Raw genomic sequence first — 56,835 nt, forward strand, 5'->3', positions numbered from 1 at the left:
CTAGACAGCTCCACTCCACACCCGGGAGGCCTTCGCCCGTCTACAGATCAGACCGTGTCGTCACACGATCTCGACCAACGTGCCTGGGCATCACAACTAGCGGGACGATCCCCCCGCACGCAGCACGCGAGCCCGCGTCCCGGCATCCCCGGGGCGCGGGCTCGCCGCCGTTCCCGGCCGGCTCCCCGCCGGTCAGGCCACGGGCACCCCGGCCACCAGCGCGTGCAGGCGCTCGGCGTCGAGCAGGTCGGCGGGGCGCAGCGTCACCGCGTCCCGGACGTAGTGGAAGGCCGCCCGCACCCGGTCCGCCGGCACGCCCTGCAGCGCCGCCCAGGCCAGCCGGTACGCGGCCAGCTGCACCCCGACCGCGTGCTCCCGGTCCGGCCCGGGCGGGCTGCCGGTCTTCCAGTCGACGACCGTCCAGCCGCCGTCCGGGTCGGCGAACACCGCGTCCATCCGGCCGCGCACCGCGACCCCGGCCAGCACCGTCTCGAAGGCCACCTCGACGTCGACCGGCTTGCGGTCGGCCCACTCGGACGCCTCGAACGCGGCCTGCAGCTCCTCCAGCTCCGCCGCGTCCGCCTCGGAGCCGGCGCTCTCATCGGCGGCGCCGGGCAGCTCGTCGATGTCGAGCAGCCGCTCCGCGCCGAACCGCCGCTCCAGCCAGGCGTGGAACGCGGTCCCGCGCCGGGCGTACGGGTTGGGCGGCAGCGGGACGGGGCGGCGCAGCCGGACGGCGAGCGCATCCGGGTCGTCGGCCAGCTCGACCAGCCGACTCACCGAGAGCCGCCCGGGCAGCGCGACCGAGGGCCGGTCGGCGGCCGCGGCGCGCTCAGCGAGCAGCACATCGACGTCGGCGGCCCAGCCCTCCGGGTCGCCCTCGGCGTCGGCGACCGCCGGACCGGGCTCCGGCACGGCCTCCTCCGCGGGCGGCAGGTCGAGCAGGGTGAGCTGGTCGGCGGGGGTGCGGCGGGGCCGCCGGGCCCGGCGGGAGCGGGCCCGCAGCGCCTCCCGCACGAGGTCCGCGCCGGACCGGACGTCGTCGCTGCGGTCCCCGAACGGGTCCGGCGGCCACTGCGCGGTCCGCTCCACGCCGAGCGCCGGATTGCCGGTGTCGGCCTCCGGCGGCGGCGCCCAGCTCTCCAGCACACCGACCTCGGAACCGCCGGGCCCCTCCAGGATCTCGGCCACCTCGGTGAGGAACACCGACGGCTCCTTGGGCCGCTCCCCGGCGGCCGGCCAGCGGTGCCCGGAGACGAGCAGGGTGCGCTCGGCGCGGGTCAGCGCCACGTAGAACAGCCGGCGCTCCTCGGCGAGCCGCCGGTCGTCGAGCGCCGCGTCGTGCGCGTCGAGCGCCTGCTCGACCTGCTTGCGGTCGGCGCCCGGCGGGGGCAGCTCGAAGCCGGGCAGGTCGTCGGCGTCGCCGCGCAGCGGGACCGGCAGGTCGGACGGGTCCTTCAGCCAGCTGCCGGACATCTTGCGGCCGGGGAAGACCTGCGCCACCAGGTGCGGGACGGCGACGATCTCCCACTCCAGGCCCTTCGCGGCGTGCACGGTGAGGATCTGCACCCGGTCCGGCGCCACCTCGACCTCGCCGGGGGTGAGCCCCTCCTCGGCCTGCTCGGCGGTGTCGAGATAGTCGAGCAGCGCGTCCAGCGACGGCACGTCGGCGCCGGCCGCGAAGTCGGCGACCACGTCGGCGAACGCGTCGAGATGGGCCCGGCCGGTCGGCCCCGGCCGCGACGTCGTCTCCACGTCGAGCAGCAGGGTCCGCTCGACGTCGGCGACCAGGTCGGTGAGCGGGGCGGCGGCCCGCGCCCGCAGGTGCGACAGCTCGCGGCCGATCCGGCGGATCCGGTCGAACCCGGCGGGCGAGTAGCGCTCCGGCCCGCCCGGGTCGTCGAGCGCGTCGACCAGGCCGGCCTGCTCGGCCTGGTCGCCGGGCAGCGCCCCGAGGGCCAGCTCGGCCGCGCTGAGCGGACCGGGACGGCCCGGGCGGCCGGGGACGAGCTCGCGGGCGCGCTGCCACAGGGCGGCCAGGTCGGCGATGCCCAGCCGCCAGCGCGGGCCGGTGAGCAGCCGGACCGCCGACGGGCCGGCCAGCGGATCGGAGACCACCCGCAGCGCGGAGACCAGGTCCCGCACCTCCGGGGTGGACAGCAGCCCGCCGAGGCCGACGACCTCGACCGGGACCCGCCGGTCGCGCAGCGCGGCGGCGAGGGCGTCCATGTCGGAGCGGCGGCGGACCAGCACCGCCGCGGTCGGCGGGATGCCGGTGCCCTCCTCCCCGGCCGCGGCGTGCCAGCGCGCGGCCACGCCGTCGGCGACCCAGGCGATCTCGGCAGCGACGTCGGGCAGCAGCGCGGCCCGCACGTCGCCGGGGCCGGCGCCGTCGAGCGGGCGCAGCTCGCCGACCCGGACGGCGCCCGGCGCCCCGCGGAGCGGCTCGGAGACCCGGTTCGCCAGCACCAGCACCTCGGCCGGGTTGCGGAAGCTGGTGAGCAGGCCGTGCACCGGCGCCGGATCGCCGCCGGCGGCCGGGAAGTCGGTGCGGAACCGGTTGAGGTTGCCGGCGCTGGCCCCGCGCCAGCCGTAGATCGACTGGCAGGGGTCGCCGACGGCGGTGACCGAGCGGTGCTTGTCGGCAACCGGCTCCGGGGCGAGCCCGGGCGGCACGCCGAACAGGGCCCGCAACAGTACCCGCTGGGCGTGCCCGGTGTCCTGGTACTCGTCGAGCAGGACGGCCCGGAACTGGTCGCGCTCGATCCGGCCGACCTCCGGGTCCGCCTCGGCGATCCGCGCGGCGAGCGCCATCTGGTCGGAGAAGTCCATCGCCTGCTCGGCCTGCTTGCGGCGGGCGAACTCCTCGACCAGCGGCAGCAGCTCGCAGCGCATCCGCTGACCGGCGATCCGCGCCTTGTACCCGGCGGACGGCTCGGCGCGCTGCCGCTTGCCGGGAGGGGCGTGCTCCAGCACCGGCAGGATCCGCCGGGCGAGCCGCTCCACCTCGGCCGGCTCGACGAGGTGCTCGCCGAGCTCGCCGGCCAGCGCGAGCAGGTAGCCGGTGACCGTCGCCGGGACCCGGTCGATCTCCAGGTCGGCCGCCCAGGTGGAGACGACCCGGTGCGCGAGCTGCCAGGTCGCGGTCGGGCCGAGCAGCCGGTTCGCCGGTTCGGCCGGCAGCCGCAGGGCGTGCTCGCCGACCAGCCGCCCGGCGTAGGCGTGGTAGGTGGAGACGGTCGGCTCGCCGGCCAGCAGCGCGGCCCGCCGGGAGCCACCCGGATCCAGGTCGTCGAGCAGGCGGGAGCCGGCGAGCCGGCGCAGCCGGGACCGGACCCGGGTGCCCAGCTGCTGCGCCGCCTTGCGGGTGAACGTGAGCCCCAGCACCTGCTCGGGCAGCACCCGGCCGGTGGCGACCAGCCACACCACCCGGGCCGCCATCGTCTCGGTCTTCCCGGCTCCCGCGCCTGCCACCACCAGCGCCGGCCCGGCCGGGGCGGCGATCACCGCGGCCTGCTCCTCGGTCGGCGGGTGCAGACCGAGCGCAGCGGCCAGCTCGGCCGGTGACGGATCCATACCGGTGTTCTACCCGCCACCCCCGACGGGTCCGCGGGGAGCCCGGCGGGCGGCCCGGATCAGCCGGCCTGCGTCCCGACGGTGGCGGGTGCGCCGTGCCGCTGCAGCACCTCCGGGACGGCGACGGTGCCGTTCGCGTCCTGGAAGTTCTCCATGATCGCCAGCATCGCCCGGGCGGTCGCCCCGGTGCCGTTGAGGGTGTGCAGCGTCTCGGTCGGCGCACCGGGCTCGCGGCGGAACCGGACGTTCAGCCGTCGTGCCTGGTAGTCGGTGGTGTTCGAACAGGACGTGATCTCCCGGTAGCGCTGCTGCACCGGGAACCACGCCTCGATGTCGTACTTCTTGGCGGCCGGGTTGCCGAGGTCACCGACCGAGATGTTCTGCACCCGGTAGGGCAGGCCCAGCTCCTGCACGATCGACTCCTCGTGCGCGAGGAGCTGCTCGTGGACGTCCTGGGACTGCTCGGGCAGGCAGTAGACGTACATCTCGACCTTGTCGAACTGGTGCACCCGGAACATGCCCTTGGTGTCCTTGCCCGCGGCACCCGCCTCGCGCCGGAAGTTCGTCGAGAACGCGACGTAGCGGGCCGGCAGCTCGTCGAGGTCGACGATCTCGTCCATGTGGATGCCGGCCAGCGCCACCTCGGAGGTGCCGGTCAGGTAGAGGTCGTCGCGCTCCAGCCGGTAGAGGTTGGACTCCTCGGTGGGCAGGAACCCGGTGCCGTACATCGCCCGCTCGTTCGCCAGCACCGGGCCGAGCACCGGCACGAAGCCCTCGCCGACGATCTTGTCCATGACGTACCGGAACAGCGCCATCTCCAGCCGGGCGACGTCACCGAACCGGTAGGCGAAGCGGGAGCCGGACAGCCGGGCGCCGCGGGCCATGTCGACCCGGCCGGTCGTCGAGGCCAGGTCGAGGTGGTCGCGCGGCTCGAAGTCGAACGACGGCGGCTCGCCCCAGGTGCGGACGGTGACCGCGTCCTCCTCGGCCATCCCGTCGGCGGCCGTCGGGTCCGGCAGGTTCGGAATCCGGGCGAGCAGCGCGGAGCGCTCCGCGTCGGCCGCGGCGAGGTCCTCCTCGGCGCCGCGCAGCTCCTCCTTCTCCTTCTTGAACTGCTCGACCTGCTCCGGGGTCGGGCGCCCCTTCGGCCGCTGCTTCTGGGCGGCACGCAGGCCGCCGACGTGGTCGGTCAGCTCCCGCCAGCGGACGTCGACCGCGATGAGGGCGTCGAAGTCCGCGGACGCACCGCGACGGGACAGTGCCGCGCGGAACCGGTCCGGGTCCTGTCGGGCCGCCTTCAGGTCGATCACTGCACGTCCAGCCTCTCGAGTGGGGAGTCGCCATCGTAGAGCGGGGAATGATCGGGCCCGCGCGGTGGTAGACCTGTACATGACTGTCTCCCCCGGCCGGTACGGCGTATGGCGGCACGCAGCGGCACTCTCACCGCAGCTCGCCCGTGAGATCGAGTCCCTCGGGTTCGGCGCGGTCTGGATCGGTGGCTCCCCGCCCGGGGACCTGCAGCTCGCCGAGGACCTGCTCGACGCCACCACCTCGCTGGTGGTCGCGACCGGGATCGTCAACATGTGGACGACGCCGGCGGACGAGGTCGCGCCGTCCTACCACCGGATCGCCGAGCGGCATCCGGGCCGGTTCCTGCTCGGCGTCGGGATCGGGCACCCGGAGGCGACCGGCGACTACGGCCGCCCGTACGCGACGATCGTCGAGTACCTGGACCGGCTGGACGCGCTGGACGTCCCGGTCGCGGGCCGCGCGCTCGCTGCGCTCGGCCCGAAGGTGCTCGAGGTGTCCCGGGACTGGACCGCGGGAGCCCACCCCTATCTGACGACGCCCGAGCACACCCGGTCCGCACGCGAGCGGCTCGGCGACGGCGTGCTGCTGGCACCGGAGCACAAGGTCGTCCTCGACGCCGACCCGGAGTCCGCCCGCGCGCTCGGCAGGCCCGTCGTCCAGCGGCCCTACCTCGGACTGCGCAACTACCGGGCCAACCTGCTGCGGCTCGGCTGGGCCGAGTCCGATCTCGACGACGGCGGCACCGACGCGCTGATCGACGCGCTGGTCGCGCACGGCACCCCCGATCAGGTCGCGGCCCGGCTGGACGAGCACCTCGCCGCCGGGGCCGATCACGTGTGCGCGCAGGTGCTCACCCGCGGGATGCGCGACCCGGAGCCGGACCTGCGCCGGCTCGCGTCGGCGCTCGGAATCGGCTGAGCCGGGACCGCGGGCCGGGACACCGCCCTCCGGCGTCCCGGCGCGCCCGGCCGGGCCGCTACTGTCGATCCGGTGCAGGACACTGCAGGCAGGACGACCTCCCTGCTCGGTCCCCTGCACCTCACCGCGCCGCCGGTCACCCTCGCGGCGGCGATCGTGTTCCTCGTCCTGACCTGGCGATACGCCGGTGATGCGGTCGCCGGCCGGGTCGACGAGGGTGCCTGGTCCGCGGTCGACGCCCTGCCCCGGGCCGGGCTCGCGCGGGCGATCGGCCTGGGGTTCGCCGGGCTTCGTGGTGGTCGCGGCGGCATCGCTGGCCGGGCTCGCACTGCTGCTGCGCCGGCCCCGGGTGGCGGTGCTCGCGGTCGTCGGGCCGGGACTGACCGGTGTCGCGACGACCGCCCTGAAACCGCTGCTCGGCCGGACCATCGACGGCGACGGGTTCGCGTTCCCCAGCGGCCACACCGGAGGCGCGGTCTCGATCGGCCTGGTCCTGGCTGTGCTGCTGATCGGTGCGGTGCCCGTGGTCCGGCCGGTGGCTGCGCTGTCCGTGCTCGCCGCGACCGTGCTGCTCGCCGGCGGCGTCGTCGGAGCCGGGATGGTGCGGATCGGCGCGCACTACGCGACCGACACGATCGGCGGCTTCTGCGCGGCGCTCACGCTCGGGCTCGGTGCCGCGATGGCGATCGACCGGATCGCCGACCGTTGGATCGGCGGCACCGGACCGGCCCGGTAGCCCGGACCCCGCATGCCGCCCCGGCGGCGGGTGCCGGTCAGCCCTCGACGACGGTCCGCCCGGTCTCGACCGCCGGGCAGCTGGTCCGCACCGGGCAGCGGTCGCAGTCCGGCCCCGGCCTGGCCACGAACACCGCGCCCGCCGAGTCGTCGGCGCAGCGCATCAGCACGTCCCGCCAGTACCCCATCTCCTCGGGCCGGAGCGGGTCCTGCCGGGGCTCCTTCGCCTCCCCGCCCGCCTTCCGGTCGGCGAGGAACAGCAACCGCGCCCCGCCCGGCTCGGCGCCGCGGCCGACGACCTCGTCGAACGCGCCGAGCGACGCCGCGAGCTGGTAGACGGCCAGCTGGTGGTGCTCGGCGGTGGCGCGGGCCGAGGTGGCCGTCTTCCCGGTCTTCACGTCGACCACCACCGGACGGCCCCGGTCGTCGCGTTCGAGCCGGTCCACCCGGCCGCGCAGCCGCACCCGGCGCGCGGCCCGCGCCGCTCCCCCGCCCGCGGCCGGTTCCTCGTCGAGCACCGGATCCGCGGCCGGCGGCGGCTCACCCTCGGTCCCGGGGCCCGCCGGCGGCGGCTCGCCCTCGAGATCGAGCTGCATCGGCTGCTCGACGGCGACCAGCTCCAGCCCCTCGGCCCGGCTGCGCCGGACCCAGTCGTCGAACGCGGCCAGCATCTCCCGGACCCGGGTCAGCTCGCGCCGGCCGAACCAGGGGGCGCCCGCGTCGAGCCGCCGCCACGCCGACTGCAGGGCCTGCTCCAGCTCGGCCGGGTCGGCCCCGGCCGCCCGGGCCTGCACCAGCGCGTGCACCAGGGAACCGGTGACCGCGGACAGTGCACCGGAGTCGTCGCCGCCGTGCCGGGACAGCACCCAGCGCAGCGGGCAGCCGGCGATCGTCTCCACGTCGGACGGCGAGATCGGCACCAGCTCGCCGTCGGCGCGCAGCGGGGCGAGATCGGACAGGTCGGCGAGGCCGTACCAGTCGTCCGGGTGCGCGCCGGGGACGCCGTCCGCGGCGAGCCGGGCGAGCTGGGTCGCCGCCCGGCGCCTGCGGGCCGCCCGGGCCGGGTCGCCGCGGTCCGGCGCGGTCACCGCGCGGCGCAGCTCACCGACCAGCTCGGGCAGCACCAGGGAGCGGCCCGGCCGGTGCACCGGCCGGGCCTCGGCCGCGTCGGCGGAGCGCGGGTCGAGTTCGTCGAGGAACCGGGACGGCTGCTCGTCCTCCCCCTGCACCGCGCTGACCAGCAGCATCGAGCGGGCCCGGGTGCAGGCGACGTAGAACAGCCTGCGTTCCTCGGCGAGCAGCGGCGCCGTCCGGGAGACCGCGGCGCCCGGCTCCGCGACCCCGGCGACCAGGTCGACGAGCTGCTCGTGCCCGAGCAGGCTGCCACGCAGCCGCAGGTCCGGCCATCGCCCCTCCTGCACGCCGGGGACGGCGACGACCGTCCACTCCCGGCCGCGCGCCGCGTGCGCGGTGAGCAGCTCGACGGCGTCGCCGCGCGGCGCCTGCGGGGCCAGCGTCTCCCCGGGCAGCTGCTGGTCGGCCAGGTACTCCAGGAAGCCGCCGACGTCAGCGCCGGGCAGCCGGTCGGTGTAGCGGGCGGCCGCGTCGAACAGCGCCAGCACGGCGTCGAGATCGCGATCGGCGGCGGCACCACCGGGGCCGCCGCGGGCGCTCGCCTCGCTCCAGCGGCGGGCCAGCCCGGTCCGGCGCCACACCCGCCACAGGGTCTCCTCGACCGGGTCGCCCGCGGCGATGGACCGGGCAGCGGTGTCGAGCAGGCGGCCGACGTCGCGTAACGGCGCCGCCTCCGCCGGGGACAGCATCGCCAGCGGATCGGGGCGGCCCCCGACCGCCTCGCGGAGCATCGCGACCAGCAGCGGATCGCTGCTCGCGGTGGCCGGGTCGGTCTCGCCGGGCTCGCGATCCTCGTCGTCGGGGAACAGCTGCACGTCGTTGCCCGCGGCGGCGTGCAGCCGCAGCAGCCCGCGCCGCAACCGCCGCATCCGCATCGGGTCGCCGCCGCCGAACGGCGAGGTCAGCAGCGAGATCGCCAGGTCGGCGTCGATCGACGCGGGCCGCACCGCCGCGCGCAGCACCAGCAGCAACGGGACGACGGCGGGCTGGCGGGGCAGCGGCACCTCGTCCGGCGGCGCGACGATCGGGACGCCCGCCGCGGCGAGCGCACGGCGCAGCGCGGGCAGGGTGCGGCGCGCTGACCGGGACAGCACCGCCATCTCCGACCAGGGCACGCCGTCGACCAGGTGTGCGCGGCGGAGCCGGTCGGCGATCCAGCCGGCCTCCGCCGACGGGGAGCCGAAGACCCGCACCTGCACCGCCTCGCCCGCCCCGGCGCCCGCCGGGCCGGGCGCGCCGGGGTCGCCCGGCGTGGCGGCCGGCCCGCGCCGGGTCCTGGTGCGGCCTGCGCCCGGCAGCTTCTCGGCCAGCCGGAGCCCGGCGGCCCGGACCTCCGCGGTCTGCCGGTGGTCGGCGGTGAGCAGCTCGGTCGGGGCGGCGATCGCGTCCAGTCCGCGGGCGTCGGCGCCGCGGAAGGTCAGCACCGCCTGGTCCGGGTCGCCGGCGACCAGGGTGGAGCCGGCGTCCGCGGCGAGGGTCGCGACGAGCTCCATCTGCTGCGGGTCCAGGTCCTGCGCGTCATCGACCAGCAGGTGCCGGATCCGCTGCCGCTCCTGCTCGCGCAGTCCCGGATCGGCGGCCAGTGCATCCAGCGCGGCGGCGACCAGCTCGGCGGAGTCCAGCGCCGGGGCGGTGGCCTGCGGGGCACCCCGGCCCGCGGCGCCGCGGAGCAGGGTGACCTCCTCGTAGGTGCGGAAGAACCGGGCGGCCGCCACCCACTCGTCGCGGCCGTACGCCCGGCCCAGCTCGGCCAGCTCCTGCGGGCCGAGCCCGCGCTCGGCGGCCCGCAGCAGCAGCTCGCGCAGCTCCGCGGCGAACCCGGGCAGCCCCAGCGCCGGATCGAGGCGCTCCGGCCAGCCGGAGCCGGGGACGCTGCCGTTCCAGTTCTCGATCTCCCCGGCGAGCAGCTCGCGGACCACGACATCCTGTTCGGCGGACGCCAGCAGCCGGGGCGGCGGGTCCTCGTGCCGCGCGGCGTGCAGCCGCAGCACGCCGAACGCGTAGGAGTGCACCGTCCGCACCAGCAGCTCCCGGGTGGTGCGAGCGCCGAAGTCACCGGCCGGGCCGCCCGCACCGGTGGTGAGCAGCGCGGTCAGCCGCCCCCGCAGCTCCTCCGCGGCCCGCCGGCTGCCGACCAGCAGCAGCACCGACCCGGGCGGTGCACCCGCGCGGATCCGCCGGACCACCGTGTCCAGCAGCAGGCTGGTCTTCCCGGTGCCGGGCCCGCCGAGCACCCGCAGCGGGCCGCGGTCGTGCTCGAGCACCCGGGCCGCGGCGCCGCCCCACTCCCGGACCGGCTCGGCGATCGGCCCGGAGCGCACCAGGCGGGGGGACGCCTGCTCCGCGGTCGCTCGGGTCATGCGCCGATTCGACCACGCCGCACCGACACCGACGACAGGGCATGCAGGCAGCAGGGCCCGCGGGCGGCCGGTGGCACCGGGCCCGGCGACCGGGGAGGATCCCGGTGTGGACGAGCAGACCGTGGAGCGGGTCCGGGACGTCGTCGCGGCGATCCCGGCCGGCCGGACGCTGAGCTACGGCGAGGTCGCCGAGCTGGCCGGGCTGCGCTCGGCCCGGCTGGTCGGCCGGATCCTCGCCGAGGACGGCGCCGACCTGCCCTGGCACCGGGTGCTGCGCTCGGACGGCCGGGCGGCCCCGCACCTCGCCGTCGAGCAGGCGGCCCGGCTGCGCGCCGAGGGCGTGCTGATGGTGGACGGCCGGCTGCCCCGCGAGCACCGCCGCCGCTGAGCGGCGCCCCCTCGCCGTCCGAGCGTTGCGAGATGGCGCCCGGGACGACCATCCTGCAACGCTCGGCGGGCTGCCCCGGTAGGTGAGCAGAGCACAGGGGCACGTCAGGGGGTATCTCAGGGGAGGAGGGTGCCGTCGACCCAGGTGGCGTCGCGGGCGGGGTCGCGGCCGCGGCGCGGCGCCAGGCCCGCCTCCTCGAACGACGCCGCCAGGGCCGGGGCCTGGGCCGCCGAGGTCTCGATCAGCACCCGGCCGCCGGGGGCGAGCCAGCGGGACACCTGCGCCGCCACCCGGCGGGCCGGGTCGAGACCATCGGTGCCGCCGTCCAGCGCGATGCGGGGCTCGTGCTCACGGGCCTCCGGCGGCATCCCGGCGATCCCGGCGGCCGGCACGTAGGGGGTGTTCGCCACGACGACGTCGACCCGGCCGCGCAGCGTCTCCGGCAGCGCGTCGAACAGGTCCCCGGTGTGCACCGTCCCGGTACCGGCGAGGTTGTCCGCGGCGCAGGCGGTCGCGACCGGGTCGACGTCGGCGGCGTGCAGCTCGACCGGGACCCGGCGGGCGATCGCCAGACCGATCGCACCGCACCCGCAGCACAGGTCGACGACGACGGAGCCGGGCCGGAGCCCGCGGACGGCGGCGTGCACCAGCGCCTCGGACCGGCGGCGCGGGACGAACACCCCGGGCACCACCCGGATCCGCCCGCCGTCGAACCGGACGTGCCCGAGCAGCGGTTCCAGCGGTTCCCCGGCGATCCGGCGCCGGACCAGCCGCTCCAGCTCCGCGCCGGACGCGGCGGCCTCCAGCAGGGCCGCCTCCTCCTCCGCGAACACGCAGCCGGCGGCCCGCAGCCGGGCGGTCAGGGGCGCGCTCATCCGGCCCGGATCAGGCGGCGCGCCCGATCTCGGCGGCGCCGGCCGTGTAGCGGTCGAGCACCGCGCGGACCACGTCGTCGTGCACGCCCAACGGATCGGCGACGACGTCCGCGCCGGAGCCGAGCAGCCGGTCCTGGAACACTCCGGGCGCCAGCAACCAGGACGCCACCGCGACCCGCCGCTCCCCCGCCTGCCGGAGGCCCTCGACCAGCGCGGACACCGTCGGCGTCCCGGTCGCGGCGAACCCGACCCGGACCCGCCGCCCGACCAGCCGGGACAGCATCCCGCCCGCGAGCCGGACCTGGGCGACGGCCGCCGGGTCCGACGATCCCGCCGCGGCCAGCACGACGGCGTCGCCGTCGCGGTACCCGGCGGCCCGCAGCCGGTCCAGCGCGGCAGCCGCGAGCAGCGGATCCGGGCCCATCGACGGCGTCGTGCGGAACCGGGCCGGATCGGCCCCGGCATCGGCGAGCTGGGCGGGCAGGTCGATCCGCACGTGGTACCCGGCGGCCAGGAACGCCGGCACCACCACCGCACCCGGTGCACCGGCGTCGCGCAGCGCGATCACCGCGTCGACCACCTTCGGCCCGCGGACGTCGACGTAGCAGATCTCCACCCGCGGGCCACGTGCGGCGACGGCGTCGGCCAGCGAGCGGATCACCGCGTCGGCGGCGTCGGACCGCGAACCGTGCGCGACCAGCAGCAGCGGCGGCCCGTTCACCGTTCGCCCCCCGGGACGTCCGCGCAGTGCCCGTCGTGCCCGGGCTCGAGCGCCAGCCGGTAGCCGCGGCGGACCACGGTCTGCACCAGCCCGGGGACGCCGAGCGCGGCGCGCAGCCGGGCGATCGCGTTCTCCACGGCGTGCTCGTCACCCGCCCCGCCGGGCTGGGCGGTGAGCAGGTCGGCACGCGACACCACCCGGCCCGGCCGACGGGCGAGCAGCCGCAGCAGCGCCATCGGGGTCGGCGGCAGCGGGCACAGCCGCCCGTCCACCAGGACCGCGTGCCCGCGCAGCTCCAGCAGGTGCCCGGCGACCGGCAGTGTGCGGGCCCGGCCGGGTGCGACCGACTCGCAGGTCCGCACCATCGCGCCGAGCCGGGACCGCTGCGGCTGCGCGGTGGGCACGTCGAGCGTCTCCAGCGGCGCCGCCGTGACCGGGCCGACGCACAGCGCCAGCACCGGGCCGCGCAGTGCGGTCAGCAGCTCCTCGCGCAGGCCGCGTTCCCCGGCCCGGGCCAGGATCCCGGCGGCGGCCGGTGCGCTGGTGAAGGCCAGCACGTCGATCGCGCCGGAGAGGGTGCTGTCGATCAGCCGGTCCAGCGGGCCGATGTCCAGCGGCGGCGCCCACCGGTACACCGGGACGGTCACCACGTCGGCGCCGGCCATCTCCAGGGCGTCGACGACGTCGGGCAGCGGCTCGCCGTGCAGCTGGACGGCGATCCGGCAGCCCTCCACACCGCGTTCGAGCAGGTGCTCCAGGACCTCGGCGGTCGACTCGGACTCCGGTGACCAGGCGTCGACCAGCCCGGACGCCCGGATCGCGCCGCGCGCCTTCGGGCCGCGGGCCAGCATCTCGGATCGGCCGAGCGCGGCGAGCAGGTCCTCGCCGATGCCCCAGCCGTCGGCCGCCTCGATCCAGCCGCGGTAGCCGATCCCGGTGGTCGCCACCGTGATGTCCGGCGGCGCGGCGACCAGCTCCCGGGTGCGGTGCTCCAGCCGGTCGTCGTCGGCGAGCGCGACGATCCGCAGCGCCGGGCCGTGCTGGATGGTCGCCCCGCGCCGTTCCAGCATCGTGGCGAGCTCCTCGGCCCGCCGGGCCGCGGTGATCCCGACCGTGAACCCGGCGAGCGGCGGCACCGGCCCCGCGTCGGGCGCGGGTGCGGTGTCTCGTGCGGCGGATCGGGTCACCGGTCCTCCGTTCCTCCGGCCGGTCGCCAACGGCCGACGTGCGGCGGGGACCCCGGGAATGTCGCGGGTGGTGGTGGTCGCGGCTGCTCGGGTCGGGAGTCTCACCGTATCCCGACCTGTACCGAGCTGCCCACGGCGCGCGCGGCGAAGGCGGGCAGGCTCACAGTGTCGTCGTCCAGGCAGCGGCCGTCGCGCAGCGCGAAGACCTGCTTCAGGATCGGTGAGGCGACGGTCGGCTCGCCCGCCCGGTCGCCGGTGATGCCCCGGGACATCACCCCGGCCCCGCTGAACGGGTCGATGTTGCCGACCGCGTACAGCGCGCCGTCGGCGAGCCGGAACAACGCCACCTGGACGTCGCCGACCAGCGCCGCGACCCCGCGGCCGGGGAGCAGCCGGTGCACGGCGCAGACCTCGACCCAGCCGGACGGCTCGTCGTCGACACCTGCGGGGACCGGGGACGCGTGCACGGCAGTCATCGCGGGGACACCTCCGGGAGGCCGATCAGGACGGGTTCGTCCGGCCGTCCCGGAGCGGGCACCCTCTGGCCCCGCTCCTGCACGAACCGGATGGTCGGGTCGGGCGCATCGGGTGCGTTGACGAAGGACACGAAGCGGGCCAGCTTCTCCGGGTCGTCGAGCACGCCGGCCCACTCGTCGGCGTAGGAGTCGACGTGCCGGGCCATCGCTGCGTCGAGCTCCGCGCAGATGCCCAGCGAGTCGTCGACGATCACCGACCGCAGGTGGTCGAGCCCGCCCTCCATCGACTCGATCCACGGCGCGGTGCGCTGCAACCGGTCCGCGGTGCGGACGTAGAACATCAGGAACCGGTCGATGGTCCGGATCAGGGTCGCCGAGTCGACGTCGGAGACGAGCAGCTCGGCGTGCCGCGGGGTGAACCCGCCGTTGCCGCCGACGTAGAGGTTCCAGCCGGTCTCGGTGGCGATCACCCCGAAGTCCTTGGAGCGCGCCTCGGCGCACTCCCGGGCACAGCCCGAGACCCCGGACTTGATCTTGTGCGGGGACCGCAGCCCGCGGTAGCGCAGTTCCAGCTCGACGGCCATCCCGACCGAGTCCTGCACGCCGTAGCGGCACCAGGTGGTGCCGACGCAGGACTTCACCGTCCGCAGCGACTTGCCGTAGGCGTGCCCGGACTCGAACCCGGCGTCGACCAGCCGACGCCAGATGGCGGGCAGGTCGTCGACCCGGGCGCCGAACATGTCGATCCGCTGCCCGCCGGTGATCTTGGTGTAGAGCCCGAAGTCGCGGGCCACCTCACCGATCACGATCAGCCCCTCCGGGGTCACCTCGCCGCCGGCGATCCGCGGGACCACCGAGTAGGTCCCGTTGCGCTGCATGTTCGCCAGGAAGTGGTCGTTGGTGTCCTGCAGGGTGGCCCGCTCGCCGTCGAGGACGTGCTCGTTGTAGAGGGTCGCCAGGATCGACGCGACGACCGGCTTGCAGATGTCGCAGCCGGCGCCGCGGCCGTGCGTCGCGATCAGCTCGGAGAACGAGGTGATCCCGGCCCCGGCGACGATCTGGAACAGCTCGGCCCGCGACCGGTCGAAGTGCTCGCACAGCGCCTTCGACACCTCGACGCCCTGCTGCTCCAGGATCTTCTTGAGCGTCGGCACGCAGGACCCGCAGGTGGTGCCGGCCCGGGTGCACGCCTTGAGCGCCGGCACGTCGTGCGCGCCGTCGTCGATCGCCGCGCACAGCGCGCCCTTGGTCACGGCGTTGCAGGAGCAGATCTGCGCCGAGTCCGGCAGCGCGGACGCGTCCGGATCGGCCCCGCCCTTGGAGATCAGCGTGACCGGGTCGTCCGGCAGCGCCGAGCCGACCAGCGGGCGCAGCGAGCCGTAGCGGGACGCGTCGCCGACCAGCACCCCGCCGAGCAGGGTGGACGCGTCGTCGGACACCACCAGCTTCGAGTACGTCCCGGCGACCGGGTCGTTGACGACGATCTCCAGCGCGCCGTCCGTCTCGGCGTGCGCGTCGCCGAAGCTGGCCACGTCGACGCCCAGCAGCTTGAGCTGGGTGGACATGTCCAGCTCCTCGGGCGCCATCCGGGCGCCGCCGCCGAGCAGCCGGTCGGCGACCACCTCGGCCATCGCGTACCCGGGCGCGACCAGGCCGTAGGTCCGGCCGTCCAGGGCGGCACACTCGCCGATCGCCCACACGGCGTCGTCGCCGGTGCGGCAGCGGTCGTCGACCAGCACCCCGCCGCGCTCCCCGACCGGCAGGTCGCAGTCGCGGGCCAGCTGGTCGGACGCCCGGATCCCGGCGGAGAAGACGACCAGGTCGGCGTCCAGCTCGACGCCGTCGGACAGCGTCCCGACCAGCCGGCCGCGGTCGGCGGCGATCCCGGTCAGCGACACCCCGGTGCGGACCGCGATGCCCTGCGACTCGACCAGCGAGCGCAGCAGTGCTCCCCCGCCCTCGTCGACCTGCACCGGCATCAGCCGCGGCGCGATCTCCACGACCTGCGGGGACAGCCCGAGCAGCCGCATCGCGCGGGCCGCCTCCAGCCCGAGCAGCCCACCGCCGACGACGATCGCCGAAGGCCGGCCCTTCCGCTCCGGGTCCGCCGAGGCGGCCGCGGCGGCCTCGGTGATCGCGTCCAGGTCGTCGAGGGTGCGGTAGACGAAGCAGCCGGGCAGGTCCCGGCCGGGCACCGGCGGGACGAACGGGTACGAGCCGGTGGCCAGTACCAGCGCGTCGTAGCCGAGGACCCGGCCGGAGGCGGTGGTGACCCGGCGGGCGTCCCGGTCGAGGGTCGCGACGGCGTCACCCAGGTGGTAGGTGACGAGCGGATCACCGCGCAGGGCGTCGTCGTCGAGCCGGAGATCCTCCTCGGAGTTCCCGTCCACGTAGGACGACAGCGCGACCCGGTCGTAGGCGCGGCGGGACTCCTCACCGAGGACGGTGATCTCCCAGTCCCCCGCGGTGTCCCGGTCGCGCATCGCGGCGACGAGCCGATGCCCGACCATGCCGTTCCCGACGACCACCAGACGACTCACGGTGCGTTCCCCCTTCATGCCGCGCTCTCCCGCAACGGATCGGCGTGCTCCAGCCAGTCGCGGATCCCGCAGACGGCGTCCCGGCAGCTGCCGCAGCCGGTCGCGGCACGGGTCCGGCGGGACAGCGCGTCCAGCTCGCGGGCGCCCTCGCGCCACGCGGCGACCAGCGCGTTCTTGGTGACGGTGTTGCAGCGACAGACGACGGCGGTGCCCGGCAGCCGGCCCGGGTCCCCCGCGGCGGCCGGCTCACCGGGCAGCGCGCGCCCGAGCAGCAGCGCGAGCCGGTCGGACGGGGCGGGCGCGCCGGAATCGAAGAGCCCGATCACGGCCGCGGCGGCGTCCGGGAGGCCTATCATGATCGCGCCGACCACCCGGTCGTCGCGCAGCGCCAGCAGCCCGTACCGGCTGCGGCGCGGATCGGAGACGTGCAGCTGCTCGTCGCCGTCGGCGACGTCACCGAGCGCGGCGAGATCGATCCCGGCCGCCTTCAGCCTGGTGACCGGACGGGTGCCGCGGTAGCGGGCGGCCGGATCGGCGCCGGTGAGCAGGTCGGCGAGCACCGCGGCCTGCTCCCAGCCGGACTGCACCAGCCCGGCGGCGGCCGCGGGATGCTGGGCGCAGTCGCCGATGGCGTGCACCCGGCCGTCGTCGGTGGCGAGCCGGTCGTTGACCAGGATGCCCCGGTCGACGGCGAGCCCGGCGCCGGCCGCGAGCCCGGTCTCGGCCCGCACCCCGGCGGCGACGACGACCGCGTCCGCGGCGATCCGGGTGCCGTCGTCGCAGTCCAGGCCGGTCTCCGGGGCCCACGCCTTGGCGCCGACCCCGCAGCGCACGTCGACGCCGAGCCCGCGCAGCGCCCCGGCGAGCACCTCACCGGCGCCGGCGTCGAGCTGGCGTTCCATCAGGTGGGTGCGCGGATGCACCAGGGTGACGGCGACGCCGCGGCCGGCGAGCCCGCGGGCCGCCTCCACGCCGAGCAGCCCGCCGCCGACGACGGCGATCCGCGCCCCCGGCTCGGCCACGTCGAGGATCCGCGTGCAGTCGTCGAGATCGCGGAAAGGGCTGACCCCGGGCGCCGGGGCGCCGTCGGCACCGGCCAGGCCGTCGACCGGGGGCAGCCAGGCCCGGCAGCCGGTGGCCAGGACCAGCTCGTCGTAGGGGTGCTCGGCGCCCGTGGTGTCGTGCACGACGCGCGCCGACCGGTCCAGCCCGGTCGCGGCGACGCCGGGGTGCACGGTCACCCCCTCGGCGGCCGGGAGCGCCACCATCGGCACGGTCAGTCCGCCGGCGAGCACGGTGGACAGCAGCACCCGGTTGTAGGCGGGGTGGGCCTCGGCGCCGAGGACGGTCAGCGACACCCGCTCGCCGTCCGGGTCGCGCCGGCGGACCTCCTCGGCGAACCGGGCACCGACCATGCCGTGCCCGACCACCACCACGCGCCTGCTCATGGCCCCGACGGTAGGAACGCGGGGTTACACGCAGGCGGCCCGGGATGACACGGGAGTTACGAGGTCCTCATTCTCCGCAGGTGGGGACCGTGAGGCGGGTGGCCGCGCCGGGGGCCCGCCCGACGGTGCGGCGGATGGCCGCGGCCGGGCGGGATCGGCGGTGCGTCACATCCCGGTCCACTGCCCCTGGTGGACGGCGGCCACCCGGCCGGCCCAGCGCTCGTGCGCCGACTGCCGGGTGATCCCGGCCGCCCGGCCGATCGTCGCCCAGCTGACCCCGGCCACCCGCAGCCCCAGCAGGTTCGGCAGCGGATCGAGGCCGGCCGCGAGCGCGATCCGGAACGCGGCGAGCTGCCAGGCGGTCTCCCGGCGGGCCGGGAGGTCGGTGCCCTGCTCCGCCTCCCACTCGGGGGTGCCGGGTAGCGGCGGGACACCGGCGACGGCGTCGGCGTGCCGGTCGAGCTCGGTGACCGCGACGGCGGTGACCGCCCGGGCGGCGGGGCCGACGTCGGTGGTGAGCACGTGCTCCAGGCTGATGGTCATGGCCGTCAGGGTAACCCTGACAATGCTCGACGAGCAGCCCATTTCCACCGGGCGCCCACCGCCGGACCGTCGGCGGCCGTCGGGTGGGTGCCCGGTCCGCCGGATGCTCAGCCGACGGTCAGCGCCGCCCAGCCCGGTGCCACCCCGGCCACCAGCGCCCCCGGCTGGTGTGGCGGCAGCAGGCCGATCACGTCCCCCAGCGCCAGCAGCACGCACGCTCCGCACGCCGCCACCGCGACGGCCACCGCGACCCGCGGCGGTCCCGATCGCGCGCCGAACGACGGTAGCCCGAGCACCAGGGTGACCAGACCGGCCGTCATGACGACGGTTCGCCGTCACGCACAGCGGGCTGCCACCGCCTCCCGGCCGCTCGTCCCGGTCAGCAGGACGTGGGAGGAGACGTAGGCCGCGACCCCGACCGCGGTCACCGGCCCCCCGGCGGCGACGGCGGTGTCCGGCCACGACGGACGGCATCTGGACGGTGCGGGATCCGCTGCCTGCGCCCGGTCCGGGTTCACGGCGGTCATCGTTTCCCACGGGTGGACAACGACCCGCGGTGCCCCGGCGGCGCCCGCGGCGACGGCGGGCTGGGCCTGCTGGGCATGCGCGAGCGGGTCACGATCTTCGGCGGCGACCTGCGGGCCGGACGACGGCCGGACGGCGGCTTCCGGGTGCACACCACCCTCCCGCTGCGGACCGGTACGGGGCCGGGATGACGCTGCGGGTGGTCGTGGCCGACGACCACCCGCACGATCACCGCGGATCCTGCGCTCGGCGGGGTCCGCGTCGTCATCCTCACCACGTTCGGGCTCGACGAGTACGTGCTCGGCGCGCTCCGGGCCGGCGCCGTGGGGTTCCTGGTGAACGACACCTCGCCGGAGAAGCTGCTGCGCGCCGTCCGGACCGCCGCCGACGGCGACCCGCTGCTCTCCCCGGCGATCACCCGCCGGCTGGTCGAGGCGTTCGCGGCCGCCGCGCCGCCGGTGCCGCAGGACACCGGCCCGGTGCTCACCGCCCGGGAGCGGGACGTGCTCGTGCTGGTCGCCCGCGGCCGGTCCAACGCCGACATCGCCCACGACCTGCACGTCGGCGTCGCCACCGTGAAGTCCTACGTGAGCCGTCTGCTGACCAAGCTGGACACGACGACCCGGGTCGGACTGGTGGTGCACACCTACGAGACCGGCGACGTCGTACCGGGGGGCCGACCTGACGATCCCGCTCGCAGGACGTGAGATGGACCACGGGAGCCTGGCCGTGCTGCCCCCGAACGGGCTATGCAGTTGCGCAGCGACATCGTTCCACTGCCCCGAACCGCCACGCGGGGTGACGTACACACCCGCGACGGCGCCCGGAGGGTCGATTGACTCGCACGCGAACCGGCAGGCACAGGGCCACGACGACCCGGCAGCCCGCCGGCGGACGGCTCGGCTGGGCCGACGTCGCGAAGGGCATCAGCATCGTCCTGGTGGTGCTGCACCACGCGGTGATGTTCCTGGAGCCGCACGGCCTGGTGCCCGGCCCGCTCGCCACTCTGAACCTCGCCCTGACCTCGATGCGGATGCCGCTGTTCCTGCTCGCCTCGGGCCTGTTCCTGGCGCCGGTCCTGGAACGCGGCTGGCGGACCCTGCTGCACCGGCGGGTCGCCCTGTTCGGCTGGCTCTACCTGCTCTGGACGCTCGTGCAGTTCGCCGTGGTCACCCCGCTGCCGGCGGGCAGCGCACCCGACTTCGCCGTGCTCGACGCCGCCGAACTGCCGCTGGTCCTGCTGTACCCGGACCCGTCGATGTGGTTCCTCTACGCGCTGGCGCTCTACTCGGTCGCGGCCCGGCTGCTGCGTCGCGTCCCGGGCTGGGTGCTGCTCGCCGCGACCGGCGTGCTGAGCACACTGGTCGGCGCCGGGATCGTCGAATTCGGCTGGCACGCCTGGGAGCTCACCGCCCGCTACGCGTTCTTCTTCGTGCTCGGCTGGCACGGCCGCCGGTTCGTCGAGCGGGTCGCTGCCCGGTCGTCGCCGCTGTGGGTGGTGACGGTGGCGGTGCTGGCCGTCGCGGTCGCCGGGACCTCGGTACTGCTGGGCCTGCACGACGTCCCGGGCGTAGCGTTCGCGCTGAACCTGGTCGCCGTCACCGGCGGCGTACTGGCGTCCGCGCAGCTCGCCCGGTGGCGGATCGGGCGGGGCGTCGCCGCGCTGGGCAGGCGGACGCTGCCGATCTACCTGGCGAACGTGCCGCTGGTCGCCCTGCTCACCGCACTGCTGGCCGGCATCGACCCGCCGGCCGCCGCGCAGTACGGGATCGTCGCGCTGGTCGCGGCGGTGGCGGTGGCCCTGTCGCTCGCGCTGTACCGGGGCCTGGTCGCCGTCCGCGCCGGGTGGTTCTACGACCTGCCGGGACGCTGGGCGGTGCATCCACGGATCGGCTGACCCGATCCCACACTTGCGATCGCAAACCGACGAACGGTCGCCGAGCTGCGACAACGGACTGTCGAACATGGACTCGAGACGCTAGACTCGAACGCATGTACGAACAGATCGCCGTCACCGCACTCGCCCACGCACGCCAGTGCGGCGTCTACACCGAGCGCAGCTACCGCACCCCCGCCGCCGCCCTCGCCGACCTGCTGCACTGGGAACCCCGCCGCGCCCGCCGCTTCACCACCGCCACCGAGGCCCTCACCACCCGCACCGGGGTCGACGGCACCCCACTGCCCGCCCAACTCCCCGCGAGCGCCACGGTGTTCGCCCCGGCGAGATCTCCCTGCGCCACGTCGAGGTGATCGCCGCACTGCTGCGTTCCGCACCGGCCGCCCGCCTCGACCCCGACACGTGGACCGGTGCCGAACAGACCACGACGACGCCGCGATGTTCGACCGGATCGCTGCCGCCCTCGACACCCTGTCCGGGCCCACCGACGCCGACGACACGCGTGACAACCCGGAACGCGCCGCCGAAACCCTGGCCGAGCTCTGCGGGTTCGCCCTCGCCCATGCCCCGCCGGATGCTGCCCGAGTCCGGCGGGCGGCGCCCCTGGAGTTCGGCGGGCAGCTGGGTCCGGCAGCGCTGCGGATGCTCGCCTGTGATGCCGCCGTCCTGCCGGTGGTGTTCGGCGGTGACGGTCGCCCGGTCGACGTCGGGCGGGCCAGGCCCACCGTCGCCGACCCTCAGCGCCGTGCGGTGATCGCCCGCGACCGCGGGTGCGCCCACTCCGGCTGCGACCGGCCACCCCCCTGGTGCGAGGTCCACCACGTCCTCCCCTGGGAGCGGGGAGGCCCGACCGACATGGACAACCTGGTCCTGCTCTGCCGGGTTCACCATCGGCTCGTCCACCACACCGGCTGGGAGATCCGGATGGACTGCGGACGCCCCGAGTCCATCCCACCCGGCTGGACCGACCCGCAGCGCCGCCCGCGCCGCAAGCCCGATCCGAACCGGATCGTCCCGCCCCCGGGCCCGGCCGAGGATCTGTTCCCCGGCGCCGGCTCCGACGCCCGGGGCGACCTGGGCGCGCCCCGGATCCGGTCGGTCGATGTCGACGAGCTGACCGCCGGGATCGGCGGCCGATGAGCCGCTCAGGCCCGGGCGATGACCTCGACCGGCGTACCCCCGTCCACGGTGAACCGGGCCGGCTCCAGCCGCACCGCGGCGACCTTGAACTCCGGCATCCGGCTCACCGGGTCCAGCGCCGGGTTCGTGACGTTGTTCGCCGCGCCCGCCCCGCCGTAGTGGAACGGTAGGAACACGGTGTCCGGCCGCAGCGTCGGCACGCAGCGCACCCGGGCCGTCGTGGTGCCGCGCCGGGAGGTCACGCCGGCGAGGTCGCCGTCGGCGATCCCGTGCCGGGCGGCGGTGTCCGGGTGCACCTCGACGAACACCTCCGGATCGATCGCGGCGAGCTCGTCGACCCGCCGGGTCTGCGCCCCGGACTGGTAGTGCACGAGCACTCGCCCGGTGGTGACCCGCAGCGGGTATCCGGTGTCGACGTCCTCGTCCGGCTCGACGTGCTCGACCGGCACCATCCGGGCCCGGCCGTCGGCGTGCGCGAACCGGTCCGCGAACAGCCGCGGTGTCCCGGGATGGTCCTCGGCGGGGCACGGCCAGTGCAGCGCCTCCCCCGCGTCCAGCCGCGCGTACGAGACACCCGCGTAGTCGGCGATCCCGCCGGACGACGCGCGCCGCAGCTCGTCGAACACCGTCCGCGGGTCGGCCGGGAACGCCCCCGGCGCGTCCAGCGCGGCGGCCAGCCCGGAGATCACCTCCAGGTCGGTGCGGACGTCCGGCGGCGGGGCGAGTGCCCGCCGGCGGCGCAGCACCCGGCCCTCCAGGTTGGTCATGGTGCCCTCCTCCTCGGCCCACTGGGCCACCGGGAGGAGCACGTCGGCGCGCATCGCCGTCTCCCCGGGCACGACGTCGGCGACGACCAGCAGGTCCAGCGCGTCCAGCCGGTCGGCGACGGCGCGGGCGTCCGGTGCGGACACCAGCACGTTCGAACCGAACACCAGCAGCGCCCGTGGTCCGCCGGGCCGTCCGAGCGAGTCCAGCAGCTCGACGGCGCTGCGGCCCGGACCGGGCAGCGAGGCCGGATCGACGCCCCACACCGACGCGACGTGCGCGCGGGCGGCCGGATCGTCGATCCGCCGGTAGCCGGGCAGCTGGTCGGACTTCTGGCCGTGCTCGCGGCCACCCTGGCCGTTGCCCTGGCCGGTGATCGTCCCGAACCCGGATCCGGGCCGGCCGGGCAGGCCGAGCGCGAGCGACAGGTTGATCCACGCGGTGACCGTGTCGACGCCGTGCGCGTGCTGCTCGGCGCCGCGGGCGGTCAGCACGTATCGGCGCGACGTCGTCGCCAGCCACCGGACGACGGTGCGCATGTCGGCGGCGGCGATCCCGCAGACGCGCTCGGCCCGCTCCGGCCACCACTGCGACGCGATCCGCCACACGCCGTCGAAGCCGCTGGTCCGGTCGTCGACGTAGCCGAGATCCAGATGCCCGTCGACGACGGCGGCGTGCAGCATCCCGAGCGCCAGCACCAGGTCGGTGCCCGGGCGCGGCGCCAGGTGCAGGCCGCCGGAGGCGATCGCCCGCTCGGCGGTCGGCGTGCGACGGGGATCGATCACGACCAGCCGGGCCGTGCCCAGGTGCGACATCAGCGGCGGCATCGTCTCGGCGACGTTCGCACCGGCCAGCACGACGAGCTCGGCGTCGTCGAGATCGGTCACCGGGAACGGCAGTCCGCGGTCGATCCCGAACGCTCGGTTGCCCGCGGCGGCCGCCGAGGACATGCAGAACCGGCCGTTGTAGTCGATCTGGGAGGTGCCCAGCGCGACCCGGGCGAACTTGCCGAGCAGGTACGCCTTCTCGTTGGTGAGGCCGCCGGCGCCGAACACGGCGACCGAGTCGGGCCCGTGCTCGGCGCGCAGCGCGGCCAGCCGGCCGGCGACCCGGCCGAGCGCCTCGGTCCAGCCGGTCTCCCGGAAACCGGCCGTCCGCGAATCTCTGACCAGTGGCCTCGTCAGCCGCTGCGGGTGGGTGAGCAGAGCAGAGGAGGTCCAGCCCTTCTGGCACATCCCGCCCGCGTTGGTCGGGAAGTCGCGGGCGTCGACCTCGCCGGACGGCCCGATCCACTGCCCGCACTGCAGCGCGCAGTACGGGCAGTGGGTGGCGGTCCGCTTCTCGCCGGGACCCACCGGTCAGACCCGGGCGAGCTCGGCGCCGCCCGGCACGGACGCCTGCTTCGGTCGCAGGTACACCGCCCAGGTGACGCCGATGCACACCACGTAGAACGCGAGGAAGCTCCAGAACGCGGGCGTACCCGACTCGACGGTCAGGAACGACTGCCGGAACGCCAGGTTGATGAACAGTCCGCCGAGCGCCCCGACCGCCCCGGCGATGCCGATCACCGCACCGGACAGCCTGCGCGCGGTGCCGAGCTCGGTCTCCCGGTCGCCACCCGCGGCGATCGCGACCCGGGCGCGCCCGGTGAAGATCGCCGGGATCATCTTGTAGGTGGAGCCGTTCCCGATGCCGGACAGCGTGAACAGCAGGATGAAGCCGAGCGTGAACACCGCGAGGGACTGCGCACCGGACGCGGCGATGATGATCAGCGTGGCGACCGCCATCCCGGCGAAATTCCACAGTGTCACGTTGGCGCCGCCGTACCGGTCGGCCAGCCGGCCGCCGATCGGGCGGATCAGCGAGCCGATCAGCGGCCCGATGAAGGTGACCGCCGCCGCCTGCAGCGGGGTGCGGTCGAACTGGTTCTGCAGCACCAGGCCGAAGGCGAACGAGTAGCCGATGAACGAGCCGAAGGTGCCGATGTAGAGGAACGACATGATCCAGGTCTGCCGGTCCCGGCAGGCCTCGGCGAAGGCGCCGGTGTCGTTCGACATGGCGGCGATGTTGTCCATCCGCAGCCACGCCAGCGCCGCGGACACGATCACCAGCGGGATGTAGATCGCGATCAGCACCCGGGGCTGCCCGGCCCCGATGGTCGCGATGACCAGCAGCCCGAGCAGCTGCACCACCGGCACGCCCAGATTGCCGCCGCCCGCGTTCAGGCCGAGCGCCCAGCCCTTGCTCCGCTCCGGGTAGAACGCGTTGATGTTCGCCATCGACGAGGCGAAGTTCCCGCCGCCGACACCGGCGACCGCGGCGACCAGCAGCAGCGTCGTGTACGAGACGCCCGGCTCGATCACGATCAGCGCCAGCAGCAGCGGCACGATCAGCAGCGCCGCGGAGAAGATCGTCCAGTTCCGGCCGCCGAAACGGGCCACCGCGAACGTGTAGGGCAGCCGCAGGATCGCCCCGACCAGGGTCGGCACCGCGACCAGGAAGAACTTCTGGGCCGCGTCGATGCCGTACTCCGGCCCCATGAAGAGCACCAGGACCGACCACATCGTCCACACCGAGAACCCGATGTGCTCGGAGAAGATCGACTGCCAGAGGTTGCGGGAGGCGATCTTCTTACCCGTGCGTTCCCAGAACCCCTCGTCCTCGGGGTCCCAGTGCTCGATCCAGCGTCCGCCGAGACGGCGGCCGGGGGAAGCTGAGGTCGTCACGGATGGCACTCCTGATCGCCGGCGTTCACGTCGTCGACGACGCTAGGGAGCCCCAGTTTCCGACGGGTGGCCTCCTGTGACACGCCGGAAACGCTTATCTCACATGCACGTTGTCATGCCTGTGAGAAGTGCGGTAAGCCAGCGCATCCGGACGCCGAGCGGGAGCTCGCAGAACCCGCCCCCGACGCGGTGGTGCTCGGGCGCGGCCGGATCCGGCTCCGGGCCGCCGGCCAGGATCGCGGCGGCGAGCACCTCGGCGTCGTCGCGCGGGTGGAAGCCGATCGCCGCGCCCTCCTCCAGCGACCACCAGCGGCGGGTGTTCGCCGACACGCCCCACACCACGTGGTGGCCGCGGGTGCCGGGATCGACGGCGGCCTCGACCAGCCGGGCCGCGTCGTCCGGCGACAGCCAGGTGGCGAGCGCGCGGGCGTTGCGCGGCTCCTCGAAGCACGTCCCGATCCGCAGGCTGACGACGGTCAGGCCGTAGCGCTCGTGGTACAGCCTGCCCAGCGCCTCGACGGCGGCCTTGCTCCAGCCGTAGAACGTGTCCGGGGCGTGCCCGGTGGTCGCGGGCAGCGGGACGCCGTCGTCGCGGGTGCGGAACCCGGCGGCATGGTTGCTGGACGCCAGTACGACGGTCCGGACGCCGGCGGCGACCGCGGCGTCGAGCACCGTGCGGGTGCCGGTCAGGTTCGCCTCGACGATCTCGTCCCAGCCGGCCTCGCCGCTGATGCCGGCCAGATGGACGACGGCGTCGGTCCCGTCGACGGCGGCGGCGACCACCGCGGAATCGGTGACCGATCCGGCGTGTACCTGCTCCCCCGGTCCGGCGGTGAGCGGCGCGCTGTCGAGCAGGCGCAGCACTCGGCCGTCGCGGGCGAGCCGGGGCCGCAGCAGCGTCCCCATGTTGCCGGCGGCACCGGTCAGCACGAGCGACACCGTCGTCACCTGGCTCAGAGCCTGCGGCTGATCAGCCCGGCGACCCGCTCGATCCCGGACAGCGACTCGGCGGTGGCGTCCGGGTGCTGGGCGTGCAGGGCGAGCCGGTAGAGCACGGCGCGCAGCAGCGACTGCGGCCACTCCTGCAGCTCCGACCAGCGCTCGATCAGGTCCTCGTCGGCCCCGCCCCAGGCGACGGCGTCGACCACGACGACGGCGGCGGCCCACTCGGCCGGGCGCCAGAACGGAACCAGATCGAGCACGGCGGGGCGGCCGGTCGGGTCGAACAGCATCGCGCCGAACAGCTCGCCGTGCACGACCTGCGGGGTGAGCCTGATCGTGCGCCGGTGCGCGGCGAGCTCGGCGAACAGCCGGCCACCGGTCTCCGGGTGCAGGTCCAGCCTGCGCTCGCCGAACGCGGCGGCGGCCGATCGGGACAGCAGGTCGTCGCGGTCGTCGAGCAGCCGGGGCCGCAGCACCGTGGACGTCGCGGAGTGCAGCCGCAGGGACGCGGCGACGACCTCGTCGTGCCGGGGCTCCGGCGCGCCGGGGACGTAGCGCGACGCGGCCCAGCCGCCGACCACCCAGCGGCCGTCGCTGGACCGCACCGGGCGGGCCAGCCGGACGCCCTCGACCTCCAGGTTCTCCAGGACGGTCGCCGACCAGGCGGCGACGACGTGGTCGGAGACCGGGCGGAGCAGCGTGTCGCCGCACTGCCAGGCACGCTGGCCGGCCCACACGACGGGACGTGGGGCGGTGTCACGCACGCCGAAGGCGACGCGCACGTGCTCGGGCAGGGCGCTCGCGGCCGGCGCGGTGGCGAGCGGGCGGGCAGCGGTCACAGTCGCGACGGTACCCGCGCCACCGGATACTCCGGACCGCGCCACGCCCGAACAGCCGCAACGCGTCACCACGTTCGGTGGACGGGCGCGGCCGGGGCCCGGCGCCCCGCTGCACGGGGCGCCGTACGGCCGCCCGGCCGCGTCCCGGGCGGTGCTCAGTCCTGCGCACCGCCGGAGGTCCACCGGTCGGCGCCGCCGGAGCCGTCGTCCCAGCCCTCGCCTGAATCCCCGCCGGAGTCCCGGCCGCTGCTGCCTGTGCCGCCGTCGCGATCGGTGTCCCGGGCCGAGGACCGTTCCGCGGAACCGTCCCGGGCACCATCGGACGAGCGGCTCGCCGCCCACTCGCTCACCCGCTCCGCCATCTGCTCCTCGGCCCGCCGGTCGGCCTCGGCGAGCACCGGCGCGGCGGCCTCCTTGCCCATCGCCGCCTCGACGTAGGAGCCGGCGACCGCGGAGGCGATCCCGCCGGAGGAGCTGGATGCGTCCGAGCGGCCCGGCCCGCGAGACTGCTCCGGGGCCGCGGAGCGTTCCGCGGAACGCTCCGGGCCGCCGGACGGGGTGTCGTCGCCGGACCGCTCTGTGTCACCGGACCGCTCTGTGTCACCGGACCGCTCTGTGCTCCTCGACCGGTCCGCGTCACCGGATCGCTCCTGGCCGCCGGACCCCTCGGAGCTGCCGGACCGCTGAGGGCTGACCGAGCCCGCTGCACCGCCCGACCGATCCGCGCCGCCCGGCCGATCCGCGCCGCCCAGTACCTCCGAGCGCACCGCGGCGACCCGCTCGATCGCACCCGCGGCCACCCCGGAGCGCGAACGCTCCGGCTGACCGGACCGGTCCGACTGCTCCGACCGGCCCGGCTGATCCGACCGGCCCGGCTGATCCGACCGGCCCGACTGCTCCGAGCGAGACTCGTCCGCGGCGCGGTCGAGGACCGCGGGGCGGGACGGCTCGGCCGCGCGGGACAGCTCCGCCAGTGGGTTCGCATCCCGGGGCGCCGCGGGGCCCGAGCCGGATCCCGCAGGCGCCTCCCGGGCCGCATCCCGATCGGCCGGCCGCGCCCCCGGCTGCGCTCCCGCGCCGGGCCCGCGCTCCGCCGCCCCGGAGTCGACCGGCCCACCCGACCGATCCTCCCCGGACCGGCCGGGACGCACCCCGCCCGGCTCGGTGTCCGGCTGCGCCGTGCCGGTGCGACGGCCCGGACCGCCGGTGACCTCGCCCAGCGCCCGGCCGGCGTCCTGCACGGTGTCGCCCACACCCTCGGTCACCCGGCCGGCCCCCTCGCCAATCCGCTCGACCGGGCCGTCCGGGGCCCGGTCCGGCGCCGGGCGGTTCCGTGGGAACGGCGACGGGCGGTCCGGCGCCGGCCGGGACGGCTCCGCACGGGAGGTCGCCGAGGGGGACGGCCCTGAGCGGTCCGGCCCGGCCGCCTCCGGTGCGGGGCGGTTCCGCGGGAGCGGCGACGGGCGGTCCGCTCCGCCCCGGCCCGGCGGCGCGACGAAACCGACCCGCGAGCCGGCGTCGGCGACCGGGTCCGCCGGTCCGGCGTCCCGGGCCGGGCGCCCGGCTCCCTCCGATCCGTCGGTCCGCGCGGCACGCCCGCCGGACGGGCCCCCGACCAGGGTGTCGATCCCGTCGGCGGCCTCCGAGACCACGCCGCCGAGCGCCTGTCCCGGGCCGGCGGGCTGCTGCGGGGCGCGATCGCCGGTCCCCCGCGGTTCCGGCTCCGGCGACGCCGTGCTGCCGTCCCGCGGCCCGCGCGGATCCAGCGGTGGCCCGCTGGTGCTCACGTCGTCCCGTCCCCGATCGCCCGCGGTCTCCCGGCCACCCGTCACGATCTGCAGGTCCCGGCGGCGGCCGATCGGCTCCGGCGACACGGGGCGCTCGCCGCGGGCCAGTGCGAGCACGTCCCCGGACACCTGGTCGGTGCCCGTCCGGTCACCCGGTAGCGGCGCCGCCGTCGCCCGCCGCAGCCCCTCCTCCAAGGCCCTCAGCTCCTCGGCCGTGGTGTCGCGGCGGCGGGCCCGCAGGTCCCGCTGCTCCTCCAGCGACGCCGCCGCCGCCACCTGCTCACCCATCCGCCGGGTGGGCGGGGGCAGCTCCGCGACGATCTGCTCCATCTCGGCGAGCTCCTGCTCGGCGAGCGCCAGCGAGTCCCCGACCTTCCCCCGTGAGGCGTACACGTCCAGCTGCGACCGCAGCGCGGCCTGCTGCTGGCGCAGGACGTCGCGCCGCTGCTGCAGCCGGGCCACCGGGGCCGGGGTGCGTTGCCCGGCGTGTGGGGAGCTGCGCCAGGTCTGCTCGGCCTCCTCCAGGATCACCAGCTGCTCGTCCAGCGCCGCCAGTGCGATCCGCGCGTCGCCCGCCCAGTCGTCCGCGGTACGGCCGCCGTCGGCGCCGGGTCCGCCGACCGACGGCACCGGCGGCGTCGTGATCAGGGCGTATCCGGCGAGCAGGGTCGCGGTGGCACCGATCAGGGCGAACGTCCGGCGGTGCCGCAGCGGCCCGCGCGGCGCCCGCAGCCGGGCCGGGGCATCGGACCGCAGCAGACGGTCGCGCCCCCCGGGCGCCGCGGCCGCACGACCCGGTCGCGGTTCCTCCCCGACGCGTCCGGCCCCGGAGCCGGGCCGGGTCCCGGACCGGGTCCCGGACCGGGGACCGGGCTGAGGCCGGGGCCGGGACGGGATCTCGGGCGCGGGCCGGGGCTCGGGCTCAGGTTCGGGTTCGGGCTCGGGCTCGCGCAGCCACGGGAGCGTCCCGGCGAGCCGCTCGTCACCCGCCGCCTGGGCCGCGGCCCGGCGCGCCTGCCGGGCCCGGACCCGGTGCGCCGCGGAGCAGTACCGGCGCTGCGGCCGCGCCACCGGCGGACCGTCGTCCGGCTCGATCACCACGTCGCAACCGTCCAGCGCACACCGTCGCACCGGTCCGTCCACAGTGTCCTCCCCCGCCGTCGTCACGCCGGTCACCGGCGTGCACCGGCTTGTCGCGATGACCCGGGGTGATGTTTCGGCGAAACGGTCCACATCGGAGCCGAATCCTCGATCTTCACCCGTTCGGCGGAGTGAGAGTGGAGCACCTATCAAGTAGCTGGACGGTTACTCACCGGTTACCAGAACGGCCGCCGCCCCGCGTGTGCGGGACGGCGGCCGTGTCGGTGCAGAGAGCGCGACGGTCAGTAGGTCGGCTGCGAGGGGTCGATCTGCTTCACCCAGGACAGCACGCCACCACCGACGTGCACGGCGTCGGCGAAACCGGCCCGGTGCAGGGCCGCCAGCGCCTCGGCGGAACGGCCACCGGACTTGCAGTGCAGCACCACCGGCCGGTCCTGCGCGATCTCGGACAACGCCTCCCCGGACAGGATCCGGTCCTTGGGAATCAGCGTCGCCCCCGGGATCGAGACGATCTCGTACTCGTGCGGCTCCCGGACGTCGATCAGCTGGAAGTCCTTGCCCGCGTCGATCATCTGCTTGAGCTCGCCGACGGTGATCGTGTTCCCGGCGGCCGCGTCCTGCGCGTCCTGGGTGACGGTGCCGCAGAACGCCTCGTAGTCGATCAGCTCGGTGATCTTCGGCGTCTCCGGGTCCTTGCGGATCTTCACCTGGCGCCAGGTCGTCTCCAGCGCGTCGTAGATCACCAGGCGACCGAGCAGCGGCTCACCGATCCCGGTGATCAGCTTGACCGCCTCGTTCACCATGATCGAGCCGATCGACGCGCAGAGCACGCCGAGCACGCCGCCCTCGGCGCACGAGGGCACCATCCCGGGCGGCGGGGGCTCCGGGTAGAGGTCGCGGTAGTTGAGGCCCTGCCCGTTCGGCGCGTCCTCCCAGAAGACCGACGCCTGCCCTTCGAAGCGGAAGATCGAGCCCCAGACGTAGGGCTTGCCGAGCAGCACCGCCGCGTCGTTCACCAGGTAGCGAGTGGCGAAGTTGTCGGTGCCGTCCAGGATCAGGTCGTAGTCCCGGAACACGTCCAGGACGTTCTCGCTGGTCAGCCGCTCGTTGTGCAGGCGGACGTCGACGTAGGGATTGACCTCGCGGATCGAGTCGCGGGCCGACTCGGCCTTGGGCCGGTCGACGTCGGACTGGCCGTGGATGATCTGACGCTGCAGGTTCGACTCGTCGACCACGTCGAACTCGACGATCCCCAGCGTGCCCACCCCCGCGGCCGCCAGGTACAGCAGAGCGGGCGAACCGAGGCCGCCCGCTCCGACGACCAGGACCTTGGCGTTCTTCAGCCGCTTCTGCCCGTCCATCCCGACGTCCGGGATGATGAGGTGGCGGCTGTACCGCTCGACCTCCTCCTTGGTGAGCTCGGCAGCCGGCTCCACCAGCGGCGGTAGCGCCATCTCGTCCACTCCTCCGAAGTTCACGTGCGGGTCTCAGGGCGTCTCAACGCACCGGGGCCGCTCCATCTTCCCCGACCGGGCCATCAGGTCTCGTCCCACAGCCCGGCGACGGCGAGCGCCACCCGCTCAGGGGCCTCGATCTGCGCGACGTGCCCGGTGCGGGGCAGCACCAGCATCCGCGCGTCCGGCAGTGCGGCGGCGGTCCGGCGGGCCAGCCGCGGCGACACGATCCGGTCCGCGCCGCCCCACAGGACCAGCGACGGCACCCGCACCTTCGACGCCCGCTGCCAGGCCGACCGGCCCGCCCAGGTGGCGAGCAGGCCGCGGGTGGCGCCGTCGGTCGCCTCGGCCGCCCACGGCAGCGTCGCGCGGTGCTCGTGCTCGGCGATCAGCTCGTCGAGCCTGCGCTCGGACCCGCGCTGCGGGTCGGCGAAGCAGATCCGCACGATCCGCTCGGCCCGGTCGCGCACCGGCTCGACGGCCAGCGCCCGGCGCGCACCCCGGCCCAGCACCGGGACCATGGCCAGCGCCATCCGCGGATCGGAGAGCCGCCGCGGATCGGGGCGCAGGTCGGGCATCGCGGGCGACACCAGCGTCAGCGACCGCACCAGCTCGGGACGCCGGGCGGCGACGGTCATCGCGATCAGCCCGCCGAGCGAGTTCCCCACCAGGTGGAACCGGCCGTCGTGGCGTTCCCCGGCCCGGGCCCGCTGCTCGCGCCGCCCGGCCAGCCAGCAGAGCAGCGCGTCCGCCATGCCGTCCGGGGTGTAGTCGCGGGCCGCGGTCGGCTCGGACAGGCCGAACCCGGGCAGGTCGACCGACAGCCCGGCCGCACGCGACGCCAGCAGCCCGGCCAGATCCGTCCAGTTCGTCGCCGACCCGGCGAGCCCGTGCACGTAGACGGCCTCCGACGCGTCCGGCGCGCACGCCGCACCGGTCCCCGGGGTCGCCCGGACGTGCAGCGACACGCCACCCGCGGTGATCGTCGCGCCGGGCCACGGCGGGATCTCGTCGGGCAGCGTGGCGAGCGTCGCCGGATCGGCGGTGCGCGGCTGCGGGACCTGCGTGCGGGCGGGCCGGGGCGCGGTGACGGACGGGTGAACGGGGAGCGACGTACCGGCGGCCATCCGATCAGGATGACGTGTCGCGCCCGCCCACGCCGATCACGGGTGACGGCCGTCTCGTCACCGGCACCGATCTTCGTCACTCCGCGTTCTCCAGCGCACACCGAGCGCAACAACCGGGCGGTCCACGCGTTGTACCGGGGGGACGCCGGACACGGGAGGACGCGCATGGGGCGGATCGCCGGATCGGCTGCGGCTCGGCTCGCCGGCTTCGGCGCGGCGTCCGTGCTCGTCTTCACCGGCGCGTGGACGGCGGGTGGCGCGCTGGACGCGATGGCCGCGGCGGAGGGCGGGGAGACCGCCGAGCTCGGCGACGGGCGGGTGCTCCCGGCCGCCGGGCCGGACGTCCCGCAGCCCGGCGGCGTGACCAGCACCGCGGCCGGCTACACGCTCACCCCGACCCGGCTGATGTACCCGTGGCGGGAGGCCACCGAGATCACCTTCACCGTCACCGGTTCGGACGGCGAGCCGGTGACCCGGTTCGACACCCGCGGTGACGGCTCGCCGGTGATGGACGTCGCCGTCATCCGCCGGGACGTCGCCGGGTACACCCGGCTGCGCGCCGAGGCCGGCCCGGACGGCGTGTGGCGGGCCCCGATGACATTCCCCGGCGAGGGCGTGTGGCGGCTCTACGCGGCGTTCACCCCGACCGGCGGGCCGGCCCTCGATCTCGGTGTGGACGTGCACGTCCCCGGCCCGTACGGCGCGTTCCGGTTCGACCACGAGGACCGGTCCGGCCTGTGCGGTCCCAGCGACCAGCAGGTCCGGCTGGACGGTGCGCTGCTGCCCGGCGGCACCTCGCGGCTGTTCGCCACGGTCGCCCGCGACGGCGTCCCGGTCACCGATCTCGAACCGGTCGACGGCGGCGCGTTCGGCTCGCTGACCGTGGTCCGGCAGGGCGATCTGGCCCGGTTCCCGGTGCGGCCGGAGGTGACCGGGGCGGACGCCGACGACCGGGCCGGGCCCGGCATCGCGTTCTCCGCGTCGGTCCCGGCGGCCGGCGACCACCGGCTGTTCCTCGACTACCGGTCCGACGGGGAGCTCCGCTCCTGCGAGTTCACCCTGCCGACGGCGCCGGGAAGCTGAGCCGTGCGCTCCCCGCAGCCGTTCCCGGTCGCCGTCACCGCCGCTGTGACGGCGCTGCTGCTGCCGGTGGCCGGACCGCCGCTCGCGCCGCCGCCCGCCCTGCCGGGATTGCTCGCGGTGAGCGTGCTGCTCGCGACGGGCGTCGTCCTGGTCGCCGGCCGGGCCGGGCACCGGGCGGCGGCCGCCGCGCTGCGGACCGGGACCGTCACCGCCGACGTGGGCGTCTCGGTCGCGACGCTCGGCGCGTCGGCGTGGGCGGCACCGGCGGTGCTCGCCGCGGCCGTCTCCCCGGCGGGATCGCAGGCCGTGCTCGGCGGGTGGGGTGCCGGGGCCGGGCCGGCGGAGCTGCTCGGGCTGCTGGGCGGCCCGGCCCTGCTGCCCGGCACGGCGGCCGTGCTGACCGTGCTCGCGGTCCTCGTGCAGCGCACCGGCCGGAACGGCTCGGCGACCGCCGGTACGGGCCGGCCGGCCCGAGGGTTCGATCCGGCGGACCCGGCAGGCGCCGCGCCGGGTCCGCGGGACGCGTTGCGCGCGGTGGCGGACCGCTGGTGCGCGCGCGCGGTCCCGGCGGTGGTGCTGCTCGCGCTGGCCGTGACCGGGTTCCGGGTGGGTGCCGGGCAGCCGTGGCCGGAGGCGGGCCAGGCCGGTCTCGCGGTGCTCCTGGCCGCCTGCCCGGTCGCGCTGCTCGCCGCGGTCCCGGCCGCCGTGCGGGCCGCCGACCGGGCCGGCGGGCCGGACGTGCGGCTGCCGCTGCCCGGCCTCGGGCCCCGCCAGGACCCGATCGGCTGGACCCGGCCGTTCGGCGCGCACGGCGTCGTCGCGCGGATCGACACCGTCGTGCTTGCCGGGCCGGACGTGCTCACCGGGGCCGGTCCCGGCGCGGTCGTCGTGCACCCGGCGCCCGGCGAGGATCCGGCCACGGTGCTGCGGCTGGCCGCGTCGGTGACGGCGGGCTGCCGGCCCGGATCCGATCTCGCGCCGGTCGCCCGGGGACTGGCCGCCGCCCACGGCGGGCCGGTGCCGGACGTCGCCGAGGCCGACGAGCAGCCGGGCCTCGGGGTGTCCGGGCTGGTCGCCGAGCTGATCCCGGTCGACGGCCTGCGGCCGGGAGTGGTCACCGGCCGGCTGCGTGGCGGGGCCGGGAACCGGCCTTCCAACGGCACCGGCCCGAGCACGGCGGGTAGAGCGGCGGTTACGGCGGCCGACACCGTGGCGGGTACCGCCGCCGGGCAGCCGGTGGTCGCCCTCGCCGAACACCCCGCCGGTCCCGCGCGCACGGCTGATCCCGCCCGTCCCGCCACCGGTCCCGACCGCGCCGCCGGTCCCGCTCGTCCCGTCGGGCCTGCCGGTCCCGACCACGCCGCTGGCCCCGCCGGTCCTGCCGGTCCTGCCGGTCCTGCCGGTCCCGTGCCCGGCCCGGCCGCGACGGTGGTGGCGCACGCGGTGCTCGCGGGCTCCGCGGAGTGGCTCCGGGAGCACGGCGTCCGGCTCCCGCCCGGCCTGCGGGCGGAGCGCGAGCGCGCCGTCGCCGCGGGGGCCTCCGTGGTCGCCGTCGCCTGGGACGGCGCGGCCCGGGCCGTCTGCACCCTGGAGCGGGTCGCGCACCCGTCGGTGGCCGCCGGGACGGCGGCGCTGCGGGCCGCCGGCGCCGCGCCTGCTCTGCTCACCCCCGACGACGACGGTGCCGCGCACACCCTCGCCCGGGCCGCCGGACTGGACCCGGCGGACCCGGACGCCGTCCGCGCCGGGCTGGGGCCCGCGGCCCGGGCGGCCGCCGTCGCGGGACTGCGTGCCCGCGGCCGCACCGTCGCCGTCGCAGCCGATCCCGGGACCGACCCGGACGCGCTGGCCGGCGCCGATCTCGCCGTCGCGCTGCGCCCCTGGCCCGCCGGGGACGGCGCGACCACCCCCGGTCCCGGCGAGCGGGACCCGGTTCCCGCCCCCGCGACGGGATCCGCGAGGATCGCCGCCCGGGGCGGCCCCGCCGAGGTGGCCGCAGCCCTCGTACTGGCCCGGCGGGCCCGCGCGCACACCCGCCGCGCGGTCGTCGCCGCGGCGGTGCTGGCGGCCGTCGGGACGGCCCTCGCGGTCGCCGGAGCACCCGGTCCCGCGGTCGCCGCGCTGCCGGTCCTGGGGGCGCTCGCGGTGCGCGCCCGGCGGATCCGGACGGGTGTCCGGGCACCGTCCGGCGCACCGCCGGAATGCCGATGACGCAGCGTTCGAAATCCCGGTTACCAGCGGGTAGGGTGACCCCACACCGGGTGAAAGGTAGGGGGCCGATGACCGGAACCGCCACGCCTCGGGGCGCGCGCCTGTCCCGTGGAGCGCGCCGCGCCCAGCTGCTGCTGGCCGCCCGCGACGTGTTCGCCGAGCAGGGCTACCACGCGGCGGCGATGGACGACATCGCCGAGCGGGCCGGGGTCAGCAAGCCGGTCCTCTACCAGCACTTCCCCGGCAAGCTCGAGCTGTACCAGGCACTGCTGACGACCTACGCCGAGGAGCTCGTCGAGCGCGTCTCCGGGGCGATCGAGCGGACCGGCGACAACAAGGAGCGCGTGCAGGCCGCCGTCGCCGCCTACTTCGACTTCGTCGCCGGTGAGGGCAAGGCGTACCGGCTGGTGTTCGAGTCCGACCTGCGGGGCGACCCGGAGGCCGCCTCCGTGGTGGAGAGCGCGCTCGACCGGTGCATCGACGCGGTCGCCGGTGCGGTCACCACCGACGCCGGGCTGGACCAGGACCGGGCCCGGCTGCTCGCCGTCGGACTGGTCGGGCTCAGCCAGGTCGGCGCCCAGTTCTGGCTGGACTCCGACCAGCGGGTCCCGCGCGACGAGGCGGTGGCGCTGATGACGTCGCTGGCCTGGCGGGGCATCGGCGGGTTCCCCAAGCTCACCGACAGCCCGGACCAGCGACCCGAGCAGCAGCGCACCGACCTGCACTGACCGGCACCTGCACCGACCGCGACCTGCATCGACCGGGCCGGGCGGTCACGCCGCCCGGTCGAGCCCGGCCGTCCCGCGCACCAGCGCACCGATCCGGGCCGCCACCCCGGCGACCCGCTCGACGGGCAGCATGTGCCCGGCGTCCGGGAACACGGTCAGCCCGGCGCGGGGCAGCCGGTCCCGGATCCGGCGCGAGTAGCGGGGCGGGGTCAGCCGATCCCGGGACCCGACCAGCACCTCGACCGGGAGCTCGGCGAACGCGGCCAGCGCCGCGTCCCGCTCGTGCGCGGTCAGCGTCGGGGTGAACCCGGAGATCGTCGTCGGACGGCAGGCGGCGATCGCGTCGCAGGTGAGCCGGACCGCGTCGCGGTCCGGGTGCCGACCGAGCAGCAACGGCCGGACGGCGGCCCGCAGCAGCGCCGGATGCGTGCTCAGCGCTCGCCGGTCGGTCCACAGCGGGCTGACGGTGACCTTCTCCTTGCCGGCCAGGAACAGCTCCGCCGGGCGGCCGCTCATGCCGAGCGTCGCCGCCGCGCCGAGCCCGCCGCTGGCGGTGGCGACCAGTGCCACCCCGGCGACCCGGGCCGCGACCAGGTCCGGATGCCGCTGGGCGAGCGACATCGCGGTCATCCCGCCCATCGAGTGCCCGGCGATCACCACCGGCCCGGCCGGGACGACCTGGGTGATCACCTCGGCCATGTCGTCGGCCAGCCGCTCGAGGGTCTTGTGCTCGTCGGGGGTGTCGTCGGACCGGCCGTGCCCGCGGTGGTCGTAGCGGACCACCCGGGCCGGCGGTGCGGACTGCGCACCGCCGGCCAGCACGTCCGCGACCGGCGCCCAGCAGCGCTCGTCGAGGGTCCAGCCGTGCGCCAGGAGCACCGTCACCGGTGCCGACTCCGGCCCGGACACCCGCACGTACAGCCCGGTCCCGTCGCGGGTCACGATCCGCCTGCTCACGTCCGGCTCCTCTCGGTTCTGGCTGGGTCTCAGATCAGGTGGGCGCGCTTCCACAGCAGCTCCGACGGGCCGCCGATGACGCCCTGCTCCCGCAGGAACGGCACGAGCTTGCGGGCCGACCAGCGCAGCATCTCGCGATGGTGCGGATTGGCCCGCGCGGCCCGCCGGCCGACCGACGGCTCGATGCCGACGCTGCGGTAGACCTCGGGATGGATCAGGTTCCGGGCGACGACGTAGGCGATCGCCGCGGTCTCGTTCCGGGCCAGCATGCGCTGCGCCGCGTTCGTCCGCGGCATGAGCCGCTGCAGCTCCTCGCGGGCGTACCGGACGTGCCGCGCCTCCTCCGTCACGTGGATCTTGTTGATCATCCGGGACAGCGGCTGGACGCGCTCGTCGCGCATCCCCTCGCGCTGCAGCTGGTCGAGGATCTCCTCGACGTAGAGCGTCCCGGCGAACATCGCCGGACCGGTCCCGATCGTCTTCATCACCCGGCCCAGCTCGTGGGTGATCCGGTCCGGCGCGTAGTCCGGGACCCCGTAGCGCTCGGTGGCCTTGGCGAACATCATCGAGTGCCGGCACTCGTCGGCGATCTCCACCAGCGCGTACTGAATGTGCGCGCGACGCGGGTCGCGGTCGTAGGCGTAGCGCAGCAGCATCTGCATGAGGATCATCTCGAACCACAGCCCGATCCGGGCGACGCTGCAGAACTCGTGCACCGACAGCGTGACCCGCTGCTCCTCGGACAGCCCGTCCCACAGCGGGGTGCCGTACAGCGAGACCCGCTCGGGGACGACGCCGTAGCGGCCCTCGACCAGCGGCGCCTCCCAGTCGATGTCGATCGACGGGTCGTAGGACCGGTCGACCGAGCTGCGCAGCAGCCGCCGCGCCGTGTCCTCGCGGTCGGCCACCCGGGCCTTGCTGCCGGTGCGGGCGGGAGCGCTCATCGGGCACGCCTTCCTGTCTGACGCCGGTCCGGCCGGGGCCGGATCCGTGGGCGATGTGCTGTTCCGGACACCGCAGGCGACTTGCTGTTACCAGCGGTAACGGCTACCACTGGTAACGTGCCCCAGGAGCAGAGGGATGTCAAGCCGGACGCCCGCACCCAGCGCCGCGAGCAACGCCGGTCGGAGATGGTCGATGCGGCCGTCGAGGCCGTCCGCGAACACGGCCCCGGCGTGTCCGTCGCGCAGATCGCCGCGGCCGCCGGGATCACCAAGCCGGTGCTCTACCGGCACTTCACCGACCGGGCCGACCTGCAACGCGCCGTCGGCGAGCGGGCGGCGGAGATGCTGATGGAGCGCATCTACCCGGTGCTCGCGGTGGAGGCCGAGCCGATCGAGCACGTCGCCGCGGTGATCGACGCGTTCCTCGGCGGGGTCGAGGACGAGCCGCAGCTCTACCGGTTCGTCGTCGCCAACCCGGCGGAGCCGGCCCCCGGCGCCGAGATCGTCGAGGACGTCCGTGGCCGGATCGGTGCCCTGCTGGCCACCCTGATCGGTGAGCGCCTGCGCGCCGACGGACGTGACTCCGGCGGCGCCGAGGTCTGGGCGCTCGGACTCATCGGGCTCGTCCAGGCCGCCGGGGAGTGGTGGCTGGACCGCCGCACGATGAGCCGGGACGCGCTGACCAACTACCTGTCCGCGCTGATCTGGGGCGGGATCGCCGGCGTCGCCGGGCTGGACGCGCCGACCGCGAACGCCGACATCCTGCGGCTGGTGCCGAACCCGCACACCGCGACCGGCACCGGCCCGGAGGACTGACCGGCATGGACGAGCACGAGCACGAGCACGGCGACGAGGGGTACCGGGGCCCGGCGACGCTGGTCGTCGACGGCGAGGAGATCCCGGTGGAGGTGCTGCTGGACGCCCGGCACGAGCCGTTCGACGGCCGCCTGCACTGGTCCGGCCGGGTGCTCGCGCATCCGCGGCTGAGCGAGCTGCTGGGCACCCGGGGCGCCGACGCCGAGATCCGGACCCCGGGGCACGCCGCCGCCGGGACGCTGTCCGAGCCGGACCTGTGGGACCGGTTCCGGATCGCCGGGACCGGGCGTCCGCCGTTCGCGCTGGACGACCCGCCGCCGCCGGAGACCGACTGAGCGGCACCGGCGGCAGCACACGGAACGGGCCCGGTCCCCGCAGGGACCGGGCCCGCGGCCACCGGTCGGTCGCGCCGGTGGCGCACGCCGCTCAGGGCTTGGCAGCCAGACCGAACCCGACCTTGCGCTCCTCGCCCGGGCCGATCTCCACGTAGGAGATCCGCCCCACCGGGACGACGAAGCGGTTGCCCTGATCGTCGGTCAGGTCCAGCAGACCGTCGTCGGACTTCATCGCCCCGCTCACGAGCTGGGCCACCTCGTCCGGCGTGCGGTCGCTGGACACCACGAGCTCGCGCGGGGTCTCCGCGATGCCGATCTTGACCTTCACCGGTTGGCCTCCCGATCCGTTCACGTCCTGCCCTTGCCGGCGCCAGGCTAGTCCAGAACGGGCTCACGACAGCCCGAGCCTGCTCATCCGCCTGCCGTGGGCCACCTGGACGGTCTTGATCAGGCCCGCGACGCCGCCCTTCTCCCCCGACCCGAGCACGATGAACTCGGCCAGCTCGTCCCGCTCGGCCACCACCCGCTGGGCGTGCGTGACGGCCTCGCCGAGCAGCCGCCTGCCCCACAGGGCGAGCCGGTCGCGCTGGTGCGGGTTCGCCTCGCAGGCGGCGCGCACCTCGCGCTCGGCGAACGCCGAGTGGCCGGTGTCGGCCAGCACCCGGCGGACCAGGTCACCGGTGGCCGGATCCACCCAACCGGCGACCTCGCGGTAGAAGTCGGCACCCAGGCCGTCCCCCAGGTAGGCCTTCACCAGCGACTCCAGCCAGCTCCGCGGGGCGGTCGAGGCGTGGTAGCTGTCGATCAGGGTGACGAACGGCGCCATCGCGTCGGCGATCGCCACGCCTGCCCCGCCGAGGTGCTCCTCGATCAGCCGGAAGTGGCCGATCTCCGCGGCCGCCATCGTGGACAGCTGGGCCCGGCCCGCGAGGGTCGGCGCGGCCCGCGCGTCCTCGGCGAGCCGGTCGAACGCGGACAGTTCGCCGTAGCCGAGCACGCCGAGCAGCTCGACGGTCACCGGGGTGGGTCCGGCGGCCGGCGAACCGGCATCGGTGGTCATGGCGGCCACCCTAACCGGATGGTGGGCGGCACCCCGGATGATCACCTGCGGGGTGCGCGAGGTATCTCACTCGTCCGGCGCGCGGCGTCCTCGTCGTGCAATGGGACGTCGAGGGGTATCATGCGGACAGCGCGTTGCCGACATGCGGACGACGTGCACACGCGCGGGACCGGGAAACGGGGCGGGCGGGCCGTACTTCGGCCGGCCACATCTCACCGGACCCGCACCCGACATGGTGCGCGCAGCGCCTCGGCGGCTCTCCTGCCCCGACCCCGACGCGGGCGAGCGGCGGTCGACGAGCCACGCCACGGCTCCTGTGCGCGGAGAGAGGCGATCATCCTGTCCGTTCCCGAAGACAGCGCAGAAGCCGGCGCCGGTCCCGCCACGGAGACCACCGGCACCGAGGCCGACCCGGGCTTCCTGTCCACCGGCATCACCCCCGCCGAGGCCCCGCTCGGCGTCACCAATCCCGGCGGCGAGAAGCTGCCCCCGACCTTCGCCGAGCTCGGCGTCCGCGAGGAGATCGTCTCCGCGCTCGCGGAGAACGACATCGTCCGCACCTTCGCGATCCAGGAGCTGACGCTCCCGCTGGCGCTGGCCGGTGAGGACGTGATCGGCCAGGCCCGTACCGGCACCGGCAAGACGCTGGGCTTCGGCGTGCCGCTGCTGCAGCGGATCACCCCGCCCGGCGAGCGGGCCGCCGCCACCGCCGAGGGCGAGGCCGCGGACCGCACGAAGGACGTCCCGCAGGCGCTCGTCGTCGTCCCGACCCGCGAGCTCTGCGTGCAGGTCGCGCGGGACATCGCCGCGGCGGGCAAGAACCTGGGCGTGCGTGTCGTGGCCATCTACGGCGGCCGCGCCTACGAGCCGCAGCTGGAGGCCCTGCGCAAGGGCGTCGACGTCATCGTCGGCACACCCGGCCGACTGCTGGACCTCGCCGAGCAGCGGCACCTGGTCCTCGGGCGGGTCAAGGCGCTCGTCCTCGACGAGGCCGACGAGATGCTCGACCTGGGCTTCCTGCCCGACGTCGAGCGCATCCTGCGGATGCTCCCCGAGGAGCGGCACACGATGCTGTTCTCGGCGACCATGCCGGGCCCGATCGTGCAGCTGTCCCGGGCGTTCCTCACCCGCCCGACGCACATCCGCGCCGAGGAGGCCGACCAGGGCTCCATCCACGAGCGCACCAAGCAGCTCGTCTACCGGGCGCACGCGATGGACAAGGTCGAGCTGGTCACCCGGGTCCTGCAGGCCCGTGAGCGCGGCTTGACCATGATCTTCACCCGGACCAAGCGGACCGCCCAGCGGGTCGCCGACGACCTGGCCGAGCGCGGGTTCGCCGCGGCCGCGGTGCACGGCGACCTGGGTCAGGGTGCCCGCGAGCAGGCGCTACGCGCGTTCCGCTCGGAGAAGGTCGACGTGCTGGTCGCGACGGACGTCGCGGCCCGCGGCATCGACGTCACCGGGGTCACCCACGTGATCAACTACCAGTGTCCCGAGGACTCCAAGACCTACGTGCACCGGATCGGCCGGACCGGGCGCGCCGGGCGCGAGGGCGTCGCCGTCACGCTCGTCGACTGGGACGAGATGCCGCGCTGGAAGATGATCTCCGACGACCTGTCGCTGGGCATCGACGAGCCGGTGGAGACGTACTCGACGTCGGACCACCTGTTCACCGACCTGGACATCCCGACCAGCGCGACCGGGCGGCTGCCGCTGTCCGCGCGCACCCGGGCCGGGCTCGGCGCCGAGTACATCGACTCCGAGGGCGACCACCAGGGATCGCGCAAGCAGCGCGGCGGCGGCCGCACCGGCCGGGACTCCGGGCCGTCCGCCCAGCCGGGTGACGACGACGGCCGTCGTCCCGCCCGCAAGCGGCGCGCCCGCACCCGGACCCGGGGCGGGGTGACCGTCGACGCCGGCTCCACGGCCGGCGAGGCCCCCCAGGAGTCGTCCGGCTCCGCCGCACCCGCCACCGGCCCCGAGGCGTCCGGCTCCGCCGACGGCGAGGGCACGAAGCCGCGCCGCAGGCGGCGCCGCGGCGGGTCCCGGCGGCGGTCCGGTGGCGAGTCCGCCGACGGGGCCGACGCCGCCGCCAGCTGACGGGCCCGTACCGCGTGCTGCGCCCGCGGCACCTGCGCCGCGCGCCGTGGCCGCAGGTGCCCGCCGAACGACGACACCGCGGTGACCGCATGGTCGCCGCGGTGCTCGTGCTGCTGCTCGGCGGCGTGGCACTGCTCTACGGCGTGCAGAGCCCCGCGGCCAACACCGAGTCGGTCCCGGCGACGACCGCCGCCACCCCGCCGCCGCCCGCCGGCCCGGTCCCCGCGTCCTTCGACGAGCTGTGGCGGGCGGCCAGCCCGGCCACCCCGGTCCCGCTGGTCGCCGGGGACGGCGTCGTCGTCGCCGAGGGGACCCGGCTCTCCGGGCGGGACGCCGTCACCGGTGCGGAGCGCTGGTCGTACTCCCGCGATCTCGCCCTGTGCACGACCGGGTTCGCCGACGGCCGGGTGATGGCCCTCTACCGCAACGACGAGTACTGCTCGGAGCTGACCACGCTCAATCCCGGCACCGGCGGGCGCGGCCCGAACCGGACCCTGGACGCCCGCCCGGGGACCCGGCTGATCGGCCAGGACCCGGTGCTCGCGACCGGCGAGGACTATCTGGAGACGTTCCGCTCGGACCTGGTACGGACCGCGGAGTACGGCACCGTCCGGGCGCCCGCCGAGCCCGGCACGCAACCGCGCAGCGGCTGCACCTTCCGGTCGTTCGCCGCCGCCCAGGACCGGGCCGGGGTGCTGGAACGCTGCCCCGGGGAGACGACCGAGCGGCTGTCCGTGCTCCGCCCGAGCAGTACCGACGGCGACCGCCCCGCGTTCGACTCCTCCGCCGAGATCGGCACCGACGGGGCGCAGCTGATCGCGCTGTCCCCGGAGCGGGCCGCCGTGCTGCTGCCCGGCGTGCCGCGGCTCGCCCTGTTCGACCGCGGTGGCCGGCGGATCGGCGAGTTCCCGGTCGCCGCGGGCGCGACCATCTCGGTGCCCGCCGACGGCGTCGCGCGGACCCGCACCGGCGGGCCGGACGATCCCACCCGCTACTGGTGGACCGGTGGCGCCACCGTCGCGCTGGACGCGGGCACCCTGCAGCCGCGCTGGTCGGTTCCCGGCACGCTCGGCCCGGGCACCCGGTACGGCGACCGGCTGCTGGTGCCGGTGCCGGGCGGGCTGGCCGACGTCGATCCGGCCGACGGCGCGGTCCGCCGCACCGTGCCGGTCGACCGCGGGGACCGGACCGGCCCGGTGCAGGTCGCCGCGCAGGGCGGGCTGCTGGTGGAGCTGCGCGGGACCGAGATCGTGGTGCTCGGGCCGGCGGCCCGCTCCTAGAGGAACCAGCCCAGGCCCAGCACCAGCGCGACGGTGCCGATCACCCCGAGCGCGGCGAGCGTGCCGGTCCGGTCGGCGCGCCGGTCCGCGACCACCTGCCCGGTCACCGCGACCACCGCGGCGACCAGGTGGGCGGCGATCGCCCCGGTGCCGGGGCCCGGCACGCCGTTGCGCCCGGCCAGCCACTCCACGACGACGAGTCCGGCCGCCAGCACGACGAGCCCGCCGGCGAGCACCCCGGCCAGGCCGCGCAGGAGGCGGCCGGGCCCGGACATCCGGACCGGCGGGTCGACCGGCCGGGATTCCTGGTTCCGGCCGGCACCGCCGCGGCGGCGGGCGGGCGGCCGGGACGCGGGATGGTCGTCCGGTCCCGGGTCGGCCCCGCCGCCGATCCCGCGCCGGGAGCCGGCTCCCCCGCGGGCACCGGGCGCGCCGCGGCCACGGGTCTGCGGCGGCGCGGGACGGCGCGGCGGGGCCGGGTGACCGGTCGGCCGGGTCGGTGGCTCGACGCCCGGTGCGGGTGGCTGCGGCCGGCCCGGGCCGGCGGCGCCCCGGGCCGGCGGGCCCCCCGGCGCGGGCCCGGATGCGGGCGGGCGGCGGGCGTCCGGCGCGGGATGCCCGGCCCGGTCGTGGTGGTCCGGCACGCGCGTCACGAAACGAGCAGGTCCCACGGGCGCGGCTCGGGCACCGCGGCCCGGCCGTCGGCGCAGTGCCTGCGCACCGGGCAGGTGCCGCACTGCTCACCGGTGCGCGGCGGGAACGCCTCGTCCGGCCCGGCGCCCGCCGCCAGCGCCGCGACGGCGTCGGCCGCCCGGCCCGCGGTCGCCTCGGCGGCGGACACGTGCCCGGCCAGCGAGCTGTCGTCGTGCTCCCAGACGGCGACCGTGCCGGTCGGCACGTGGTGCAGCTCCACCTGCCGGCACCGGCGGTGGAACACCTCCCCCGCGGCGACGGCGTAGAGCGCGAGCTGGCGGGAGTCGCGGGCGTCGGTGTCGGTGGGAACCCGGCGGCCGGTCTTGAAGTCGACCACCCGCAGCCCGCCGTCGGGTCCGGCGTCCAGCCGGTCGATCCGGCCCTCCACCAGCAGCGACCCGACCGGCGCGCTCACCCACCGTTCGACGGCGACCGGCTCGGCGGTGCCGGCCGGGCCCTCGGCGGCCGCGGCCAGCCAGTCGGCGGCCCGGTCCCGGTAGCGCGCGGCCTGCGCATCGTCCCGGAAGCCCTCCCCGTTCCAGTGCTTCCCGACCAGCGCGGCGGCCTGCGCCGGGGTGCGCCGGTGCGCCGGCAGCGACGCCAGGGAGCGCAGCGCGAGATGCACGACCGCGCCCAGCGTGGTGTGCGCGAACGCGCCGCCGCGGGCCGGGGCGGGCCGGTCGACGTGCAGCATCCGGTAGCGCCGCGGGCAGGCGTCCCAGGTGTCCAGGCGGGCCGGGGTCACCCGGTGCAGTGCGGTCGCCCCGAAGTCGGGATCCAGCAGGTCCAGTCCGAGCTGGCCGTCCGGGGACCCGGTGGCGGGAGAGGCCATCCGGCAACGGTACAGCGGCCGGGAGCCCGCCCGACCGGCGCCGTGCTGATCAGCCGCCGACGGGCTCCACCCCGGTCGCGCGGTCCACGATCGCGGCGTACACCTCGGGATCGGTGGTCTCCTCGGCGAGCGGGGTCGGCTTGTTCGTGCCGTGGTAGTCGCTCGATCCGGTGACGAGCAGACCGTGCTCGGCGGCGAGTGCGCGCAGCAGCCCGCGGTCGTCGGGCACGTGGTTGGGATGGTCCACCTCGATCCCGGCCAGCCCGCGGCCCGCCAGGTCGACCAGCACCGACGGTTCGATCACGGTCCCGCGGACCCGGGCCAGCGGATGCGCGAACACCGCGACCCCGCCGGCCACGGAGATCATCTCGACGGCGGTCTCGACGAGCGTGTCGGCCCGCGGGACGTAGTAGGGGCTGTCGTTGTGCAGCAGCTCGGCGAACGCCTCGCTCACCGACCCGACGACGCCGGCCGCGACCAGCGCGCGGGCCAGGTGCGGCCGCCCGGCGCTGGCACCCTCGGGCAGGTGCGCGAACACGCCGTCGACGTCGACCGGGTACCCGTCGGCCGCCATCCGGCCGATCATCGTGTGCAGCCGCTGCACCCGCTCCGCCTGCAGCCGCTCCTGCTCGGCGACGATCGCCGGGTGCTGCGGGTCGAACAGGTAGCCGAGCAGGTGCACCGAGCAGCGCGGCTCGCCGTCGCGGCCGGTCGGGCTCAGGCAGGAGAACTCGGCGCCGCGGACCAGGGTCAGGCCCGGCGGGAGCGCCGCGACGGCGTCGTCCCACCCGATGGTGGTGTCGTGGTCGGTGATCGCGACGACGTCCACCCCGGCGGCGGCCGCCGCACGGACCAGCCCGGCGGGACTGTCCGTGCCGTCGGACGCGGTGGAGTGGGCGTGCAGGTCGATCACGGGCCGGGACACGTCCCGACCCTAACCGGCGGCCGGGATCAGCGCCGCCAGCGCGGCTTCGCCAGCATCCCGGTGGCGCGGGTCTTGCCCTTCTCGCCGAACACCAGCTCGGAGAGCGCCTCGTAGATCTCCTCGGGGCGGGGCATGTAGTCGATCCGGTTGAGCGCCTGGATCTGGCCCGCCGACTCGACGACCATCGTGCCGTAGCCGAGCATCCGACCGGACAGCGTGCGCTGGAACGTCAGGTCGGTGACTTTGCCCAGCGGCATCATGCCCACGTTGTGCACGATGATGCCCTGGGCGATCATCACCCGCTTGTCGGTGATGACGATCCGTTCGATCCACCACAGGATCGTCAGCGCCGTGAACCGCAGCACCGCGACCAGCACCAGGTAGAACGTCAGGTTGTCGACGACGACCTCGACCGCGGGGCTGTTCCCGGCCCGGTTCATCAGCAGCTCGAAGCCGACCACGACGGCGATGAACAGCGTCGTCTGCGTCATGTGCCTCGCCATGACGGCCCAGTGCTGGCGCACACGGATGACCCGCCGCTCCGTGGGGAGCAGGTACTCGTCGATCTCCCGGGGCGCGAGCACGACTCAGAGCAGCGACGTGACGAACGTCGACACCGACTGCGCCGCGTCGTAGAGGATGTTGCCCACGTTCGTCACCGAGTTCGCCGCCGCCTGCGGCGCGGTCACGACCAGGAAGATACCCAGCGCCACAGCGACCAAGATGAGAATCTTGCGCACGTTACCCGTCACCCGTTCCGGCCCGTTGGGACAACCTCGACATTGGTACCCGAACCCGCCAAGGCACGGGTACCGGCACCCGAGCAGCGTACCGTCATTCCGGATGACCGACAGTAGCCGACACATCGCCTGCGTGGGTGGAATCGTCCATGACCCCGACGGCCGACTGCTGCTGGTGCGCAGGGCGAACGAGCCCGGTCGGGGACTGTGGTCGGTCCCCGGCGGGCGGGTCGAGCCGGGTGAGGACGAGCGGTCCGCCGTCGTCCGCGAGCTCGCCGAGGAGACCGGCCTGTCGGTCCGGCCCGGCGAGCTCGCCGGCGTCGTCGTCCGCGGGCCGTACCGGATCGCGGACTACCGGTGCGACCTCGTCCCCGGTTCACCTGTCCGGCCCACGGCCGGGGACGACGCCGACGACGCCCGGTTCGTCGATCTCGCCGGCTACGACGCGCTGCCGGTGGTGGACGGGCTCACCGGGGTCCTGCGCGAGTGGGGCGCGCTGCCCCGGATCTGACCCGTCCGGCCGGGCTCAGCCCTGCGGCGTGGGACGGCCGGGCTGCTCGCCGCCGCGGGCGTCGCCGTAGGACTGCTTCGGCACCATCACCTTGCGCCGGAAGGTGCAGACGACGGTGCCGTCCTGCTTGTAGCCGCGGGTCTCGACGTACACGACACCGCGGTCGTCCTTCGACTTCGACGGGGTCTTGTCCAGGACCTCGGTCTCGCCGTAGATGGTGTCGCCGTGGAAGGTCGGCTTCGTGTGCTTGAGCGACTCGACCTCGAGGTTGGCGATCGCCTTGCCGGAGACGTCGGGTACCGACATGCCCAGCAGCAGCGAGTAGATGTAGTTGCCGACGACCACGTTCTTGCCGAAGTCCGTGGTCTCCCCCGCGTAGTGCGCATCCATGTGCAGCGGATGGTGGTTCATCGTGAGGAGGCAGAACAGGTGGTCGTCGTACTCGGTGACCGTCTTGCCGGGCCAGTGCTTGTAGACCGCACCGACCTCGAACTCCTCGTAGTAGCGCCCGAACTGCACCGTTCACGCTCCCATCACGTTCTTGATCCGTTGCGGGGGTAATCTATCGGGCGGCCCACGCGGGCAGCGGCGGTCCAACTCACACGCGCACGGTCGGGCATCTCACATTCCCGACACGTTCCGCGCGCGATGTGCGATGCACGGAGCAACGATCCGAGTGGGAACGGGGAGGTGAGCGCGGTGTCGCCCGAACAGTCGTCCGAACCCCAGGCACCGGTGAGCAGTACGTGCCGCCTCCCGCCGCCCGTCAACCGGACGGTGCACCCCGGCTGATCCCGGCGGGAGGCGTGACCCGTGTCCGGCGGCCGCCGCGGCGGCCACACGTCCACGAGCCGTGCTCGCCCGGCGAGCCGGCCCGCCGCCCGGAGGTCCCCGTGATGCCCTCGCTCTCCCAGCTCCGCCCCTCCATCCGCTCCGCCGCAGGCCGCACCCGGCGTGCCGACCGGATCGCGGCCCGCGCCGAGGCGGAGCGCCCGGCCCGGCTGCGCGTGCCGCTGTCGGCCTATGTCGTCGACTGCGGCGTGTACGTCGACGGCGAGCGGCTCCCCGGCCGCTGGACGCACGACGAGGCGATCGCCGAGGTCCGCGAGCGCGGCGCCGGGTTCGTGTGGATCGGGCTGCACGAGCCGGACGCCGAGCAGATCTCCGGTGTCGCCGAGACCTACGGGCTGCACGAGCTGGCCGTCGAGGACGCGGTGCATGCGCACAACCGGCCGAAGCTGGAGCGCTACGACGAGACGCTGTTCATGGTGCTCAAGACGGTCCGCTACGTCGGGCACGCGGACCCGACGACGGCGAACGAGATCGTCGAGACCGGCGAGGTGATGGCGTTCCTGGGCCGGGACTTCGTGGTGACGGTCCGGCACGGCAGGCACACCGGGCTGGGCGAGGTGCGACGGCGGCTGGAGGACGATCCGGAGCAGCTGCGGCTGGGCCCGGCCGCGGTGCTGCACGCCATCGCCGATCACGTCGTGGACTCCTACATCGAGGTCGTCCGGCAGATCGAGAACGACCTGGACGCGGTCGAGGCGGAGGTGTTCTCGCCGGGTTCGACGATGAACCCGGAGCAGATCTACGTGATGAAGCGGGAGATCCTCGACCTGCGGCGCTGCGTGATGCCGCTGGTCGGGCCGATGCGCAAGCTGTCCGAGGGCTACAGCGCGCTGGTGCCGCACGACGTGCGGTCCTACTTCCGCGACGTCGACGACCACCTCGGCGGTGTCGCCGAGCAGGTCGCCGGGTTCAACGAGCTGCTCACCACGCTGGTCGACGCCGTCCTCGCGAAGATCAGCATGCGGCAGAACAACGACATGCGGAAGATCACCGCCTACGCCGGCCTGATCTCGGTGCCGACGATGATCGCCGGCGTCTACGGGATGAACTTCGACTACATGCCCGAGCTGCACTGGAGCTTCGGCTACCCGATGGTGCTGCTGATCATCGCGACGATCTGCACGCTGCTGTACCGCAACTTCCGCCGCAACGGCTGGCTGTAGCCGGTTCTGCCGGCGGGCCGGCGATCGGCACTGCCGGCGGGCCGGCGATCGGGCACCGCCGGCGGGCCGGCGATCGGGCACCGCCGGCGGGCCGGCGATCGGGCACCGCCGGCGGGCCGGCGATCGGGCACCGCCGGCCGGGCTCAGACCCGTGGGGCGCCGGCCGGTGGGGTGGGCGGCTCGTCGTCGTCCCCGGGGGCACCGCCCGGGCCGGCGGCGGTGTCCGCGTCGCCCGCGGTGACGTCGTCGGAGTACCCGGGACCGCCGGCGGCCCCGGTGGCCTCCGGCGGGAGCTCGTCGGCGTAGCCCGGGTCGTCCGGGCCGCCCTCGTCGACCGGCTCGGCCTCGACCGGGCCGGTCGGGTCCGCCCGGTCGTCCGGGTCCGCCCGGTCGTCCGGGTCCGCCCGGTCGTCCGGGTCCGCCCGGTCGTCCGGGTCCGCCGGGCCGTCCGGGCCGGCGGGGGGTCCGGGCGCGGGCCGCCAGCCGGCCGCGGCCAGCGCGGACGAGCGGGCGATCCGCTCCCCCACCACGTCCGGCTCGTCCGGCCGCCTGCCGAGGAAGGTGTGCACCAGGTGCTGCTGCAGGCCGCCGACGGTCTGCACCCGGACGTCGGAGAACCCGGCCCGCTCCATCCGGTGCACCATCTGCTCCGGGCCGCCCGCGCCGCTGATCCGCTTCGCTCGGTAGCGCGCGAGATCGGCGACGCCCCAGCGCATCGCGGCCATCGGGACCAGGTAGGTCCAGGCGGCGGCGGCCCAGCGCATCCGGCCGCGGGTCCCGCCGACCGCGTAGTCGTGCACCGCCAGCGGCGCGCCGGGCGCGAGCAGGGCGAGCAGCCGGCGCAGGCCGTGCTCGGCGTCGGGCAGGTTCGACACCAGGTAGGAGGCGAGGATGCCGTCGAACGGGCCCTCGATCCCGGCCTCGGCGAGGGTCTCCAGCTTGGCGTGCACGAAGGTGACCCGGGGCGACCAGTTCTTCTTCCTGGCGACCGCGAGCATCTCCGCGGAGGCGTCGACGGCGACGACCTCGGCGCCCTTCACCGTCGTCAGCAACGCCTCGGTGGACACCCCGGTGCCGCAGCCGATGTCGAGCAGCCGCAGGCCGGGCCCGTCACCCAGGCCCATCCGGGACGCCGAGACCCGCAGGTGCGCCTTGTAGCTGGGGATGGAGCCGACGAACCCGTCGTACCCGCCCGCGCCGCGCCCGTAGGCGCGGTGCACCGTGGACGGGCGGATCTCGTCGGTCTGCCGCGCCTCGCCGTTCACGGGCGTGATCCTGCCCCGGCGGGCACCCTCCCCGGAACCCGACGCGCCCGGGCGATACCGGTACGGGCCCGGTCGGGGTGGGCTCACCGCCCACCCGACCGAGCCCGATCCCCCGTTCGGGAGCCGTCACACCACCCGTGCGGCGCAGCGGTTCCCGGGCCGGTCGGCGCCCGGGTCCGTTCCGCACGCTCGCTCAGCAGCACCGGCCCTGCGGGTTGTTCTCCTGGTGCTCGGTCCGGGCCCGCCAGTACTCCCGCTCGGTCATCGGCGGGTGGTCGTGCCCGGCGCGGCGGTGGTGGTCGAGGTAGCGCTCGTAGCGGTCCGCCCCGATCACGCCCCGCCACCACCAGGCGAGGCCGCGCAGGCCGTCCCGCACCGCCTCCGCCCGCCCGGCGCCGGCCATCAGTGCCCGGCCCGCACGCGGTCGCCGACCGCCTCGGTCCAGCGCTTCTCCAGCTCCTTCTCGGCCGGCGAGGCGATCAGCCCGGACGGTGCGTAGATCTGCGACGGCGCCGGCGGGTCCTCCAGCTCGGGACGGCCGCCGATGGCGATCGACCGCCAGGCCGAGAGCACCGCGGTGACGATCACGATGATCGCCAGCGTCACGAACAGGATGGACAGCGAGCCCTGGATGAAGGTGTTGCGGACGACCGCGGCCATCGCCTCCGGGGTGGCCGCGTTGCCGAAGCTCGTCTCGCCGGCCGCGATGGCCTCGCGGAAGGCGAAGTGCTGCGCCCAGTAGCCGATCGCCGGCTTCGGCGAGAAGATCTTGAACATCGACGCGGTGATCGTGACGACCGCGGCGAACGCCAGCGGCACCCCGATGATCCACAGGTACCGCACCTGCCCGCGCCGGGCCACCAACGCGAGACACACGGCCAGCGCGATCGCGGCGAGCAGCTGGTTGGCGATGCCGAACAGCGGGAACAGCGTGTTGATCCCGCCGAGCGGGTCGGTCACGCCCATCACCAGGATCGCGCCCCAGCCGCCGACCATCAGCGCGGTGCAGATCCAGGCGCCGACCCGCCACGACGTGTCCTTGAACCGCGGGACGACGGTGCCGATCGCGTCCTGCAGCATGAAGCGCGCCACCCGGGTGCCCGCGTCCACCGCGGTGAGGATGAACAGCGCCTCGAACATGATCGCGAAGTGGTACCAGAAGCTCATCATCGACGGGCCGCCGATGAACTGCTGCATGATGTTCGCCAGCCCGACCGCCAGGGTCGGGGCGCCGCCGGTGCGGGAGACGATCGACTCCTCGCCGACCAGCGCCGCGGTCGACGCGAGCTGGTCCGGCGTGACGTTGACGTTCATCAGGCCCAGCGAGTTCACGAACGCGGCCGCGCCCTCGACGGTGCCCTCGGTGAGCGAGGCGGGGACGTTCATCGCGAAGTACAGCCCGCGGTCGATCGACAGCGCCGCGACCAGCGCCATGATCGCCACGAACGACTCCATGAGCATGCCGCCGTAGCCGATGAAGCGGGTCTGCCGCTCCTTCTCGACGAGCTTCGGGGTGGTCCCCGAGGAGATCAACGCGTGGAACCCGGAGAGGGCGCCGCAGGCGATCGTGACGAACAGGAACGGGAACAGCGACCCGGCGACGACCGGGCCGTCGTCCCGCCCGGCGAACTCGCTGAACGCGGGCGCCGCCAGCTCCGGCCGGACGACGATGATCGCCACCGCGAGCAGCACGATGGTGCCGATCTTCATGAAGGTCGACAGGTAGTCGCGCGGCGCCAGCAGCAGCCACACCGGGAGCACCGCGGCGACGAAGCCGTAGATGATGATGCCCCAGGCGATCGTCACCCGGTCCAGGGTGAACAGCGCCTGGCCCCACTCGGTCTCGGCGACCCAGCCGCCGGCGACGATCGCGACGATCAGCATCGCGAAGCCGATCCAGGAGACCTCGGAGACCTTCCCGGGCCGCAGGAAACGCAGGTAGACGCCCATGAACAGGGCGATCGGGATGGTCAGCGCCACCGAGAAGACGCCCCACGGGCTCTCGCCGAGTGCGTTGACCACGACCAGCGTGAGCACCGCGATCAGGATGATCATGATCGAGAGGGTGGCGACCAGCGCGGCCGTGCCGCCGACCCGGCCGAGCTCCTCGCGGGCCATCTGGCCCAGCGAGCGCCCGCCGCGGCGCATCGAGAAGAACAGGACCAGGTAGTCCTGCACCGCACCGGCCACGATGACGCCGACGATGATCCAGATCGTGCCGGGCAGGTACCCCATCTGCGCGGCGAGGACCGGGCCGACCAGCGGGCCGGCACCGGCGATCGCGGCGAAGTGGTGGCCGTAGAGCACCCGCCGGTCGGTCGGGACGAAGTCCTGGCCGTTCTCGGCGTACTCGGCGGGGGTGGCCCGCCGGTCGTCCGGCTTGAGCAGCTTCCGCTCGATGTAGGTCGAGTAGAAGCGGTAGGCGATCAGGTAGGTGCTGACCGCCGCGAACACGAACCAGATCGCGTTCACCGTCTCGCCGCGGACCAGGGCCAGCATCACCCACCCGAGGCCACCGAGCAGCGCGATCGTCGTCCAGATCGCGATCTTGAGCGGCGTCCATGTGCGCCGCTCGGCGAGGAACACGTCCTCGTCCACCGCGGCCGGCGGGAGTTCCTGCCCCGCCGCACCGCCGCCTGACACCTGTGTCATAGCGCGTCCCTCCCGGTATGTCCGAGGCGCACTATAAGCAGTTCGGTGCGAAATGAAAGGGCCTTGCGAAGATCGTGAGGAACGAGACCGCCGCCACCCCTGCGGGTGACGGCGGCCTGATCGCGCTACCGGCTCAGAAACCTCCGCCGGGGCTGCCCATCGCGAGCCGGGCGAGCATCTCGCGGGCCTGCTCGGCGTTGCGCGGCTCGCACAGCACGTCGTACCGGCCGGCGACCATCTGGCTGGCCGACTGGAAGTCCCGGCGGCCGCGGCTGGCGCCGTAGCCGACGGCGGCGAACACCATGCCGAACACGGCACCGGACGCCAGGCCGACGACGATCGGCCAGAAGCTGCCGTCCGGCGAGAACAGCGACAGCAGCAGACCGACGAACAGACCCAGCCAGGCACCGGACGCGGCGCCCGAGCCCAGCACCCGGCCCCAGGTGAGCCGGCCGATCACCCGCTCGACCAGCATCAGGTCGACGCCGACGATCGTCACGTCGCGGACCGGGAAGTCCGAGTCGGCCAGGTGGTCGACGGCCCGCTGCGCCTCCTCGTAGGTGGCGTAGGAGCCCACCGGCCACCCGGTCGGCGGGGTGGGCAGCTGCGGCAGGCCCGGTGCCGGGCGTGCCTGGCCGCCGAAGGGGTTGGTCATGGCGATTCTCCTCGCAGGTGGTGTTCCGCTTCTGCTACCGGGCAACGGTCGACGGCCGTCCGGTGTGCCCGAGGAGACTAGCGACGTCTCGCACGTCACGTGCGCGCACGACGCGCACGTGACGTGCGGCGTGACCTCAGCGCAGCTTGTAGTCGCGCAGCAGGCCGCGGGAGATGATCGTCTTCTGGATCTCCGAGGTGCCCTCACCGATCAGCAGGAACGGCGCCTCGCGCATGAGCCGCTCGATCTCGTACTCCTTGGAGTAGCCGTAGCCGCCGTGGATCCGGAACGAGTCCTCGGTGACCTCCTTGCAGTACTCCGAGGCGAGCATCTTGGCCATCCCGGCCTCGACGTCGTTGCGCTCGCCGCGGTCCTTCAGGCGCGCGGCGTTGACCATCATCAGGTGCGCGGCCTCGACCTTGGTCGCCATCTCGGCGATCTTGAACGCGATCGCCTGGTGGTTCACGATCGGCTTGCCGAAGGTGGAGCGCTGCTGCGCGTACTCCACGCCCAGCTCGAAGGCGCGGATCGCGATGCCGCAGGCGCGGGCCGCGACGTTCACCCGGCCGACCTCGACGCCGTCCATCATGTGCGCGAAGCCCTTGCCCCGCTCCCCACCGAGGATCTGCCCGCCGGGGACCCGGTGGCCCTTGAACACCAGCTCGGTGGTGTCCACGCCCTTGTAGCCCATCTTGTCGATCTTGCCGGGGACGATCAGGCCGGGCGCGACCTCGCCGTAGCCGGTGGGCTTCTCGACCAGGAACGTGGTCAGGTTCTGGTGCGCCTTCTCGGCACCCTCGTCGGTCCGGACCAGCACCGCGGTCAGGTTCGAGGTGCCGCCGTTGGTCAGCCACATCTTGGCGCCGTCGATGACGTAGTCGCCGCTGCCGTCGCCGGCCTCGACCGCCTTCGTCTTGATCGCCGCGACGTCCGAGCCGAGATCCGGCTCGGACATCGAGAACGAGCCGCGGGTCTCACCGGTCGCCATCGCCGGCAGGTAGCGCTGCTTCTGCTCGTCGGTGCCGTGCTGGCGGAGCATGTAGGCCACGATGAAGTGGGTGTTGATCACACCGGAGACGCTCATCCAGCCGCGCGCGATCTCCTCGACCACCAGGGCGTAGGTCAGCAGCGACTCGCCGAGGCCGCCGTACTCCTCGGGGATCATGAGGCCGAACAGCCCCATCTCCTTCATCCCCTCGACGATGTCGGTGGGGTACGCGTCCGCGTGCTCCAGCGCCGTCGCGTGCGGGATGATCTCCTTGTCCACGAACGAGCGGACGGTGGACAGGATCTCGGTCTGGATGTCGGTCAGACCGGCGGTCTGCGCGAGCCGCGCCATCTGTGTTCCTCCTGAGCGTCTCTGGTCAGCTGCCGCGGCGTGCTCACGCCTCCGGCGGGGTCCACTTGTCGGTGCGGGTCATCCCCGCGGCACGGCCCTTGCCCGAGATGACCAGGGCCATCTTGCGGCTGGCCTCGTCGATCATCTCGTCGCCGATCATCGCGGCGCCCCGCTTACCGCCCGCCTCGGAGGTGAAGTACTCGTAGGCGTCGAGGATGTTCTCGGCGTGGTCGTAGTCGCTCTGCGCCGGCGAGAAGGTCTCGTTCGCCGCGTCGATCTGGCCGGGGTGCAGCACCCACTTGCCGTCGAAGCCCAGCGCGGCCGAGCGGCCGGCCACCCTGCGGAACGCCTCGACGTCCTTGATCTGCAGGAACGGGCCGTCGATGGCCTGCTTGTCGTGCGCGCGGGCGGCCATCAGGATCGACATGAGGATGTGGTGGTAGGCGTCGCCGACGTCGTAGCCGGGCGGCTGCTCCCCCACCACCAGGGACTTCATGTTGATCGAGGCCATGAAGTCGGCCGGGCCGAAGATGATCGTCTCGACCCGCGGCGATGCGGTGGCGATCGCGTTCACGTTGGTCAGGCCGAGCGCGTTCTCGATCTGGGCCTCGATGCCGATCTTCCCGACCTCGTAGCCGATCGTCTTCTCGATCTGGGTGAGCAGCAGGTCCAGCGCGACGACCTGCTCCGGGGTCTGCACCTTCGGCAGCATGATCGCGTCGAGATTGGCGCCTGCGCCCTCGACGACCTCGGTGACGTCGCGGTAGGTCCACTCGGTGGTCCAGTCGTTGACCCGGACCACCCGGATCTTCTCGCCCCAGCCGCCCTCGTTCAGCGCCTCCACGATCGTCTTGCGGGCTCCCGGCTTCGCCAGCGGGGCGCAGGCGTCCTCCAGGTCCAGGAACACCTGGTCCGAGTTCAGCGTGCGCGCCTTGTCGATGAACTTCTGGCTCGACCCGGGCACGGCCAGGCAGGACCGGCGGGCGCGGAGGGTGGTGCTCACAGGCTGGCTCCTCGTCGAGTTCGTCCTCGCCCGCGCACCGGGGACGGCGCGGCGGGCAGTCGGGCTGCTGGGTGATGCTGGCACGACGACCCGCCGGACGCCCCGCCCAGGTGATTGGTTTCTCACCCGCAGGTGGTCACGAGGGGTTACCCGCGAGTCAGTCCTGTTCGGGAGGT

Annotated in this window: 52 protein-coding genes and 1 pseudogene (1 of these 53 only partly in view); 17 read left to right on the top strand and 36 right to left on the bottom strand. The window is 75.2% G+C overall.

Translation table 11 applies throughout. The features are described from left to right. Positions 1-192: 192 nt before the first annotated feature. Entirely contained in the window at positions 193-3,576 is a 3,384-nt protein-coding gene (locus tag ABZ881_RS09025) for an ATP-dependent DNA helicase (protein WP_358483117.1), read from the bottom strand. A 59-nt stretch (positions 3,577-3,635) separates the two neighbouring features. Then, on the bottom strand, positions 3,636-4,886 hold the full coding sequence (gene serS / locus ABZ881_RS09030) for a serine--tRNA ligase (protein WP_358483118.1): 1,251 nt from the start codon (positions 4,884-4,886) through the stop codon (positions 3,636-3,638). A 79-nt stretch (positions 4,887-4,965) separates the two neighbouring features. Here serS and ABZ881_RS09035 point away from each other — a divergent pair, with 79 nt between their 5' ends. Next, positions 4,966-5,805 (top strand): LLM class F420-dependent oxidoreductase, encoded by an 840-nt coding sequence (locus ABZ881_RS09035; RefSeq protein WP_358483120.1) that lies wholly within the window; start codon positions 4,966-4,968, stop codon positions 5,803-5,805. A 292-nt stretch (positions 5,806-6,097) separates the two neighbouring features. After that, a complete protein-coding gene (locus ABZ881_RS09040) occupies positions 6,098-6,541 on the top strand; it encodes a phosphatase PAP2 family protein (RefSeq protein WP_358483123.1) in 444 nt (147 codons plus the stop codon). A gap of 37 nt (positions 6,542-6,578) precedes the next feature. Here ABZ881_RS09040 and ABZ881_RS09045 read toward each other — a convergent pair whose 3' ends face one another. Beyond that, a complete protein-coding gene (locus ABZ881_RS09045) occupies positions 6,579-10,034 on the bottom strand; it encodes an ATP-dependent DNA helicase (protein WP_358483125.1) in 3,456 nt (1,151 codons plus the stop codon). 106 nt (positions 10,035-10,140) lie between these two features. On the opposite strand from ABZ881_RS09045, the gene ABZ881_RS09050 reads away from it, so the two are divergent. Beyond that, positions 10,141-10,422, top strand: a complete 282-nt coding sequence (locus tag ABZ881_RS09050; RefSeq protein ID WP_344022418.1) for an MGMT family protein — start codon at positions 10,141-10,143, stop codon at positions 10,420-10,422. A 116-nt stretch (positions 10,423-10,538) separates the two neighbouring features. Here ABZ881_RS09050 and ABZ881_RS09055 read toward each other — a convergent pair whose 3' ends face one another. The 9 genes from ABZ881_RS09055 to ABZ881_RS09095 all read right to left on the bottom strand — a co-directional run bounded on the left by ABZ881_RS09055 (position 10,539) and on the right by ABZ881_RS09095 (position 18,739). Continuing rightward, on the bottom strand, positions 10,539-11,297 hold the full coding sequence (locus ABZ881_RS09055; protein ID WP_358483127.1) for a putative protein N(5)-glutamine methyltransferase: 759 nt from the start codon (positions 11,295-11,297) through the stop codon (positions 10,539-10,541). Positions 11,298-11,307: 10 nt separating this feature from the next. Then, a complete protein-coding gene (locus ABZ881_RS09060) occupies positions 11,308-12,018 on the bottom strand; it encodes a sirohydrochlorin chelatase (RefSeq protein ID WP_358483129.1) in 711 nt (236 codons plus the stop codon). Beyond that, positions 12,015-13,205 carry a uroporphyrinogen-III synthase gene (locus tag ABZ881_RS09065; protein ID WP_358483131.1) on the bottom strand — a complete coding sequence of 397 codons (1,191 nt, stop codon included), beginning with the start codon at positions 13,203-13,205 and terminating at the stop codon, positions 12,015-12,017. The genes ABZ881_RS09060 and ABZ881_RS09065 overlap by 4 nt, the downstream gene beginning before the upstream one ends. A 101-nt stretch (positions 13,206-13,306) precedes the next feature. Then, positions 13,307-13,681 carry a nitrite reductase small subunit NirD gene (gene nirD / locus ABZ881_RS09070; RefSeq protein WP_358483132.1) on the bottom strand — a complete coding sequence of 125 codons (375 nt, stop codon included), beginning with the start codon at positions 13,679-13,681 and terminating at the stop codon, positions 13,307-13,309. Then, positions 13,678-16,221 carry a nitrite reductase large subunit NirB gene (gene nirB / locus ABZ881_RS09075; protein WP_358483134.1) on the bottom strand — a complete coding sequence of 848 codons (2,544 nt, stop codon included), beginning with the start codon at positions 16,219-16,221 and terminating at the stop codon, positions 13,678-13,680. Before nirB ends, nirD begins: the two co-directional genes overlap by 4 nt. 14 nt (positions 16,222-16,235) lie before the next feature. After that, positions 16,236-17,669, bottom strand: coding sequence for an FAD-dependent oxidoreductase (locus tag ABZ881_RS09080; RefSeq protein ID WP_358483137.1), 1,434 nt, complete (start codon positions 17,667-17,669; stop codon positions 16,236-16,238). A 165-nt stretch (positions 17,670-17,834) separates the two neighbouring features. Beyond that, a complete protein-coding gene (locus ABZ881_RS09085) occupies positions 17,835-18,212 on the bottom strand; it encodes a hypothetical protein (RefSeq protein ID WP_358483139.1) in 378 nt (125 codons plus the stop codon). A gap of 107 nt (positions 18,213-18,319) precedes the next feature. After that, entirely contained in the window at positions 18,320-18,532 is a 213-nt protein-coding gene (locus ABZ881_RS09090) for a hypothetical protein (protein WP_358483141.1), read from the bottom strand. A 15-nt stretch (positions 18,533-18,547) separates the two neighbouring features. Beyond that, positions 18,548-18,739, bottom strand: a complete 192-nt coding sequence (locus ABZ881_RS09095; protein ID WP_358483143.1) for a hypothetical protein — start codon at positions 18,737-18,739, stop codon at positions 18,548-18,550. A gap of 57 nt (positions 18,740-18,796) precedes the next feature. On the opposite strand from ABZ881_RS09095, the pseudogene ABZ881_RS09100 reads away from it, so the two are divergent. From ABZ881_RS09100 to ABZ881_RS09120, 5 genes and pseudogenes are all read left to right on the top strand, one after another. Beyond that, a pseudogene (locus tag ABZ881_RS09100) lies at positions 18,797-18,928 on the top strand (sensor histidine kinase); the annotation flags it as partial. A 105-nt stretch (positions 18,929-19,033) separates the two neighbouring features. After that, the gene (locus tag ABZ881_RS09105; protein WP_358483146.1) at positions 19,034-19,444 is read left to right on the top strand and encodes a response regulator transcription factor; all 411 of its coding nucleotides are present in this window, start codon (positions 19,034-19,036) and stop codon (positions 19,442-19,444) included. A 128-nt stretch (positions 19,445-19,572) separates the two neighbouring features. Further along, a complete protein-coding gene (locus tag ABZ881_RS09110; protein ID WP_358483148.1) occupies positions 19,573-20,634 on the top strand; it encodes an acyltransferase family protein in 1,062 nt (353 codons plus the stop codon). Positions 20,635-20,729: 95 nt separating this feature from the next. After that, positions 20,730-20,987 carry a hypothetical protein gene (locus tag ABZ881_RS09115; protein WP_358483150.1) on the top strand — a complete coding sequence of 86 codons (258 nt, stop codon included), beginning with the start codon at positions 20,730-20,732 and terminating at the stop codon, positions 20,985-20,987. Between the two features lie 85 nt (positions 20,988-21,072). Further along, positions 21,073-21,774, top strand: coding sequence for an HNH endonuclease signature motif containing protein (locus ABZ881_RS09120; RefSeq protein WP_358483152.1), 702 nt, complete (start codon positions 21,073-21,075; stop codon positions 21,772-21,774). A gap of 5 nt (positions 21,775-21,779) precedes the next feature. Here ABZ881_RS09120 and ABZ881_RS09125 read toward each other — a convergent pair whose 3' ends face one another. From ABZ881_RS09125 to ABZ881_RS09155, 7 genes are all read right to left on the bottom strand, one after another. Then, a complete protein-coding gene (locus tag ABZ881_RS09125) occupies positions 21,780-23,894 on the bottom strand; it encodes a molybdopterin oxidoreductase family protein (protein ID WP_358483154.1) in 2,115 nt (704 codons plus the stop codon). Between the two features lie 3 nt (positions 23,895-23,897). After that, positions 23,898-25,265: a nitrate/nitrite transporter gene (locus ABZ881_RS09130; RefSeq protein WP_358483156.1), complete on the bottom strand. Its 1,368-nt coding sequence runs from the start codon at positions 25,263-25,265 to the stop codon at positions 23,898-23,900. A 99-nt stretch (positions 25,266-25,364) separates the two neighbouring features. Then, positions 25,365-26,204, bottom strand: a complete 840-nt coding sequence (locus ABZ881_RS09135; RefSeq protein WP_358483158.1) for an NAD(P)-dependent oxidoreductase — start codon at positions 26,202-26,204, stop codon at positions 25,365-25,367. A gap of 14 nt (positions 26,205-26,218) precedes the next feature. After that, positions 26,219-27,046, bottom strand: a complete 828-nt coding sequence (locus ABZ881_RS09140) for a TIGR02569 family protein (RefSeq protein ID WP_358483159.1) — start codon at positions 27,044-27,046, stop codon at positions 26,219-26,221. Positions 27,047-27,201: 155 nt separating this feature from the next. Then, the gene (locus ABZ881_RS09145; protein WP_358483161.1) at positions 27,202-29,934 is read right to left on the bottom strand and encodes a hypothetical protein; all 2,733 of its coding nucleotides are present in this window, start codon (positions 29,932-29,934) and stop codon (positions 27,202-27,204) included. Between the two features lie 281 nt (positions 29,935-30,215). Continuing rightward, positions 30,216-31,388: an adenylyltransferase/sulfurtransferase MoeZ gene (moeZ, locus tag ABZ881_RS09150; RefSeq protein ID WP_344022382.1), complete on the bottom strand. Its 1,173-nt coding sequence runs from the start codon at positions 31,386-31,388 to the stop codon at positions 30,216-30,218. An 83-nt stretch (positions 31,389-31,471) separates the two neighbouring features. Then, positions 31,472-32,515, bottom strand: a complete 1,044-nt coding sequence (locus tag ABZ881_RS09155; protein WP_358483162.1) for an alpha/beta hydrolase — start codon at positions 32,513-32,515, stop codon at positions 31,472-31,474. Positions 32,516-32,680: 165 nt separating this feature from the next. On the opposite strand from ABZ881_RS09155, the gene ABZ881_RS09160 reads away from it, so the two are divergent. From ABZ881_RS09160 to ABZ881_RS09170, 3 genes are all read left to right on the top strand, one after another. After that, entirely contained in the window at positions 32,681-33,598 is a 918-nt protein-coding gene (locus ABZ881_RS09160) for a hypothetical protein (protein ID WP_358483164.1), read from the top strand. 3 nt (positions 33,599-33,601) lie between these two features. Next, positions 33,602-35,809, top strand: a complete 2,208-nt coding sequence (locus tag ABZ881_RS09165; RefSeq protein WP_358483167.1) for a hypothetical protein — start codon at positions 33,602-33,604, stop codon at positions 35,807-35,809. A 68-nt stretch (positions 35,810-35,877) separates the two neighbouring features. Beyond that, a complete protein-coding gene (locus ABZ881_RS09170; protein ID WP_358483168.1) occupies positions 35,878-36,537 on the top strand; it encodes a TetR/AcrR family transcriptional regulator in 660 nt (219 codons plus the stop codon). 45 nt (positions 36,538-36,582) lie between these two features. Here ABZ881_RS09170 and ABZ881_RS09175 read toward each other — a convergent pair whose 3' ends face one another. Together ABZ881_RS09175 and ABZ881_RS09180 are read right to left on the bottom strand one after the other, a co-directional pair. Beyond that, the gene (locus ABZ881_RS09175; protein ID WP_344022373.1) at positions 36,583-37,494 is read right to left on the bottom strand and encodes an alpha/beta hydrolase; all 912 of its coding nucleotides are present in this window, start codon (positions 37,492-37,494) and stop codon (positions 36,583-36,585) included. Between the two features lie 29 nt (positions 37,495-37,523). Next, positions 37,524-38,438, bottom strand: coding sequence for a diiron oxygenase (locus ABZ881_RS09180; RefSeq protein WP_344022371.1), 915 nt, complete (start codon positions 38,436-38,438; stop codon positions 37,524-37,526). Between the two features lie 117 nt (positions 38,439-38,555). On the opposite strand from ABZ881_RS09180, the gene ABZ881_RS09185 reads away from it, so the two are divergent. After that, positions 38,556-39,254, top strand: a complete 699-nt coding sequence (locus tag ABZ881_RS09185) for a TetR/AcrR family transcriptional regulator (protein WP_358483171.1) — start codon at positions 38,556-38,558, stop codon at positions 39,252-39,254. A gap of 5 nt (positions 39,255-39,259) precedes the next feature. Next, on the top strand, positions 39,260-39,589 hold the full coding sequence (locus ABZ881_RS09190; RefSeq protein ID WP_358483173.1) for a DUF4873 domain-containing protein: 330 nt from the start codon (positions 39,260-39,262) through the stop codon (positions 39,587-39,589). Between the two features lie 91 nt (positions 39,590-39,680). Here the strand turns inward: ABZ881_RS09190 and ABZ881_RS09195 are convergent, their stop codons facing one another. Both ABZ881_RS09195 and ABZ881_RS09200 read right to left on the bottom strand, forming a co-directional pair. Continuing rightward, positions 39,681-39,917, bottom strand: a complete 237-nt coding sequence (locus ABZ881_RS09195) for a DUF3107 domain-containing protein (protein ID WP_344022366.1) — start codon at positions 39,915-39,917, stop codon at positions 39,681-39,683. Positions 39,918-39,980: 63 nt separating this feature from the next. Continuing rightward, positions 39,981-40,649 (bottom strand): ferritin-like fold-containing protein, encoded by a 669-nt coding sequence (locus ABZ881_RS09200; protein ID WP_344022364.1) that lies wholly within the window; start codon positions 40,647-40,649, stop codon positions 39,981-39,983. A gap of 432 nt (positions 40,650-41,081) precedes the next feature. Here ABZ881_RS09200 and ABZ881_RS09205 point away from each other — a divergent pair, with 432 nt between their 5' ends. Both ABZ881_RS09205 and ABZ881_RS09210 read left to right on the top strand, forming a co-directional pair. Next, positions 41,082-42,749, top strand: a complete 1,668-nt coding sequence (locus ABZ881_RS09205) for a DEAD/DEAH box helicase (RefSeq protein WP_358483565.1) — start codon at positions 41,082-41,084, stop codon at positions 42,747-42,749. 89 nt (positions 42,750-42,838) lie between these two features. After that, positions 42,839-44,029, top strand: coding sequence for a hypothetical protein (locus tag ABZ881_RS09210; protein ID WP_358483174.1), 1,191 nt, complete (start codon positions 42,839-42,841; stop codon positions 44,027-44,029). Here the strand turns inward: ABZ881_RS09210 and ABZ881_RS09215 are convergent. From ABZ881_RS09215 to ABZ881_RS09235, 5 genes are all read right to left on the bottom strand, one after another. After that, positions 44,026-44,682 carry a hypothetical protein gene (locus tag ABZ881_RS09215; protein WP_358483175.1) on the bottom strand — a complete coding sequence of 219 codons (657 nt, stop codon included), beginning with the start codon at positions 44,680-44,682 and terminating at the stop codon, positions 44,026-44,028. The genes ABZ881_RS09210 and ABZ881_RS09215 overlap by 4 nt on opposite strands. Next, a complete protein-coding gene (locus ABZ881_RS09220) occupies positions 44,679-45,554 on the bottom strand; it encodes a PD-(D/E)XK nuclease family protein (RefSeq protein WP_358483176.1) in 876 nt (291 codons plus the stop codon). Before ABZ881_RS09220 ends, ABZ881_RS09215 begins: the two co-directional genes overlap by 4 nt. Before the next feature lie 49 nt (positions 45,555-45,603). Next, positions 45,604-46,479 (bottom strand): PHP domain-containing protein, encoded by an 876-nt coding sequence (locus tag ABZ881_RS09225; RefSeq protein ID WP_358483178.1) that lies wholly within the window; start codon positions 46,477-46,479, stop codon positions 45,604-45,606. 26 nt (positions 46,480-46,505) lie between these two features. Next, positions 46,506-46,970 (bottom strand): PH domain-containing protein, encoded by a 465-nt coding sequence (locus ABZ881_RS09230; protein WP_358483179.1) that lies wholly within the window; start codon positions 46,968-46,970, stop codon positions 46,506-46,508. A gap of 96 nt (positions 46,971-47,066) precedes the next feature. Beyond that, positions 47,067-47,219 carry a hypothetical protein gene (locus ABZ881_RS09235; protein ID WP_358483181.1) on the bottom strand — a complete coding sequence of 51 codons (153 nt, stop codon included), beginning with the start codon at positions 47,217-47,219 and terminating at the stop codon, positions 47,067-47,069. Between the two features lie 103 nt (positions 47,220-47,322). On the opposite strand from ABZ881_RS09235, the gene ABZ881_RS09240 reads away from it, so the two are divergent. Next, complete coding sequence (locus ABZ881_RS09240) at positions 47,323-47,730, top strand: NUDIX domain-containing protein (protein ID WP_358483182.1); 408 nt, start codon at positions 47,323-47,325, stop codon at positions 47,728-47,730. Positions 47,731-47,745: 15 nt separating this feature from the next. On the opposite strand, the gene ABZ881_RS09245 is transcribed toward ABZ881_RS09240, so the two are convergent. After that, positions 47,746-48,249 (bottom strand): MaoC family dehydratase, encoded by a 504-nt coding sequence (locus ABZ881_RS09245; RefSeq protein WP_344023760.1) that lies wholly within the window; start codon positions 48,247-48,249, stop codon positions 47,746-47,748. A gap of 377 nt (positions 48,250-48,626) precedes the next feature. On the opposite strand from ABZ881_RS09245, the gene corA reads away from it, so the two are divergent. After that, a complete protein-coding gene (corA, locus tag ABZ881_RS09250; RefSeq protein ID WP_344023758.1) occupies positions 48,627-49,745 on the top strand; it encodes a magnesium/cobalt transporter CorA in 1,119 nt (372 codons plus the stop codon). Positions 49,746-49,888: 143 nt separating this feature from the next. Here corA and ABZ881_RS09255 read toward each other — a convergent pair whose 3' ends face one another. The 7 genes from ABZ881_RS09255 to ABZ881_RS09285 all read right to left on the bottom strand — a co-directional run. Then, entirely contained in the window at positions 49,889-51,010 is a 1,122-nt protein-coding gene (locus ABZ881_RS09255; RefSeq protein ID WP_358483185.1) for a methyltransferase domain-containing protein, read from the bottom strand. A 193-nt stretch (positions 51,011-51,203) separates the two neighbouring features. Then, positions 51,204-51,413, bottom strand: coding sequence for a YbdD/YjiX family protein (locus ABZ881_RS09260; protein ID WP_344023754.1), 210 nt, complete (start codon positions 51,411-51,413; stop codon positions 51,204-51,206). Then, positions 51,413-53,662 carry a carbon starvation CstA family protein gene (locus tag ABZ881_RS09265; RefSeq protein ID WP_358483187.1) on the bottom strand — a complete coding sequence of 750 codons (2,250 nt, stop codon included), beginning with the start codon at positions 53,660-53,662 and terminating at the stop codon, positions 51,413-51,415. The genes ABZ881_RS09260 and ABZ881_RS09265 overlap by 1 nt, the downstream gene beginning before the upstream one ends. A 133-nt stretch (positions 53,663-53,795) precedes the next feature. Then, complete coding sequence (locus tag ABZ881_RS09270) at positions 53,796-54,317, bottom strand: general stress protein (RefSeq protein WP_344023750.1); 522 nt, start codon at positions 54,315-54,317, stop codon at positions 53,796-53,798. Positions 54,318-54,453: 136 nt separating this feature from the next. Continuing rightward, positions 54,454-55,656: an acyl-CoA dehydrogenase family protein gene (locus ABZ881_RS09275; RefSeq protein WP_358483189.1), complete on the bottom strand. Its 1,203-nt coding sequence runs from the start codon at positions 55,654-55,656 to the stop codon at positions 54,454-54,456. 43 nt (positions 55,657-55,699) lie between these two features. Further along, on the bottom strand, positions 55,700-56,659 hold the full coding sequence (locus ABZ881_RS09280; RefSeq protein ID WP_358483191.1) for a CoA ester lyase: 960 nt from the start codon (positions 56,657-56,659) through the stop codon (positions 55,700-55,702). 157 nt (positions 56,660-56,816) lie between these two features. Beyond that, positions 56,817-56,835, bottom strand: the end of a protein-coding gene (locus tag ABZ881_RS09285) for a PhzF family phenazine biosynthesis protein (protein ID WP_358483193.1). Its footprint extends 908 nt past the window's final position; 19 of the gene's 927 nt are visible here — the last part of the coding sequence; its start codon lies beyond the right edge, outside the window; its stop codon occupies positions 56,817-56,819.

This window comes from Pseudonocardia sp. NPDC046786 (assembly GCF_040645415.1).
In the GTDB taxonomy this organism is placed as follows: Bacteria; Actinomycetota; Actinomycetes; order Mycobacteriales; family Pseudonocardiaceae; genus Pseudonocardia; species Pseudonocardia kongjuensis.

What these genes read in the sequence shown, in the direction of transcription:
- ABZ881_RS09025 (WP_358483117.1), bottom strand. Translation starts at nt 3,576, where the DNA reads ATGGATCCGTCACCGGCCGAGCTGGCCGCTGCGCTCGGTCTGCACCCG.
- ABZ881_RS09035 (WP_358483120.1), top strand. Translation starts at nt 4,966, where the DNA reads ATGACTGTCTCCCCCGGCCGGTACGGCGTATGGCGGCACGCAGCGGCA.
- ABZ881_RS09045 (WP_358483125.1), bottom strand. Translation starts at nt 10,034, where the DNA reads ATGACCCGAGCGACCGCGGAGCAGGCGTCCCCCCGCCTGGTGCGCTCC.
- ABZ881_RS09055 (WP_358483127.1), bottom strand. Translation starts at nt 11,297, where the DNA reads ATGAGCGCGCCCCTGACCGCCCGGCTGCGGGCCGCCGGCTGCGTGTTC.
- nirD (WP_358483132.1), bottom strand. Translation starts at nt 13,681, where the DNA reads ATGACTGCCGTGCACGCGTCCCCGGTCCCCGCAGGTGTCGACGACGAG.
- ABZ881_RS09080 (WP_358483137.1), bottom strand. Translation starts at nt 17,669, where the DNA reads ATGAGCAGGCGCGTGGTGGTGGTCGGGCACGGCATGGTCGGTGCCCGG.
- ABZ881_RS09085 (WP_358483139.1), bottom strand. Translation starts at nt 18,212, where the DNA reads ATGACCATCAGCCTGGAGCACGTGCTCACCACCGACGTCGGCCCCGCC.
- ABZ881_RS09090 (WP_358483141.1), bottom strand. Translation starts at nt 18,532, where the DNA reads ATGACGGCCGGTCTGGTCACCCTGGTGCTCGGGCTACCGTCGTTCGGC.
- ABZ881_RS09095 (WP_358483143.1), bottom strand. Translation starts at nt 18,739, where the DNA reads ATGACCGCCGTGAACCCGGACCGGGCGCAGGCAGCGGATCCCGCACCG.
- ABZ881_RS09115 (WP_358483150.1), top strand. Translation starts at nt 20,730, where the DNA reads ATGTACGAACAGATCGCCGTCACCGCACTCGCCCACGCACGCCAGTGC.
- ABZ881_RS09120 (WP_358483152.1), top strand. Translation starts at nt 21,073, where the DNA reads ATGTTCGACCGGATCGCTGCCGCCCTCGACACCCTGTCCGGGCCCACC.
- moeZ (WP_344022382.1), bottom strand. Translation starts at nt 31,388, where the DNA reads ATGGCGCTACCGCCGCTGGTGGAGCCGGCTGCCGAGCTCACCAAGGAG.
- ABZ881_RS09155 (WP_358483162.1), bottom strand. Translation starts at nt 32,515, where the DNA reads ATGGCCGCCGGTACGTCGCTCCCCGTTCACCCGTCCGTCACCGCGCCC.
- ABZ881_RS09160 (WP_358483164.1), top strand. Translation starts at nt 32,681, where the DNA reads ATGGGGCGGATCGCCGGATCGGCTGCGGCTCGGCTCGCCGGCTTCGGC.
- ABZ881_RS09170 (WP_358483168.1), top strand. Translation starts at nt 35,878, where the DNA reads ATGACCGGAACCGCCACGCCTCGGGGCGCGCGCCTGTCCCGTGGAGCG.
- ABZ881_RS09180 (WP_344022371.1), bottom strand. Translation starts at nt 38,438, where the DNA reads ATGAGCGCTCCCGCCCGCACCGGCAGCAAGGCCCGGGTGGCCGACCGC.
- ABZ881_RS09190 (WP_358483173.1), top strand. Translation starts at nt 39,260, where the DNA reads ATGGACGAGCACGAGCACGAGCACGGCGACGAGGGGTACCGGGGCCCG.
- ABZ881_RS09200 (WP_344022364.1), bottom strand. Translation starts at nt 40,649, where the DNA reads ATGACCACCGATGCCGGTTCGCCGGCCGCCGGACCCACCCCGGTGACC.
- ABZ881_RS09210 (WP_358483174.1), top strand. Translation starts at nt 42,839, where the DNA reads ATGGTCGCCGCGGTGCTCGTGCTGCTGCTCGGCGGCGTGGCACTGCTC.
- ABZ881_RS09220 (WP_358483176.1), bottom strand. Translation starts at nt 45,554, where the DNA reads ATGGCCTCTCCCGCCACCGGGTCCCCGGACGGCCAGCTCGGACTGGAC.
- ABZ881_RS09230 (WP_358483179.1), bottom strand. Translation starts at nt 46,970, where the DNA reads ATGACGCAGACGACGCTGTTCATCGCCGTCGTGGTCGGCTTCGAGCTG.
- ABZ881_RS09240 (WP_358483182.1), top strand. Translation starts at nt 47,323, where the DNA reads ATGACCGACAGTAGCCGACACATCGCCTGCGTGGGTGGAATCGTCCAT.
- corA (WP_344023758.1), top strand. Translation starts at nt 48,627, where the DNA reads ATGCCCTCGCTCTCCCAGCTCCGCCCCTCCATCCGCTCCGCCGCAGGC.
- ABZ881_RS09260 (WP_344023754.1), bottom strand. Translation starts at nt 51,413, where the DNA reads ATGGCCGGCGCCGGGCGGGCGGAGGCGGTGCGGGACGGCCTGCGCGGC.
- ABZ881_RS09265 (WP_358483187.1), bottom strand. Translation starts at nt 53,662, where the DNA reads ATGACACAGGTGTCAGGCGGCGGTGCGGCGGGGCAGGAACTCCCGCCG.
- ABZ881_RS09270 (WP_344023750.1), bottom strand. Translation starts at nt 54,317, where the DNA reads ATGACCAACCCCTTCGGCGGCCAGGCACGCCCGGCACCGGGCCTGCCG.
- ABZ881_RS09275 (WP_358483189.1), bottom strand. Translation starts at nt 55,656, where the DNA reads ATGGCGCGGCTCGCGCAGACCGCCGGTCTGACCGACATCCAGACCGAG.